Here is a 55,702-nt window from a genome sequence, read left to right as displayed (position 1 = left end):
CCATCGGCGTCAGCTGGTTCCGGCGCAGACTGAAACTCAGAAAGCAGACGAAAACGGTGCTGACGATGTACAGGAGCATTCCGTTCAGCGCGTACCGTTGCCGCCACTCCAGCCGGAATTCCTTTTCCATCAAAACGCCGATTTGTCGCATCATCCTGTGCAGCGGGCCATATACCCTACGATTGGTCGAAAGGAGAACCGGGGTCCGTCCCCGTGGTCCTTTTAACATACAAAATTACAACACAAATGCCAGTTCCGCTTGATCGCCGGGGCAGTTTTTTCGGGGAAAAATCTAAATTCGGCCCGGCTGGGCTCGCGGGAATGGTTTCGTTTTCAATAACTATTTCCGTCGTTTATGGGCCGGGCGGCCGGCGTTCCGAATTTTTTGGCCCTTTGTTTGGAAAAGCGAACCGGCGGGCGTAACATTGTGTTTGTTTGTAATAATTCTAAATAATGGGTGTCCCGTGGCCGGGCAGTTTCGCATGAGTACACGCAGCGTCGCCGATTTAAAGGTGGGAGAAAAAGCCGTGATCAAGTCGTTCAGTGACCAGTGGATGTCCCTGAAACTGCTTGAAATGGGGTGCCTTCCCGGCGCGGAAATCAGCCTTCACTGCAAGGCCCCGCTCGGTGACCCGATCTGCCTGAACGTTTCGGGGTACTGCCTGTCGATGCGGAAGTCGGAAGCATCCACCATTCTGGTCGAGTGACCCCGCGCGGGCATCCCCGTTCCGGAATGCACCTGAATCATTCTGACGCTTTACATCCTTGAAATCTAAACCAGTCATAGCTCTCGTCGGCAACCCGAACTCCGGTAAATCCTCTCTGTTTAACCAGCTTACCGGCCTGCGCCAGAAAGTAGGCAACTTTCCGGGCGTGACGGTCGACAAGAAATCCGGCCTCACCTCCCTGCCTGAGCAGGCCGGCACCGCCGGTCTCGAAGCCGTGGTGGTCGATCTTCCGGGCGTCTACAGCATTTACCCGAAATCCCTCGACGAACAGATCGTCACCGATATTCTGGCGAATCCTGCCCACAGCGATTATCCGGATGTGGCGGTGGTGGTTGTGGATGCCTCCAACCTGAGCCGGAACCTCCTGCTTTTCAGCCAGATCGTCGACCTCGGCGTGCCAGTCGTCCTGGCCCTGAACATGCTCGACGTCGCCCGGCAGCAGCTTCAGGAGGTCAATGCGGTGCGTCTGTCGATGCAACTGGGCGTGCCCGTCGTCAAGATCAATGCCCGGATGGGAGAGGGGCTCGACCTGCTGAAACAGGCGGTCCGGAACCTGCTCGAAACACCGGCTCATGCCGAAAGCCTCTTCTTCGACCCCGCCCGTGAACTGAACGGACTGATTACGGACGTCCGGAACCAGTATCGGCTCGAAAACAACTATGTGGCTCTTCAGTATCTGATTCAGCACGACGGCTTTTCCTTCCTGAACCAGCAGCAGCGGGTCGGGCTGGACGCGCTGATCGAGAAACACCGGTTCAACGAACAGGACTTTCAGGCCCGCGAAACCATCGAACGCTACCGGAGAATCGGGAAGGTGGTGAAGGAAGTCGTTACCGATAAGCGGCCGCTGGGCCAGTCGACCTGGAGCCAGCGGATCGACCGGGTTCTGCTGCATCCCTTCTGGGGCTACGCCCTCTTTGCGACCGTTTTGCTGCTGATCTTCCAGGCCATCTTCGCTTGGGCGCAGCCCTTCATGGATGCCATCGATTCGGGCGTGGCCTGGCTGAACGGAACGCTTCAGGAACGATTGCCGGAAGGGCCGCTGACCAGCCTGCTGACCGACGGAGTGCTGGCCGGCATCGGCGGGGTCATCGTCTTCATTCCGCAGATCGCCTTCCTGTTCATGCTGGTATCGCTGCTGGAGGAATCCGGCTATATGTCGCGGGTGATGGTGCTCATGGACCGCATCATGCGGCAGTTCGGACTGAACGGCCGGAGCGTGGTGCCGCTGATTTCCGGTGTCGCCTGCGCCGTTCCGGCCATCATGGCCACGCGCAGCATCGGTTCCTGGCGGGAGCGGCTCATCACCATCCTGGTCACCCCGCTGATGAGTTGCTCGGCCAGGCTGCCGATTTATACCATTCTGATCGCGCTGGTGGTTCCGGCCCGAACCGTCCTCGGTGTTTTTAACCTCCAGGGGCTGGTGATGATGGGGCTGTACCTGCTGGGGCTGACGGCGGCCCTCGTAGCGGCCTACGTCTTCAAGAAGATTGTCCGGGCGCGCGAACGCAGCGTGTTCGTCATGGAACTGCCGACCTACAAGTGGCCCCGCTGGACCAATGTGGGCCTGACCGTCTGGGACAGCGTCAAATCGTTCGTTCTGGAAGCCGGGCGGGTCATTCTCGCCATTTCCGTCATCCTGTGGGTGCTGGCCTCCTACGGCCCCGGTCAGTCGATGGAGGAGGCCGAAACCCGTATCCGACAGTCGTACCGCGATCTGCCGTCCGATCAGCTGGAAAACCGGGTGGCCGCCGGGCGCCTGGAGGCCTCCTACGCGGGTCGTTTCGGCAAAGTGATCGAGCCGGTGATCAAACCGCTGGGATATGACTGGAAGATCGGTATTGCCCTGATCAGTTCGTTTGCCGCCCGGGAAGTCTTCGTCGGAACGATGGCGACCATCTACAGCATCGGCAGCGCCGACGACGAAAACACCAATACCGTCAAGGAGAAACTGCGCAATGAGGTCAATCCCGAAACGGGCGGGCCGATGTTTACGCCCGCGCTGGCCTTTTCACTCCTGATTTTCTACGTCTTCGCCATGATGTGCATGAGCACCATTGCCATCGTCTACCGGGAAACCAGGGGATGGAAATGGCCCGCCATCCAGCTCGCCTACATGAGCGTGCTGGCCTACGTCTCGGCGTTTCTGGTGTATCAGCTTCTGAAATAAACCGACGGTTCGACAGGCGCTGGGGGAGGGCATGACCGCCATGGAATAAGAAAGGCTCCGCAGAAATTTCTGCGGAGCCTTTCTTATTCAGATTGTTAAGACCGGATCCTTACCAGAGGAGACCTTTGGAAATGATCGGATAAATGAAGTGGAACAGGATATAGACGAAGATCATGACGGTCAGTACCGATAACAGGGAAATCTGGTCGATTTCAAAGCGAAAACGGCGGCCGGGCCGGTTCATCCTCCATTCTTTATGGATAACGTTCTTCATGGTTCCTTTTAGGTTCTGGTGAAAGATATAGCACTGCAAAATTCAGGAATTCAGGTGGTACTGGTAAGCGTAGAAATACGCGGTTTGAAAATTGGGTAATTCCCCGGTTCTCCGGCACGAGTAGATAGGCTTCAGATGATGGATCCGGCAATTTCTGTTCCATACCCTCTCAGGACGATTCCGCCGGGCAGTTTAACCATTGCTAGCTATTCATGTTCAGTGGTTTAAGCAGAAAATAGTTTGTGGCTAATGCGCTATCCTACGGGAAAAAATTTAGTTAATGAAAAGGGATTGGGGATGGAATTCCACACTGCCGGCGAGGTAATTACACAGTGTTGACCCGGAGCGGGCCGGGAGGGTTGGAAGAAGAAGGTGAAAATCCGGAAAATACCCTGAAATCCTTAGTCCCAGCGAAGGGCATCGACCACGTCGGAAGCCGTCAGACCGATTTGTCCGCGCACCTCGGCGGCACGGTCACCGGCTCGTCCGTGTTCGAAAACGCCGAGGACGGCGGCTTCGATGGGGTCATACCCCTGGGCCAGCAGGGCCGTCAGAATACCGGTCAGCACGTCGCCCGTTCCGCCGGTGCTCATGCCCGGATTCCCCGTCGAGTTGAAGTGGGTGGTTCCGTCGGGGGTGGCAATGGCGGTGTGCGCGCCCTTCAGGACGACGATGAACTGATTGCGCTGGGCAAAATCGCGCAGGATCCCCAGTTTGTCGTAATCGCTGGTCCAACGGCGGGTCAGGCGCTCGAACTCCTTGGGGTGGGGAGTCAGGATGCTGTTTTTTGGAATTTTGGCGATCAGTTCCCGGTTGGCGGCCAGCAGGTTGATGGCGTCGGCGTCGATCACCATCGGTTTGGTGGTTTCCGCCAGCACCGTCCGGAGCATGGCCAGGGTTTCGGGGGCGGTGCCGATGCCCGGTCCGATCCCGACGGCCGAATACTCCTTCAGGGGCAGGCCTTCCACTTCGGACTCTCCCGTCAGCATATGCTCGTGACGGTCAGGCCGGCACATGGCTTCCGGAACCGCCGTCTGAACGACCGGATAGCCGCAGCGGGGCGTCTGAACCGTCAGCAGGCCCACGCCGGAACGGAGGCAGGCCCGCGACGCCAGCACCCCGGCGCCGATCTTGCCGTAGCTGCCCACCAGCAGAAGGGCATGACCAAAGGAGCCTTTGTGGGAATAGCGGTCGCGACGGTGCAGCAGGTGCCGCACTTCACTTTCGGCGGTGTAAAAATAGGTGGTCGGCGTGCGTTCGATGAAAGCCCGGCTCAGCCCGATGTCGACAAAATGCCACTCGCCCACGAACCGGCTCAGGGACGGCTGCAGAAATGCCAGCTTCGGCAGCTGAAAAGTGACCGTATAGTCGGGCAGAAGGATGGTGGAATTGGGGCCGTTGGCCGTATCGGCGAACAGGCCGCTGGCGATGTCGACGGCGACGACCGTTGCCGGGCTGTGGTTGATCGCATCGATCACCGATTGAACCAGCCCTTCGGTGGTGCGGGAAAGACCGGAGCCGAGAATCGCGTCGATGACGATCTCCCGGTTCCGGATGACCGGAATGTCCTTTTCGCTTTCTATATAGGTAATGGGCGAAATCAGCTTCAGCCGCCGGTGGTTGTGCATGAAGTCGTCGGATTCGCGGGGAGCGTACCGGACGACGTACGTCTGAACGTTGTACTCGAGCTGGAGCAGGAGCCGGGCGATGGCGAGGCCGTCGCCCCCGTTGTTGCCCAGACCGCAGAACACCCGCACGGGCCGGTCACGGTCGAAGCGGGCCGTATACCAGTCGGTAAACGCCTGCGAGGCCCGTTCCATGAGGTTGATGGGAGCAATCGGCTCGTGTTCGATGGTGTATTGATCGAGGGCGCGGAGTTGTTCGACGTTCAGAATCTTCATTTAGGAGCCTAAATAGCTAAAAACGAACGTATCCTCCAAAAATCGGCCTTTTTGGCAATTTATTTCCGTTCAGGTATTTATAAAACGGGAAATACTACCTATATTTGCGGCTCATTTGGCAATTCATACCCCCCAGAGATATCTACGGTCATGAGCGAATTAATTAAACTGGTCGAATCTGACAATGCAGGTCGCCGGACGAATTTTCCGGACTTCCAGTCAGGCGACACGGTAAACGTACACGTAAAAATCCGCGAAGGAAATAAAGAGCGTATCCAGGTTTTCCAGGGAACGGTCATTCAGCGTCGCAACCCGAACTCGAACGGCGAAACGTTCACGGTTCGTAAAATCTCCAACGGCATCGGTGTCGAGCGTATCTTCCCGATCCTGTCACCGAACGTCGACAAAATCGAATTGGTCCGTCTGGGCAAGGTGCGTCGCGCGCGTCTGTTCTACCTGCGGGGCCGTCAGGGCAAGGCCGCCCGGATCAAGGAGCGGAAACCGAAAGCAGTGCAGGCGTAACGGTTTTACGATTTCATTTTCAGAGGAGCTGTCTGCAAGGGCAGCTTTTTTTGTAGCCCCCTCCGTACCAGACCATGTTTGTCGAATTTTTCAAATACCAGGGGACCGGAAACGACTTCATCCTGATCGACGACCGGAACGAATCCTTCCCCGTATCGCAGGAGCGCATTGCCCGGCTCTGCCACCGCCGGTTCGGCATCGGGGCCGACGGCCTGATTCTGCTCCGCAACCATCCGGAGTACGATTTCCGGATGATCTACTTCAATGCCGACGGCGCCGAAGGCAGCATGTGCGGCAACGGCGGGCGGTGCATCGTGCGGTTTGCCCATGATCTGGGGCTGTTCGAGACGGAAACCCGGTTTCTGGCCGTCGACGGCGAACATGAAGCCAGTGTCGTTCCGGAAGGAATCTCCCTGAAAATGAGTCCTGTCGACGGGATGGAAATCCACCCTGAGTATACGTTCCTGAATACCGGGTCTCCGCACGTGGTCAAACTCAACGAGGAAGTGGAGTCGATGGATGTCGTGGGCGAAGGCCGGCAGATTCGCTATGACGCCCTTTTTGCGCCGGGCGGAACCAACGCCAACTTTATCCGGCCCGTGGACGGGTCGGCGCTGTTTGTCCGGACCTACGAACGGGGCGTCGAGGACGAAACCTATTCCTGCGGGACCGGCGTCACGGCAGCCGCTCTGGTGGCCCACCGCCGGCTGGCGATGGAGAGTCCGGTCGGTATCCGGACGCTGGGCGGCAATCTCAGCGTGCGGTTCACTCCCCGGCCCGACGGCGGTTATTCGGACATTTATCTGATCGGCCCGGCCGAGCGGGTCTATTCCGGAAATCTGGACCTGACTCAGGTGCCTTCCTGATCGTCAATCCTCTACTTCCAGAATACCGCCCCTGAGGTGGTAAATGTGCTTTTCGGCCATGTCGGCATGCCGGCTGAAGTCCTTCGCGGCTACCCGGCTCCTGACCCCGTTCGCACAGATGACGATGATGTTTTCGTACGGTTGAAGGTAATGCCGTTTCTCCCGGATCTCGGCGAGCGGAATGTTGAGCCCGCCGATGTTGAACTCCTCAAATTCCCATTCGTCACGCACGTCGACCACGACGGTTTCCGGGTTCGTGACCAGCGTTTCCATTTCGGCCGTAGTAATGTCCGTATAAGCAGTCGTCGTCATAGGGGTCTTTCGGTTGGTATGGTTGAATTAACCATGCGGCCTGCGGTTTTGTTGGGACTGGTTTCTGCCAAGTTGTCAGTCTGGCCGTTCTGGAACAATGTTTGGTAGGGCAGGGGAGGCATATTCAGTCAATCGTAACCTATTGTTGCTATGAACACGACCGTACCGGAAAAAGGTCAGATTTCGATTCATACGGAAAATATCTTTCCGATCATCAAAAAATTCCTCTACTCGGACCATGAAATCTTCCTGCGGGAACTGGTGTCCAATGCCGTCGATGCGTCGCAGAAGCTGAAAAAGCTGGCCTCCTTCGGTGAGTTCAACGGCGAACTCGGCGAGTTGAAGGTCACCGTGACCCTCGACAAGGAGGCCAAAACCATCACCGTCAGCGACCGGGGCATCGGGATGACGGCCGAAGAGATCAAGAAGTACATCAACCAGATCGCCTTTTCGGGGGCGTCCGAATTTCTGGAGAAATACAAGGATAAAATCGACGAGAAGGGCGCGATCATCGGTCATTTCGGACTGGGCTTCTACTCCGCCTTCATGGTGGCCGAAAAGGTCGAAATCGTTACGAAATCCTTCCGGGAGGGCAGCGAAGCCGCCCGCTGGATCTGTGACGGTTCGACGGAATTCGAAATCACAACGGCCGAACGCGACGAACACGGCACGGACGTTATTTTGCACATTGCGGCCGACTCGGAAGAATTCCTCGACGCCCCGCGGCTTCAGACCATCCTCGAAAAATACGGCCGGTTTCTGCCGGTTTCCGTCGAGTTCGACGGGAAAGTCATCAATAACACGGCGCCGATCTGGACCAAATCCCCTTCCGAATTGAAGGATGAGGATTACCTCAACTTCTACAAGGAACTGTACCCGTTCTCGGAAGACCCGCTCTTCTGGATTCACCTGAACGTCGATTATCCGTTCACGCTGACCGGGGTGCTGTATTTCCCGAAGATCAAAAACGATTTTCAGGTGCGCCGGGAAAAGATCCAGCTCTACAGCCGGCAGGTATTCATTACCGACGAAGTCAGGGACATCGTGCCGGATTTCCTGATGCTGCTGCACGGGGTGATCGACTCGCCGGACATTCCGCTGAACGTCTCGCGCAGCTTCCTCCAGGCCGACAGCAACGTCAAGAAAATTAACGGATACATTACCCGGAAGGTGGCCGACAAGCTGTCCGAAATCTTCCGGAACGACCGCGCCGGCTTCGAGCAGAAGTTCGACGACATCGGTCTGTTTGTCAAATACGGCATCATCAGTGACGAGAAGTTCTACGAGAAGGCGAAGGAGTTCTGTCTGGTGAAGAACATTGCCGAAACGCCGAAGTATTTTACCTTCGAGGAGTTCAGCGAGACTGTGAAGGAGACCCAGACCGACCGGAACGGCACGCTGGTGTGGCTGTATGCCACCGACCCGCAGAAGCAGGACGGCTTTATCGGGTCGGCCCGCCGGCGGGGGTACGAAGTGCTGCTGCTGGACAATGTCATCGACAGCCATTTCATCAATACGCTGGAATATAAACTGGAAAAAACCAGCCTGAAGCGGGTGGACGCCGACACGATCGACAAGCTGATCGACAAGGGGCTGGACAATGAAAGCGTGCTGTCGGAAGAGGACCGGAACCGGCTGAAGGCGCTGTTCGAGGAGGCCCTGAATAACAAGGCCGCGACGGTGTCCGTCGAAGCCATGCCGACCGACGAATTGCCGGTGACGATCACCCTGCCGGAGTTTTTCCGCCGGATGAAGGATATGTCGGCCCTGAGCGGAGAACGCCAGATGTTCGGCGGTATGCCGGACAGCTACAACGTGGCCGTCAATGCCAACCACCCCCTGGCCGACCGCATCCTCAAAACGGCGGACGCCGAGGACCAGAAAACGCTGGTGAAACAGGTACTCGATCTGGCCCGGCTGGCGCAGGGTATGCTGTCGGGGACGGACCTGACCGCCTTTATCCGCCGGACGGCCGAAACCCTGTAAGAATTTCACCTGGTATTGCCCAAATCGAACTCCGGCCTTCTGAGCCGGAGTTCGGTGTTTTTGACCGCCTGCGCATAGTTTAGACCGCTTCTAAATCGCAAACTATTTCCCGTCTGACCGGTTTTTAAAATAGACATTGATCGAATCGAAAACCATTCCATTATTCAGTTATGAAAGCCACCAAGAATCAGGCAAACGGAACATTGGGTGCCACATCCCAGTCGGAAACCGGCAATTACCGGAACCAGCAGGCCGACCAGCGCGTCCCCATCGAAGACCGGGCCCGTGACGCCGTCGCTACCGAACTTCAGGCCACGACCGTGGAACTGCTGGAACTCTTTCATGATACCAAACAGGCCCACTGGAACCTCCGCGGGCCGTTGTATTACCAGTTGCACGAGGCCCTGGACGGCTACGCCGATACCATTCTGGAGTTTACGGATCAGGTTGCCGAGCGTATCCTGCACGCCGGCCGGCCGGTCGACGGCCGGACCGACACGGTCGCCCGGACGGCCGAACTGCCCAAATTCCCCGAAGGCTTCCTCAGCGACCGCCAGGTGCTGGACCTGATGAGCGAACGGATCAACGAGGTCTCCACCCGGCTGACCGACCGCATCGAGCGTCTGGACGAGATTGAAAAAACGTCTTCCAACCTCCTTCAGGAAGTGAAATACGCCCTCGACAAGCAGGTGTGGCAGCTTCGGGTGACTCAGCAGTGAACCGGATTCAGGCCCCGGCCTGGGTCATAAAAAAGCCGGCCGGCAGGTGTCAACACCTGCCGGCCGGCTTTTTTATATGGATTCCTTTCGGATTACCGGTTCATGGAGACCAGGAACTCGTCGTTGTTGCGGGTGCCGCGCAGGCGGTCGAGCAGGAAGTCCATGGTTTCCATGGGGTTCATGTCCGACATGTGCTTGCGCAGAATCCAGACGCGCTGGAGGGTTTCCTTGTCCATCAGCAGGTCTTCGCGACGCGTCCCGGAGGCCAGGACATCCACCGCCGGGAAAACCCGCTTGTTGGCCAGTTTCCGGTCGAGCTGGAGTTCCATATTACCCGTTCCCTTGAATTCCTCGAAGATGACCTCGTCCATTTTGGAGCCGGTGTCGATCAGGGCCGTGGCGATGATCGTCAGCGAGCCGCCGTGTTCGACGTTCCGGGCCGCCCCGAAGAACCGTTTGGGTTTGTGCAGGGCGTTGGCATCCACCCCGCCGGAAAGGATTTTCCCGGAGGACGGCACCACCGTGTTGTAGGCCCGGGCCAGACGCGTGATCGAGTCGAGCAGGATGACGACGTCGTGACCGCATTCCACCATCCGTTTCGCTTTTTCGAGCACCATGGAAGAAACCTTCACGTGGCGTTCGGCCTGTTCGTCGAAGGTGGAGGAAATGACCTCGGCGTTGACGCTGCGGGCCATATCCGTTACTTCTTCCGGACGCTCGTCGATGAGCAGGATGATCAGGTAGATTTCAGGGTGATTTTTCGTGATCGCGTTGGCGATGTCTTTCAGCAGGACGGTTTTACCCGTTTTCGGCTGGGCCACGATCATCCCCCGCTGGCCTTTTCCGATCGGAGCGAACAGGTCCAGAATCCGGGTCGAATACTGGTCGGGCCGGGTGCTGAGGTTGATCTTCTCTTCCGGGAAAAGCGGAGTCAGGTATTCAAACGGAATCCGGTCGCGGATTTCTTCCGTCGTCTTTCCGTTGACCGAGGACACCCGCAGCAGGGCGAAATATTTCTCCCCCTCTTTCGGCGGCCGGATTTGTCCGCGAACGGTGTCGCCGGTTTTGAGCCCGAACAGTTTGATCTGTGACGGTGATACATATATGTCGTCGGGGCTGGCGAGGTAGTTGTAATCCGCCGACCGCAGAAAACCGTAGCCGCCGTCGGACATGATTTCCAGCACGCCTTCGTTTTCGATGATGCCGTCGAACTCCCGGACATGCTGATTGTACTGCCGACGGATGCGGTTCGTGTATTCGTCCTGGCGAACCTGGGCGGGCTGGCGCTGCTCGTTCTGGGAAGCGGGTTGGGCGGCCTGCGTTCCTTCCGGCTGATCGGCCTGAACCGTTTCATCAGGGTTGGCCGGTGCTACGGCCGGCAGGTCGCTGCTTTCCGTTTCGGTTTCGTTCGGAGCGGTATAGAAATCCTCGGTATCGTTCTCGGTCAGGTCAAGGGCCGGATCTTCGATTTCGGCGGGCCGGTTATTCGGGCGATTGCCGCGGCCGCCGGTACTGCGTCCGTTCGGGAATTCGGCCGGGGCCTGTTCCTGTTGTACCTCCGGAGCAGCAAGCTGGTCTTCCGCGCCGTTCTCCTCTTTGCGGATCCGCTGCCGTACCCGGCGCTGGTCGGTATTGGGTTCGGGCCGATCCAGGCGGGCCGGCCGTTCGGCGCGGGGCGCTTCGGGCGCCGCTTCGTTCTGGGGGGCATTCAGACCTTCGGTTTCCACCGGCCGGCTGTTCCGCGGGGTGTTGACCCGGGCCTCGCCGTTGCGCGGGCCGGCCTCGCGGCCGGGACGGCCGGCCGGGCTACGCCGTTCTTCGGTGCGGTCGTTCCGGCGCGGACCCTGATTTTCAGGTTGAATGCGTTCGGGACGCTCCGCCGGGGCGCCTTCGACCGGTGCCTCGGGCCGGGGGCGCCGGCCCCGGCGGGGAGCTTCCACTCCGTTGACGTGATCCGCTTCGGCGGCTACCTCCGTTCCATTGGTTTCACCCGCAGGATCAGGCATAACGGCCTGCTGGTCCAAAATCTTGTAGACCAGTTCTTTCTTGTTAAATTTATTGATGTCGCGAATGCTGAATTGCTCGGCGATCGCTCTCAGTTCTGATAATAACTTCAGATCGAGTTCTTCCTTATTGTACATAAAAAGCCAGAGTAAGCAAAGAAGACTTTACTTCATTATTGTGAGATAATTGTCGGAAATGATCGGCCCGCCTTAGCGATACCGGGGAAGATTGAATCCAAAAGAGGAAAAGTAGTGCTTAAGTTTTAACCATTGAATGCAAGGCAGTTACTCGCTGAATGTGGGTACCTGTAGCAACCGTTTCAGTCTCGGATGTACCGTTGCGGTTTATAAGACAGTTTGTTCAGGTGGATTTGGCTTGCAGCTTCAGATCGCGCTGGTATTACGGCAGACTGTTGGAACGCCGGGCCGGGAACTGTATGACCGCAATGTTAAGATATAAAATTCGCTTTGTCAACAAATAACGTCCTAAAACTGAAAATGTTTTTGCTTTTTATAGAAAAAGAAGCAGGAGGTTATGGCTGTTGTTCGAGCGAATGCTCTGACTGATTCCGGAGATACAGGACCCGCGAAGGAAACGCGAACTGCCCGCTATGGTTATGAACAATGTCAATTAACCGATAGTTCACTTCTTCCTTAATTCGGTTGAATTCACGCCAGTCCGCCGTGGCTACGTAGAACTGAACCAGAATGTCGAGCGAGCTTTCCCCGAAGGCGTCAAACTGGATCAGGGCGGGGTTCTGGCTGGTCTCGGGCCGGCCGTCAAGGAACTGGCGGATGTCGTCGACAATGGCCCGCAGGGTTTCGGTGGGCGTTTCGAGCGAAAGCCGCAGAAAAAACTTGGCCCGGCGCTGACTGCGGTGGGTCAGGTTATCGAGCGACTGGGAAATCATCAGGCGGTTTGGAACGGCGATCAGGCTGCCGTCGTCGGTCCGGAGCCGGGTGCTCCGGAAACCGATCCGTTCGACGGTACCCGTTACCTGGTTGGAGCCGGTGCCGGCCGTGACGGTATCGCCGGTGATGAAAGGCCGGTCGAGCAGGATGGCGAAGGAGGCAAAGAGGTTTTCCAGCGTTTCGCGGGCGGCCAGGGCAATGGCCAGCCCCCCGATGCCGAGGCTGGTGACCAGAGCCACCACGTTGACGTCGAAGACGATGCTCAGGGTGGCGAAAAACGCAAACATGCCCACGCCCAGGATCAGCAGGTCCCGGATGAAAGGAACCAGCTGGTCGTCGAGCTTCGTCTCGGTCTGTTCGGCCCTCTGCTGGAAAATCAGGGCGATGAACTTGACGAACCGGATGGCGATCCAGGTCAGTGACCCCATCAGAACGGTCTGGTAGGTATGCAGGATGAACAGGCGGTAGCCGAATTCGGAGCGGGGCGCCAGGCCCCATTCATCCGGGATGGAAAGGCGGTCGAAGGCAAAATACAGGAAGATGAGCAGAATGAAGAACTCGATCGGTTTCCGCATCAGGCGGATAAAGTCGCTGACCGGGATCGCCCCGGCTTCCTGCTTCACCATCCCGTAAAACAGCCGGCTCAGGCCCATCGACAACACCCGTTTGAGCCAAAGGCCGAAGAGGATAATGCCGGCAAACAGGAGGAGATTGCCCACCGAATTATCGAGCACCCGCTGCTCAAACCAGATCCGTAATTCGCTTAACATGCATTTCAGGCCAATTTTCCGACCAAAATTGAGGAATAAAAGGCGAAACGCAAAGGATCGGAGGATTTCGTAAGGTTCGCACCATTTTCTTGCCGTTCTTTGCAGGCAGTCATCGCCTTTCCTGTACTTAAAAAGAAGTAATGCAAGTCGCCATCGATTGGGGCAACAGTGCCGTCAAGGCCGGTTTTTTTGAAAATGGACGGCTCCTCGAAGCCCATCACCGGCTGACGGTCGAAGCGCTGGAGAGGCTGCTCCGCCGGCAGACGCCCGAAGCCGTCGTCGTTTCCTCCACCAACCGCCCCGCCGACCAGTTACGGAGCCTGCTGAACCTCCCCGCCGATACCTTCTGGCTGAATCTGAACGGGACTACCCCCGTGCCGGTCGAAAAGGACTACGACACCCCGCAAACGCTGGGATCGGACCGGGTGGCGGCCGCCGTGGGAGCCGGGGTGCTGTACCCGAAGGAGACCAGCCTCGTCATCGACCTGGGAACCTGCATTACCTACGACCTGGTGGATGCGGACTCGGTTTTTCACGGCGGAATGATTTCCCCCGGCTTCCGGATGCGGTTTCGGGCCATGCACGAATTCACGGAGCGGCTGCCCCTGGTCGAACCGGGCGAGTCCCGCCCGCCCTTATTGGGAAAGAACACGCGGCAGGCCATGGAGGGCGGAGTCGTCAACGGCCTCATGGCCGAACTGAATGGAATCATCGAGGCCCATCGCCACGAACACCCCGACATCCGGATCCTTCTTTGCGGGGGCGACGCCCCCTTCTTCCAAAGCGGCCTGAAACCGCCTTTCGTCCTGGCCCCGGATGTGGTCCTGCTGGGCCTGAACCGAATTCTGGACTATAACCGATAAGGGGTTCTACCCATCACCTTCTCAGACCGGCCTGTCACTCTATTTTAATGCCTGAATAGGGTGAAACGATGGCCTTTGAAGGGAGATTGCCTCCTCAATCGGCCGGCGGGTCTCCGGAAGCGCCGATGAGACCGGACCCGTCTGGGAAAAGCCGGACCTCGACGAGGTCCGGCTTTTTAATGCCAAAGTTAAAATAGGATATAAAAGGCATTAAACTTCTTTAATAAGTAAAATTCCTTCCGTAAATATCCTTAATTTGTGTACTATTTATTTTATCTGCTTTATTCCACTTGATGAACTACCCCTTTCATATTTACCTGGCGGAAGACGATGAGGACGATGCCTTTCTTTTTCAGAAGGCATTCAGACAAATCGTCTTCAAAAGTCACATTGAAGTTTTCTCCGACGGAAACGAACTGCTGCAAAAAATGGAGGACCCGGAGAACCTTCCCGGTTTTATTTTTCTGGACCTCCGACTGCCGGGCATGGGCGGGATGGAAGCCCTGGGGAAGTTAAAGATCGCGGAGAAATCCAGGCTGATTCCCACGTTTATGTATACTACCTCGGAATGTCCGGAGAATCGAAGGGAAGCCTACCGGTTAGGGGCCAATTCCTATTTTATCAAACCGGTTCTTTTTTCAGGCCTTCTTCAACTGGTGGAAAACTTTACCGCCTTCTGGAAGCTGGCCCAGAGACCGTCCCGACTGAACCGGGCGGATTAAAGCCGGATGCGAAGCCGGTGCCGGCTTTTCACGAATGGGGGATGGCAGGGCGCGGAATTACGCTTCCAGCGATTTTAAAAGGCTGCTTATCCGTTGATGGTAGGCCTGATCCTTCTGGAGTTGGTTCAAATACTGCTGCTTCAGGGACTGATAGGCCTCCCTTTTTTGATCCCGAACGTCGGAAGGCGGCAGGGCGCTGACAAGCTGAAGCCTCCCGTCCAGCTTGACCACCAGGTCGTTCAATTGAGTGATCTGACCCTGATAAAACGCCAGCAACCGGCGCTCAAGGTAAATGAACTCCAGAAGGTGGCGCAATGACGGAGGGATGGGCGTCTGGATCAGGAGCTGATCCCATTGCTGCTGCAAGGTCTGCACATGGTCCTAAAAGGGCCGGCCGTCAAAAAGTTGAGCCGGGAGGGTGGCCCACTGGCCGTCGGCAAAGACCTGTACCTGGGAAAGCTTCAGGCCCATGGCAACATACCGGGAGACGCCATCGAAACCGGCTTCCAGATCGGGCACCGGGAAGGCGAAATGATTCCATTCCACGCCCTGCCACTCTCCATCCAAAAGGAAAATTACTTTTTGCTTGCCCATACGATCCTTTCATTAGCTTTGTCGCCTGTGTGGAAAACGGTTTGCCGTAAAAACTACCGGAAATAATAAGGCAACGGACCTGCCCTGTCCGCTCCTATACGTTCGGCCGAAAACCTTAGCGGCCCGGATCGGGATCGACCCCGGGAAGGCTAGCCGATTGCAGCCAGTAGGCCGCCAGGGTCTGAAAGTGGGGCATCCATTCCAGAGGGTCCAGGGGCTTTACGATATAGGCGTTGGCGCCCAGCGCATACGATTCGGTGATATCTTCCATCCGGTCCGAATGACTCAGCACCAGAATGGGAATCGGTCGGGAGGCAGACCCCTGCCGAATCCGCTGCAGGATGGCCAGGCCGGCTTCGCGGTCCGGCAGGTACAGATCCAGCAGGATGAGGTGAGGAAAGCGGCTGCGGTCGGCACACTCTTCCAGGTACGCTTTGGTGGTCGGCAGGCTGGAGGTCCAGACCGGCTCAATACCGGGCAGATAAGCCGAGATGGTTTTCCGGATCAGCCACCACTGATCGGGGATATCTTCGATCACCAGCATCCGGCAGCCTGTTTGGCCGTTCTTTAGTTCGAATGAAGAAATCATGGGATCAATGGTACAGGCAACAGGGAATGGAAACAGAAGCGACCGTCGGCATATCGGGATGGTTTCGAAAGCCGAAAACAGGAGGTGGCCCGCAGCGATGGAAGTGCATTTTCAAAGAAAACGGAAGTTTAGCGGAATACGGATAATGATCCCGGAAAGTAAGGCAACGGTCCCGGTGCGGCCGGGCCTGACGAAATGATTCTTTCCCCCTCAACGGGCTGGCCCATCGGGCCATTGGCTCATCATTTCTTGACAGTCTGATCGGTTTTCTCAACTTTTGCAGAGCTGCGTATAGGCCTGAAGGGTTATGTCGATACATTCTATCCTAACCGAAGTATGCTGGTGATTGTAAGTGGCTTTTTGAGAGGGGTAGAGTGTCCCTACCTGGTTCTTTGTCCGGAGGATATCGTGGCCGCCTGCGAGTATGTCAATGACCTGGCGGGGTCGGGTTTCTCCCTGACCCGGGTGCAGTTTAAAGACGATGGTTTTTATTTGGACCTGCCTCCGGAAATCTTCGACGGCCAGTCGTTCAGGGAACCCATGACCCAACTGCAAAGCCGCTGGCGGCACCTCATCGAAGCTCCCTGAGCGGCTGAACAGGAACTCATAGAATAACAAAGCTCCTCGGTATCAAGGTAGACGCAACCATTGGCTCGGATTCGGGGCCGTTGGCTTACTTATCTCCGTCGGTCACACCCGACCGCCCGGCGTCGGACTTACATTGTATAAAATCAAAGGTATGGCCTGGATTCTGGTGGCAGATGATCATGAGGATATTTGTACACTGTTGCAGGTGACCTCAAAAATGGTTTTTGGAGAAAGGATTCGGATGGCGATGGTTTTGACGGTCCCCGAATTGTATTTGCGTCTGGCCGAGGATCAGCCCCTTCCTGATCTGCTGCTGCTGGATTACCACCTGATGCTCTTGCCCTGCATTGCCCCCGAGGTGTTGAAGTGGATTTTTCGGCAGGATCATTTATCCGGACTGGCCGTTCAGGTATGGTCTTCGCTGCCCGAGGGGCCGGAGGCCCGGACCTGCCGGCAGTTAGGCGCCCGGAGCTTTACCAGCAAGTTTGAGTTTTTTTCCGAACCCGTGGCCTTTGTCCGGCGGCTGATCCAGGCCACCAGCCCGGAGCCTCACTAATCCCGGTTCGGGAATTACCCCGGCCAGAAATGGAATGGCTAAACTTATTCGATCCGTCCTGGTTATCCCAACGGGGAATTTCCTCCAACGGTCGCCCGCTCCTTCCGGATGGAGGTTTCAAATCCGTCAGATCATGACTTCCGATGTTAACCAGCCCACTTTAGAAGCGCTCGGTATTTTTTTATCTGCCCGCCGGGACGCCCTGCTGAATCACTGGCGCACGGCCTGTGATGCCAATCCGGCCGTGAAGATAACCGCCCTGCTGAGCCGGGAGGAGTTTAACAACAAAACCCCCTATATGCTCAACGTTCTTCAGCAGCGCCTGCGCGGACAACCCCAGGAGGGAGACATTCGTGCCCTGGCCGCCGAACATGGGCTGCACCGCTGGCAAAAGGGGTATGAGCTTCATGCGTTGCTGGAAGAAATGGGCCAGCTGCACTCCCTTTTGCTGGAGGAATTTAACCAGTTCTGGCTTCAGTTTCCCAACCCGCCGGTCCAGACGCTCACCGACAGTTACGGTATCCTGGCCTGGTTGGTGAAGGAAAGCAATGCCGGCAGTGTCGAACAGTACAGTGAGGTATTCCGCCTGTCGGCTCTGAGCCGGTCCCAGAGCCTGGAACTAACGTTAAGCCAGCTCCAGGAACTGCTCCGCCAGCGCGGTACGCTGTTGCGAAGAGCCTCCCACGATCTCCGCAGCAGCTTCGGTATCATTCAGGGCGCCGTCGCCCTGATGGACCAGCCGGCGGAGCCGACCGGGGAGTCGAGCCCGTATATGGAAATGCTCCAGCGGAATCTGACCGGGGTGCGGGAGATGATTACTCAGTTAATGGACCTGTCGCGGCTGGAAGCGGGTCAGGAGACCCCCTCCATCCAGACCTTCGATGCCTCGCATATGCTTCAGGAACTGGTGGCCAATGTCCAGCCGCTGGCCCAGCAGCGGGGCCTGATCCTGCAGGCGGAGGGCCCCGAAGGGCTGGAGGTGGAATGTGACCGGGTGATGGTCCAGCGGATGGTGCAGAACCTGGTGATGAACGCCCTGGAGCATACGCCGGCGGGCTGGATAACGGTCTCCTGGAGTCGGGAGAATGACTTCCGCTGGTATATCAGTGTGCAGGACAGCGGTCCGGGTCTGTCGGCCGGGGCCGCCGGCCAGCTGCAGGAGGTATTAAGTCCCAACCCCGAATCTTCGGCGGGTTTCGGGATGCCTTTGCCGGTGGCCTCGGCCGAGTCCAAGATGGCGGCAGGGGGTGAGCCTTCGGGCCGGTTGAAAGGCGAGGGCATCGGTCTGTCGATTGTCAAGGGGTTATGTGAACTGTTGAGGGGTACGCTGGAAGTGGAGACCCGGCCGGGGGAAGGAACACTGTTCCGCATCCGATTGGGCATCCACTGGCAGGCCTGATCCGGAAAAACAAATCCCGGTCGAATGACCGGGATTGTCCATACCTAATAAGTACAAGCAAAGTCTAAGTCCTGATGAAAGCGGCTTTCGGCCGGAAAAAGAGAAGGTATAGGAAATGGAAAATTCGTCGCGTGCACCCATCACCCTCAAAGGATGGAATATTCTACGGTGGAATAGGTGATCATGACCGTCCGAATGAGGGAATTGTTGCCGGTCACGGAAACCTTCAGGACAATTTCCACCTGGGCGATGTCCTCGCCGTTCTGCCTGAGAAACGTATTGGTCAGATCTTCAGCCGATCTCTCGATGCCATCCGAAAAGATGCGAACCTGTCTCATGAGTATAGAAAGAAAGGAGTCCTCTCGTCCTGAATCGTGGTGGAAGGTAGCCGATTCAGGACCTGCGGGCAAGCATCCGGCAGAAATTTCAAACAATCTTAACATGACCCGCTGAAAGTTTGCCTTTCGGAGGGGTATCGGAAATGGACCGGAACCGGGCCGCTCAGGGCAGGCACCCTTTGAGGCTGGAGAGGTGGGGCGGGTTGCCTTTTCTGCCAGGACGGCCGCTCCGGGGGACGCCGGAGCCTCGGTCGGGCTATTTTACAATTTGTTCATCCGGTAAGATCTCAGGATGACCTACCTTTGTGGTGGCTCGTAAGTCCCCGCCCGCATTGGCTTCTTTCTGCAGAGATCGGACAGAGGGGGCGGGGCACTGCCGCCAATCGCGCTTCGCGTTTAACCATATACATACGAATCCGACAGACCCGGCCCAATAGCCGGGTTTTGTTTTTACACCCGGATTCACTCCCTCCCCGATGACGCCCTGGCGGTGCCCAGGGCCCGCCCCCGCAGGAAGTCGCCGGAAAAAAACCGGGCCTGTCTTAAGGTTTTTTAACTACTTTTGTTCCAATTTTTTCAGGATTGCTGCCGTTCTTTACAAAATAGATCCCACTTCAGATACCCCGGAACGGCCTCCCGGGAGTCCGGCGGGTTGAATCGCTGATTCACTTTCTGATAAACAGGCGGTGGTAAAAATGATTTTATCTTTTATCCATTATAATGTCAACCTTTCGTAACGGTTTCCTTTCCGCATTTCATATCGGTCTTCTCCTGTTTGGATTTTCTTCAATGACGGCCCGGGCGCAGGGTCTGGGCAACTCTCCGTATTCGGCCCTCGGGATCGGTGAGGTATACAGCGGAAACAACATTACCAACCTCGGGATGGGCGGCCTCGGCGTATCGTATGCCAACGGGTTTTTCCTGAACAGCGTCAACCCCGCCCTGCTGGCCCGCAACCGCAATACCATCTTCGAAGTCGGGCTGCTGGGGCAATCAAAAAACATCACCGACACGCGCGGGCAGAGCCAGCGGGATTTCGGCGCCAACCTGAGCTACCTGACGCTCGCTTTTCCGGTAACGAAACGCTGGTCGGCCGGCCTCGGCCTGCGGCCCTACAGTTACGTCGACTACCAGACCACCCAGTACCAGAAGGTGCCCGGAACGATCTATGAAGCGGAATACACCTACCGGGGGAAAGGCGGCCTCAATAAAGCCGTGCTGACCAACGGCTTTCAGATCGGAAAAAATTTCTATGCGGGCGTGGAAGCCGCCTTCGTCTTCGGCAACATCACCAACGACTCCGAATCGCGGCTGCTGATCGGCGGTGACGACATTACCGTACAGCGTTCCAATCTGGCCAGCCACAGCGACGTCATGTGGCGTCTGGGCGCGGCCTGGCGGCCCAAACTCAATAAGGACTGGTTCCTGAACATCGGGGCCACCTTCGATCCGCAGACCCGGATCGGCGGGAAAACGACCGATACCTACCGGCAGATCGACGCCAGCGGCACGCAGGTGTCCAACCCCGACACCGTCAACCGAACCTCCCGTGGCTCGGTGACGCTGCCCTCCCAGTTCCGGGGCGGTATCGTTCTCGAAAAGACGCTCAAATTCGCGGCCGGGGTGGAGGTCACCTACCAGCCCTGGTCGAAGTTCTCCACGCTGACCGGCCAGCCGGGGAATCTCCGCGACAGCTATTCGGTAGCGGCCGGTCTGGAATTCATGCCGAAAGCCACTTCCAGCAAATACCTGGAGCTGATCAACTACCGGGCCGGGATCACCTACGCCCGGCTGCCGTACGCGGTTTCGGCCACCGGCCCGCAACTGAACGATCTGAGCGGAAGCATCGGTTTTTCGCTGCCGGTGGGTCGTTTCGTCAACTCCCTCAACCTGGCCCTGACGGTCGGACAGCGGGGCACCCTGTCGGAAGGGCAGATCCGGGAGCGGTACGTGAAACTCGGCTTCGGGCTCTCGCTCAACGACCGCTGGTTCAATCGATACAAAGTCGACTGACGACCATTCGCTAAAGAGTTGGGCCTCCGGGCCTTCCCGGCCGATTATCTTTGCGAACCAAGCAGGCGCGACCTGTGTTTAACGGACAGACAACAAGCTAAATGAATTCGTCAATGAACCGAAACAGTTTCCTTACGGCATTTCTGATCAGTGCCGGCATTTTTCTCAGCGGATGTAAGGATGAGCCGGCTGCCGTAAAAACCCAGCCCTATTCCGGGCCGCTCGAAGAAATCAATAACGTTCAGGTTCTGTACAGTGAGGCAGGAATGCTGAAGGTAAAGATGAAAACGCCCCTTCAGCTGAAATACCAGTCGAACGACCGGGTGTACCCCAAACAGGTCAATATTGAATTTTACGGGCCGAATCAGGAGTTGGTCACGACGCTGCGGGCGGATTCCGGGCGCTACGTCCAGGCGCAGAACTTTTACCGGGTGATGGGCAATGTGGTGGTCGTCAACAAACAGAAGAACGAAGAACTCCGGACGCCCGAACTGAACTGGAACCCGACGACCCGGAAGGTCTACACCGAAAAGCGGGTGAATATCCTGAGCCGCAATACCGGCGAGCGGCTGGAGGGTGACGGGCTCGACGCCAATCAGGATTTCTCCAATTACTCCATCCGCAAGCCCTCCGGCGTGTTCCGGCTCGACTCCTGAACCGACGACGGGGTCTATTTCCGGCATTTGTCCAGCACTCTGGTGGTGGCCCGGACATCGGTGATGGTTTTTTCATTCCCCCATTTGTTATAAATGAAGGTCGTTATGGCGGCCACGTCAATGTCCGTCAGCTGGTTATTGGCCGGCATCGGGCGGTTAAACCGGCGCCCGTTCACTTCGATGGGGCCGCTCATTCCGTACCGGATCAGGCAGATCACCTTTTCCTTGTTGACGAGGTAGTCCGAACCGTTCAGGGGAGGGTAGAGGGCTTCCAGTCCCTTCCCGTCGGGTTGGTGGCAGTTCGCGCAGTGCTGGGTATACAGCCGCAGGCCCTCCACGAAATACTTCTGCCGTTTAATTTCCTCCTCACTCTGGCAGGAAGCCAGCAAGCCGAGAATCAGCACCAGAAAGCCGCCGGTGAACGCTTTACTCATGGTGGTATTCGGCCAGGAGTTTATCGATGTCGGCCATCAGTTTATCGGCGCCTTCCTCCGTGGTGCCGTCGTACATGCCGCGGACGTGCTTATCCTTATCCACCAGGATGAAATGGCCGCTGTGAATCAGCCCGCCCGGAGCGGCTTTGTCCTCCTGGGCCACCACCATGTAGGATTTACCGGTTTTGAATATCTCCTCCTTCGGCCCGGTCACGAACTGCCACTGCTCCCCGGCCACCCCCAGCCCTTTGGCAAACTCCTTCAGAACCTCCGGCGTATCGTGCTGAGGGTCGATGGTGTGAGAAAGGATTCGCAGGTCCGGGTTGCCCCTGTATTTGTCGTACACCCGCTTCATCTGGGTTTTCATCTTCGGGCAGATGGTGGGGCAGGTCGTAAAGAAAAAATCCGCTATGTAGATTTTTCCGTCGTAATCCCGGTCCGAAACCACCTTGCCGTCCTGATTGGTAAACCGGAAGGGCGGAATGGAGTAATAGGCCGTGTCGGTAACGGTTTTTCCGTCCACGGTTTTCGTGACGGGTTCGCGCTCACCCAGGATGGGCAGTCGGTCGTCTTTCGGTGAACAGGCCGCCAGCAGGGCCGCCAGCGCCGGAACCATGAGAATTCGGGTACGCATACTCAATTCATTTTTGCTGAAGGTACTTTTTGGCCTGGTCGATGCTCGTGTTCATTTTCTCTCTGACCACTGAAATTTTCTCCATCTCATGATCCAGATAAGCCTTCGCCTGCCCGGCGTCCAGCACCTTGAACGTGTCGGATTTATAATGATTCATCCAGGACATCATCAGGCTGTCCGCTTCCTTCAGGGCCAGATTGGCGTCAACGCCGTCCTTTTGGCGGCCTTCAAGGTCGGAGGAGGCCGGTTTCAGTTTGGAAAGGCTATCGATCCGGCTGCTGATCCTGGACCGGAGTTCCATCATTTCCTCCATTCGGGGCATTACTTCATCATGGACGGCCATCACGGAATCGCGCAGGGCATCGACCTCGTTCGTGCCGGCTTTTTCGGCGTTCTGACAACCGGCGGCCAGCAGTCCGGCCAGCAGGGAAAAGGAGAGGAACAGGTTACGGTTTTTCATGATCTTGAAACTATACTTTCTGAGACAGTAGTTCCCGGGCGTTTTTCAGCACGCTCGCCGAAGGGTTATTGCCGCCGATCATCTGGGCGATTTCCTGAACCCGTTCGTTGAAATTGAGCTTCTTGACCCGGCTGACGGTTTTATTTCCGGAATGGTCCTTATAAACAAAGTAATGGGCTTTCCCCTGGGCGGCAATCTGGTGCAGGTGCGTGATGGCGATAATCTGGTGGCTGTGCGCCATATCCCGCATCATATTACCCATCTTGATAGCGATTTCGCCGGAAACCCCGGTGTCGATTTCATCAAAAATAATGGTCGGCAGCGAGCGTTTGCTGGCCAGGATATACTTGATCGCCATCATCAGCCGGGAGAATTCCCCGCCGGAGGCCACATTTTTCAGTTGCTGGAGTTTGACGCCTTTGTTGGCGCTGAACAGGAACGAGATGGTGTCGATGCCGTTGTTGGTCGGCTTGCCGGTTTGCTGCTGAATCTGCATCGATGCATTCGGCATCCCCAGGTCGACCAGCAGGTCGCCCACCTGTTTCTCGATCAGCATCAGCACCTTCCGACGGGAATCCGACAGGACTTCGGCACTGTGGTTCAGCGTCTGCCGGGCTTCTTCGGTTTGCCGGCGGGCTTCGGCGAGTTCTTCATCCAGATTCAGCACCTTCCCGACTTTTTTGGCCAGGTCGGCCTGGATTTCCAGCAGTTCGGCAATCGTTTTGACGCCGTGCTTGGTCTGGAGATTATAAATCAGATTGAGCCGTTCCCGGATGGTTTCGGCCCGGGTGTCGTTCGTCTCTATCAGGTCCTCTTCATTGCTGATCTCCCCGGCAAGGTCCCGGAGTTCGATCAGGGCACTCTGGGCGCGGTCGCGCAGGGGGCTGAACTGGTCGGAAAGCCGGCTGACGTAATTCAGGTTGCTGACCACATTTTTCAGGAATACCACCACCGACTGCTCGGCATTGTCGAGGTAATCGTACGATAACTGGAGCCGTTCCCGGATGTCCTCGGCATTTTCAAGAACGGTCAGTTCCTGTTCCAGCTGCTCCTGCTCGTCGGCTTCCAGCTGCAATTTGCTGAGTTCCTCGAACAGAAAATTATTGTAGTCGAACTCTTTCTTCATGGTCGCTGCCTCGGCCAGAAGCTGGTTCAGGGCATCTTCCCTGCCGCGAAACGCCTGATAGTCGGAGCGGTATTGACGGAGCAGTTCGTCGTTCTGGGCGTAAGTGTCTACGATCTGTAACTGGTATTCGTTCGATCCGAGCAGAATGGAATCATGCTGCGAATGGATGTCCATCAACTGGCTGGTCACCCGCCGGAGGGTTTCCAGATTGACCGGCGTATCGTTGACGAAGGCCCGGGATTTTCCGCTCGGGCTGATTTCCCGCCGAACCACGCAGGTCGAATCATAATCGAGGTCTTCCTCATCGAACAGGTTCTCGATAAAGTAGCCCGACACGCTGAAAGAGCCTTCGATGACGCATTTTTCGTCCGGATTATACAGCACTTTGGTATCCGCCCGGTGGCCCAGCAGAAGACCGATGGCACCCAGCATGATGCTTTTACCGGCACCCGTCTCCCCCGTGATGATGTTCAGGGTGGTATCCGGAGCCATTTCCAATTGTTCGATCAGGGCGTAATTCTTGATTAGTAAATGCGAAAGCATACAGGAAGTCCTCTATTCGAATAACAACGCCGACTGCGTTGGGGTTTCCGCTCCGACCACCCAAACGGTTAGAAAAATTTTTGTGTCAGAAGGATGATTTCTCATCCGTAATCAGTTCATCCACGGCCTCGAACGATACCGTATGACGGTGTCCGATGGAGTCGACCAGATGGAGTTCATCGTCCTGAACGCGGGTCAGGCGGCCGTGAAGTGTTCTTCCGTCGACCAGGACGAGATTTACCTCCGACCCGGTAAAGCCGGCGACCAGTTCCGGAAGCTGGGTAGTCCGGATGCGAATTAAGCGTTTCCCCATGAAATAGCTAAGCAGGGTAAGATGCCCTCAGGAGCGGTGGCCTGCCCCGACCGGCGGCAAATTTACGCACCTTCTCAGGATATTCGGTACGGGGGCACGACATTTCACAATTCGTCGCAAGGAGAGGGAATGCACCAACCCGGTCCTGGCCGGATCGACCTGAATACGCAGGCTTTCCACCGGTATCGGTGTCGGAACGTTCAGGCGGGCGAATCCGACGTTTTCCTCATCCGGTCCCCGTCGATTCGGTTCCTGTTCGATGGAAACCGTCTTTCGGGCTATCGGAGCAATCTGCGATAAAGTTCGGTCTTGGCAGGATCGAGCGCCGACAGGAGGTTGAAGGCTTTCTGGCGTTCATCGCGCGATCCTTCGTTCATGATGTTGAACAATTCCTCTCCCTTGGCGTCGAAAAAGATGTTGATGGCGATGGAGTTGGGACGCTGCTGGCTCACCTGCCGGATGGTCGAAAGAACGTCCAGAACCTGCTGACGGGAGCCGACGGGATTGGTGATGAAGTTATCGAGTGCCTGGCGGTGGTAGACGTACTGGGCTTCGTGATACGGCACGAACTGCTGACTCTGCAGGTTCTCGATCAGCCAGTACCGGTTGCGGAGGTCGCCCTGGGCGCCCCAGCCGCCCCCCTGCACGCTCTGGCTCGCCAGCGTCATGACGTTGTAGGCCCGCTGAAAGAAAAGCTTGCCGCCCTGTTTCCCGAACGAATTATAGTCGGTCCCGAGAATCACCAGTGCGTGAAACGCGAGGAGGGAAGTCAGTTCGCTGCTGTAGGCATTCTCGTTGAAATACATCGGGTCGTTCAGGCGGTAGGAGAAGTTGAAAGACTGATCGATGTACCGGTGCGTCAGGGATTCATAGTTGGTGCCGAACACCGGACGGGTGACGATCACCTGGGCCCGGCCTTCGTAATAGTTCTGGGAGGGCACTTTCAGAATGTCGATGACCAACTTGCAGTTGATCCGTTCCTCCGGGTTGAAGGCGTCGTTCGTCCAGCGCCGGTTATTCATGAAATCGGAAATAAAGCTTTGCAACTGGGGGAATAGCTGCTGGTCCGTGACCTGGGTGGACTGGGCCTGGTTGAAGTTGACCGTCACCTGGCAATTGAGTTCCTGCGCCCGGGCGGTGCCGAGGCACAGGCCCAGCATCAGGGCGACGGCCGTATAAAATGATTGAAATTTCATGCCTGAGAAATCTGTTCTTCCACGAGCTTAAGCAAATCTGCGGCCACTTCGTCTTTCGACTTCAGATCAAATTGATAAATCCGTTCTTCTTTGTCAATAACGGTAATTTTGTTCGTATCGTGTCCGAACCCGGCACCCGGGTCCCGAAGGGAGTTCAGGACGATGAAATCCAGGTTCTTGGCCCGGAGTTTTCCGAGGGCATTGTTCACTTCATCGTTGGTTTCGAGGGCAAACCCGATCATGATCTGTCCCGGCCGTTTCCGACTGCCGAACGTAGCCGCGATGTCGACGGTTTTCGTCATTTCCAGCGAAAATTCGGCTTCTTTTTTCTTGATCTTCTGATCGGCCGGATGGGCCGGCGTGTAGTCCGCCACGGCCGCAGCCAGAATGACGATGTCCGCCCGGCCGAACTCCGGTTCGGCGGCTTCAAACATTTCCCGGGCGGATCGAACGGCAATCCGGCGCACGGTCGGGTCCGGAACCGGAAGCTGCGTCGGTCCGCTGACCAGGGTCACTTCGGCTCCGGCCTGGGCGAATACGTTCGCGATGGCATACCCCATCTTTCCGGTCGAATGATTGCTGACAAACCGCACCGGGTCGATCGGCTCCTGGGTGGGGCCGGCCGTGATCAGCACCCGTTTATGGCGGAAAACTGGCCGGTGCCGGAAGTGGCGTTCCAGTTCGGCCAGGATATGCTCCGGCTCGGCCAGGCGGCCTTCGCCGACCAGCCCGCTCGCCAGTTCGCCGTGTTCGGCCTGAATCAGGTGGTTGCCGAAGGATTGCAGCCGGCGAAGGTTGTCGAGCGTGGCCGGATGGCGATACATGTCGAGATCCATGGCCGGAGCCAGATACACGGGGCAGCGGGCCGATAGATAAACCGCCGACAGGAGGTCGTCGCAGAACCCGTTCGCCAGTTTCGCCAGCGTGTGGGCCGAAACCGGGGCAATCACGATCAGGTCGGCCCAGAGCCCGAGTTCGACATGGTTGTTCCAGCTTCCGGTTTCGTCCTTCACAAATTCGATCAGGACCGGCCGTTTGGACAGGGTAGCCAGCGTCAGGGGCGTAATGAAATCCTGAGCGGCTCTGGTCATCACGACCTGCACCTCCGCACCGGCCCTGACCAGAAGGCGGGTCAGTAAGGCGGCTTTATAGGCGGCAATGCTGCCTGTTACCCCCAGGAGGATTTTTTTTCCGGCCAGAATGGACATACGGTCGACGAAATTCGGTGGAAAGAAAAAACGCAAAGGGAGCTCTGCATTCGGCGCTCCGGCAAAGTTTTAATTTGCGGATTCCTCGCCGGCATAGTGCCCTTTGCGTTAAAAATCGTGTACCTGAAAATTACAGGGAGTTGGTCGAATCTTCGTCGACATACCGCCACTGGAGTTTGCTTTCCAGAAATTCGTCGGTGGCGACGGTGGTCGGCTTCGGCAGCCGCTCGTAGTATTTTGAAATTTCGATCTGTTCGCGGTTTTCGAACACTTCCTCCAGGTTATCGACCGCCGATGCAAACTCAGACAGTTTGTTGCTGAGTTCTTCCTTCATCTTGGTCGAGATCTGGCGAGCCCGCTTCGAGATGACGGAAACCGATTCGTAGAGGTTTCCGGTAGCGGCCGCAATTTTGTCCGTGTCGCGCGTAATTAAAGAAGGATTGTTTGCCATAGTGATTGCTATTTAGGGCCTGAGGTCAACAGCCGGCGGGGTCCGATAGGTTCCCTTCCCGGCCTGACCGGCGGCCTTTTATTGGTTGGAAGCCGTCGCGGTAACTTTGCCCGGCTTCTGCTGTTGTTGCTGGTTCTGTTTTTCCTTTTCCTCGTTCAGGATTCGTTCGAGTTCCTTGCGGCTGTCCTCATACATGCGTTCGGCCCGCTTGGCGTAGGAACTGGTGCCGTACTTGTCGATAAAGGTCTGGTAGTAGTTGACCACCTCCTGATGCCGTTCCTTCAGCTTGTCGGTGAAGCTGTTTTTCGCCAGATTATACTGGGCGTCGACTTTCAAATAGGCCAGTTCCTCGTTGTATTTCGAATCCGGGTACTCGCGCTGGAAGTTGTTGATCGACACCACCGCCGAGCGGTAGTTGGCGATGTTGGCCGCACTGGTCTTGTAATACAGCTTGGCTTTTTCGTAAGCTTTCAGCTCCAGTTTGTCGCGGAGGTCGTTGATGTATTTGGTACATTCCTCCCGGAAGGGGCTTTGCGGATAGGCGTTGATGAAATCCTGCAGGGCGGACATCGCCGTCAGCGTGTTCGACTGGTCGAGGTTATAGATTGGAGAATCCTTATATAACGACAGGGCGTAGAAATACATCGCTTCCTGGGCGAAATCGCTTCGGGCAAACGTCTCGTAAAACTGTTTGAAATGGAAGGCCGAAAGCTGGTAGTTCTGCTGCTGATATTCGCAGTGGGCGCGGTAGAACTGAGCCATTTCCGATTCCGTACTTCCTTTCAGGATCGGAATCAGCTCCTCGAACAGAATACCGGCCTTATAAAATTCGCCCTTCTTGAAATAGCTTACGGCAGCCTGGTATTTCTCCTCATCCGTGCCCTTTTTCTGTAATTTCTGAAAAGGGCTGCACGACGCCAACAAAACCAGCAGTGCAACCGCAAACGTTCCTGCTTTCCAACGATGCTGCATAAGAATGCAAAATTAATAAAAATCTGTATATGAGTAACGAAAGCCGGTTTTAAATAGTGCCTCCCCGCTCTGCCGGGAAAGGTTTCCGGGAGGAAAGGACATAAAAAAAGCAGCAAACGAAAACGGTCTGCTGCCTGTTCGAAGCGGTGTCTGCTTACTGATGGCTGACCATCAGTTTTTTGGTGGCTACCTTTTTACCGTCCAGCGACAGTTGGTAGAGATACATTCCGGAGTTCATTTCGCGGGTGGCAATCCGGATTTTCCGTTCGTTTTTATCGAGGCCGTATTCGGCTACCGGCGCGCCCAGCACGTTGTAGAAGGTCAGTTTGGCGTCCTTGACACTGCCGGCGATCTGATAATCGATTTCGGCGAAGTCGTTGGCCGGATTGGGGTAAATATTCGAAACGGTGATGCGTTCGTTGGCAAACATCCGGTCGTCGGCTTTCATGCGGGCGGCATCTTCGGCCGACTGCTGGCGGGCCTCGACGGCTACCGGCGCACCGGTCTCGACGGAGTTGGAACGGACTGCCGGTTTGGATGCCGTGCCGTTCAGCATCTGGTTCCGGTAATATTGGTTGATGGCGTCGTTTTTCTGGACGGAAACCGGCCGGTCGATTCCGGAGACGGTCGGGTGTTTCAGGAACGGGAAGTTCCGGGAGTGGATGACCCGCCCCGTGGTGGCCGAGGGCTTCTGGCCCAGTTCAAGCCGGCTTTTGGTCTTTCCGCTGTCGCTTTGCGCCAGAATATTCTGGGAAAGCAGGAGCGCAAGGCCGGTGAACCAAAAATATAGACGTACAGATTGTTTCATATGAATTCATCCAGATTCAGGGTGGATACAGTACCCCATCACAAACCTATTTAAAAAAACGAGAAAGTCAACGACCGCTTCCTCAAAAAATTGCTATTACTTCTGTTTTTTATCGATTAGAACTTCTTTCACTCCCAAAGGTTTAGCCGAAGCATTGATTTTTATTGAATTACCGGACGCGGCCGTCGGTTTTTCAGGAGCCTTCATCTCCGGCTGTCCGAGAACCCGTGCCTTTGTCGGACGTTCGGCCTGCCGCCAGTTGAACCCCTCGAGCTGTTTGTCGCTTCCCTTCAGCTCCTGAGGGGGGATCAGTTTCGAGTCCGGCTGGCCGTAAAAACTGATCTTCTTCACCTTGCGGTCGGCAAACCGGATCGTCATTTTACTGCACAGAACCCGGTTCATCCCGACCAGTTTGTTTTTATCGTCGACCGCGAAATAAATGCTCTCGCCGTTGCCCTCCACCACCACATGGTCGATGTCGGAGCGATCCTGTTTTTTGTCGTACGCGAAATAGGCCGTCAGAACCCTTCCTTTCACCTGGTTATAATTCTGGACCGTATCCTGCGAAATGACGAACGACCGGCTTCGGAGGAACATCGTATGGATCCGGTTGTTCTTCATTTTCGCCGTCATCGAGTCCGCTTCCATCTGGTAATTGGTACTCCAGACCACCGGATCCTTGAAAAAGAATATCGTCGAATCAGCGGTTTCGTACACGATGGAATCACACTTACTCTGCAAATCGTTTTTATAAACCAGGACGTTTTTCTGCCCGATCAGCCGGCGCTGCAATTCCCCTTTCGGTTTATTCGAATTCTGAAATTCGAACGACCAGAGGGTGTCCGCCCGCATGAACAGCGTGTCGTTGCTGACCAGACTTTTCACCACCGCATGGCCGGTCATCCGGGCCACGCCCGCCTTCCGGTTGTATCTTCCAAAATCGCCGAGCAAAGTAGTCCGGTCTTTTTTGGCGAACAGAACCACGTTGCCCCGGGCCGTATAAAAATCACTCGCATTATTGCCCAGCAGCGTATCGCCGGTGAGCGTGTAACTTTCCGTTTCGATGGTCGCGCGCCGGTTGAAATTCGACAGGCGGCTGACCGTGTTGTATTCCCCTTCCCGGGCGATCAGGGTGCCGTCCTTACTGACGATTCTGGTCGGTCCCTGGAAGGTGGCGATCTTGCTGAACGAGTTGTACAGCAGCGAATCGGCCGTCATCGTGTATTTCGGATTTACCAGCCGGACGTTTTCCCGGAAGGTAAACAGTTTGGTTCGCGTATCGTAATATCCCTCCCGGCTGGTCAGAATGTTTTCCCGGTCGACGATGCGGCCCCGGTCGGGGTAATGGGCAATGCCGGACGCCAGGTCGTAATCGAGCCGCCGGGTGGTCAGGGTCATTTTCCGGTCTTTCAGCACCACCGAACGGCCCCGGACGTTGGCCTGCCGGGTAGCCCCGTAATAAAACATCGTATCGCCCTTCACACTAAGCGTATCGCCCTGCACGATCCTGACGTTGCCGTACGCTTCGATGACGTTCGTCGTCAGGTTCTGGATCGCCAGGTTGCAGTACATCAGAACCCCTTTCTGCTGCAGCAGCACGTTGCCGGTCAGCTTTCGGACCTCCTCCGCCCCGGACTGCATCCCTTCGAGTTTGTCGGCCCGTTTCAGCAACACGATTTCACCCGGCCCGCCGGTCTGCGGCTGCCCGACCTGGGCCGATACATACCCGGCCGGAATCATCGCCAGCAGAAACACCAGCCTGTGAATCATTCTGTTGATAAAGACGCTCAAAGTATTCAAAGGGTTGCGATGCATAGGAAAAAAATATGAACTCCGCTTTCGGCCGCAAACGACGGACATTGATTTATTTGCAGCGGTTCCCGGCCCCGCCTGGTTCCGCCGGTCCAGTTCCAAACCACAAAAGTAAGGCTTCGGCCTGTTTCCCCCCGATGCGGCAGTCGTTTTTAGCATTTATTAACAGTGAACAACTTTTTTCGCAAACTGATTGCATTCTGTTGGCGGTCAGCGGGGGAGTTGATTCCGTGGTCATGGCCGACCTGTTCCGGGCCGCCGGATTCCGGTATGGAATTGCCCACGTGAACTTCCGGCTTCGGGGAGAAGAGTCCGATGAAGACGAGCTGTTCGTCAGGGAGTTGGCCGGCCGGCACGGGGTCCCGTTCCATTCCGTCCGGTTTGAAACCCGGTTCTTCGCGGAGCAGAACGGCCTGTCCGTCCAGATGGCGGCCCGCCGGCTTCGCTACGACTGGTTTGAGCAAACGGCACAGGAACACGGCTATGACCGGATTGCGACGGCTCACCACCAGGATGACGTGCTGGAAACCATTTTGCTGAATCTGGTACGCGGCACGGGGCTGGCCGGTCTGCGCGGAATCCCGGTCCGGCAGGGACGCATCATCCGGCCGCTCTGGTTTGCGAGCCGGTCTGACATCGAGAGCTATGTTCGCCGGCAGGAGCTTGCCTGGCGGGAAGACCGTTCCAACCAGACGGACGACTACGCCCGAAACCGCCTTCGGCACCAGGTTTTGCCCCGTCTGCACGAAATGAACCCGAACCTCAGGGAGACCCTGGCGGCTACGCTGGCCAGGCTTCGGTCGGCGGAAGCGCTGGTGAACTTGGAAATCCAGCGGTCGTGGGAGGAATGCCGGGAGGAGAGGGCGGAGAGCATCTATCTTTCCATCGACCGGCTCCGGGCCCAACCCGAATGGGCTTTCAGGCTTTCGGAGTGGCTGCGTCCGTTCGGGTTTCAGTACGTCCAGTCCGGTCCCATCCGGGATGCAGTCATGGGAGCGTCGTTCGGCCAGCGGTTTTTTTCGGACACCCATGAAGTGCTTCGCGATCGTATCCATCTGGTTATCAGTCCACTCAAAGCCGCCGAATCTTTTCAGATTCCCCTCTCCACGCTGCCTTCCGATCCGGTCCCGTTGCCCAATGGCCTGATTCTGAGGTTCCGGATTTTCGAAAAACCCGCGGATTTCCTGATTCCGGCCGACCCCCGCATCGCCTGCCTGGATGCCGACCGGATCCGCTGGCCGCTGGTCGTTCGGCCCTGGCAGGCCGGTGATCGTTTCCGGCCGCTGGGCCTTTCGGGAAGCCAGCAGGTCGGCGATTTTTTTACAAACCGGAAAATTCCTCTGAGCGAACGCCGAAGGGCCGTCGTCCTGCTGTCGGGGGAGGACATTGCCTGGCTTGTCGGGTACCGGCCGGCCCATCCCTTCCGGCTGACGGCCCAGACCCGTAGCGTTCTACGGATAGAGGCAACGGACCCTCCTTCCGGCCTATGATCCGATTCGCCGGAACCGGCCACAAACAGGGCAACGCATCATTCAACCATTCAAACACCCATCATTCAAAAATTTAATCCCGTGTACAAGCAAATTTGGCATCCGCTTTGTTTCTTTGCGGCTATGGATTCCCGATTCTATCATGAAAGCGATACCGTTGTTACTCATTTTCTTCCTGGTTTTTTGTCTTCATCCGGCCGTTCAGGCCCAGAGTCAGCGGCTGAAGGCGGCCCACAGGCTGTTCGACCAGCTTAGCTACCTGAATGCCGCCCGTTCGTATGAAGCATTTCTGAACGAAGAAAAGCACCGTGATACCGTGGGCGTTCAGGAAGCGATGGCCCGCCTTGGATATTGCTACCGGGCGATGCAGGATACCCGGAATGCCGAGCGGGTTTTCGAAGAACTGGTCCGGAATTACCCCGAAACCGACGCCCGGAACTATCTGTATTATGCGCAGGCCCTGGCCGCCAACGGCAAATACCGCGAATCGCAGAAGATGTACGCCCGCTACGGAGAAAAGCAGAAGGAAGACCTCCGGGGCCGCCGGTTCACGGTTTCCTACATGGACATGAACCAGTTTTTTCAGGATTCGTCCTCCTACCGGGTCGAGTACCTGCCCATCAACTCCCGACAGGCTGATTTCAGTCCCATGTATTTTAAAAACGGTCTGGTTTTCGTTTCCGCCCGGGACGAAACCGGGGTGGTCAAACGGGTTTTTAACTGGAACCAGACCCCGTTCCTGGACCTGTACGTCCATCCCGATACGGCCGAACTGCGGAAAATACCGGCGGCCGCCGATCGACCGGCCTCACTGGGTGGAGGTAATGCCGTGACGGAAACCGCCGGCAACGAACCGGCCGGGGAACTAAAACTGTCGAAAACCGAAGTGTTCAGCCGGACGCTCAACACCAAATACCACGAGGGGCCGATGACGTTTTTCCGGGACCAGACCCGGATGATCTTCACCCGGAATAACTCCGGCCGGGGGAAAGACGGGAAAGGGGACGACGGGGTCCGGCGGCTCAAACTCTACCTCGCCGAAACGAGCGGCAACGGCTGGAAAACGGTCGGGGAACTGCCGTTCTGCAGCAATGACTATTCGGTCGGGCATCCGGCTCTGTCTCCCGACAACACCCGGCTTTACTTCGTGTCCGACATGCCGGGCGGCTTCGGCGGGACCGATGTCTACGTCGTCGAATACCGCGACGGGACCTGGTCGACACCTGTTAACATGGGTCGGGACATCAATACGGAAGGCAACGAAATGTTTCCTTTCGCCGATGAAAAAGGCAACCTCTACTTCGCTTCCGACGGGCATGAAGGGCTGGGCGGGCTGGACCTGTTCTACGCCGAGCTGAGGGAAGGAGTGGCTTTTCAGCCGGTCCGGAATCTGGGGTATCCGATCAATTCCGAAAAAGATGATTTCGGGCTGATTACCGACGGAACCCGGTCGACCGGGTTTTTCAGCAGTAACCGAAAACGGGGCCTGAACGACGACAATCTGTACGGCTTCCGGCGGACCTGTAAGCAGCTCAATCTCTATGTCTTCGATGCCAAAACGAGCCGGCCGGTTCCCCTGGCCGATGTCCGCGTGGTCAAGGCCGGCGTCAATCAGGATCTCCGCCTAACCGACCCCGACGGCAAAACCGGCTTCTGCATCGATGCCAGCGTCGACTATGAATTTCGGGCGATCAAGGAAGGCTATGCGGCCAACAGTGTCCGGTTTTCGACGCTCACCCAATCCGAAAAGCCGGTCCTGACCGTCTCCATTTATCTGGAAAAAAGTGACAATACCCTGGTCCGGGGCACCGTCAATACTGAGGTCAATCAGCGGCCGGCGGACGGGGTGACCGTAACCCTGCGGAATGAGAAGGACCAGTCGGAGCAGAAGGTGGTCACGGGGCCGGACGGCCGCTACGAATTTGAGATGAAACCCGGTTCGCCCTACACGCTGACGACTCAGAAAAACCGGTACACTTCCAGCCGTGAGCGGATTCCAAAAATGAAATCAGGTAAAAAGCCGGCGGTGATCGAAAGTCGGCAGGGAATTTACGGGGAGGGCGACGTCTTCGAACTGAAAAGTATTTATTACGACTTCGACAAGTTCTTCATCCGCCCGGATGCCGCCGGTGAACTCGACCGCGTGGCCGACCTGATGAGAAAGAATCCGGGCATGAAGATCGAACTGCGCTCCCATACCGACAGCCGGGCCAGTGATACCTACAACCTGCGCCTGTCGGCCAACCGGGCCCGGGCCGCCGTCGATTACCTGATCTCCAAAGGAATCGAACCCGCCCGGCTTTCCGCCCGCGGTTTCGGGGAAGATGAAATCGTAAACGGCTGTACCGACGGCGTCGAATGTCCGGAGGAAATGCACCAGAAAAACCGGCGGACGGAGTTTAAGATTCTGGCTGTCCGTTGAGCCGGGGGCCGGTTAGATGTTGGTTCCGCCGTCGGCATAAAAGAAGCTGCCGGTGCAATAAGAGGAGGCTTCCGAGGCCAGAAACAGCGCCAGCGGGCTAATTTCCTCCACGCTCCCCATGCGCGGTATCGGAAGGTGGTTGACGAACCGGCCCAGAATGGCTTCGTCGTCCCAGAGGGCCTGGCTGAACTTTGTTTTGATCAGGCCGGGGCAGATGGCGTTGACCCGGATGCCGTCGGGGCCCCACTCCCGGGCCAGAACTTTGGTCAGCATGTTCAGGGCGGCCTTGCTGACGCTGTAGATGCCCAGGCCGGGGTCCGGCGTCTGGCCGGCGATGCTGCTCATCATGATGATGCTGCCGCGTCCCTGTTTTTTCATCACCGGGAACACCATTTTCGCCAGTTCGAAAGCCGCCTTGACATTGACCTGCATGATCTTGTCGAAAGCCACGCTGCTGCAGTCGACCGCCGGACCGAAAACCGGGTTGGTGGCCGCGTTGTTGACCAGAATATCGATTCCGCCGTAGAGGGCCACGGTCCGGTCGACGAGGTGGCGGAGCTGGTCCGAGTCGCCGATGTGGGCGGCAATTCCGGTGGCTTCCCCACCTGCTTTCCGGATGCCGGCCGCCACCAGTTCGACACTGCTCTGCCGGCGGCTGCTGACGACGACGCGGGCCCCGAACCGGGCGTACAGCCGGGCAATTTCTTCCCCGATGCCTTTGCTGGCGCCGGTGACCAGGGCCACTTTTCCATCCAGTCCGAACAATTGCCTTTCCGAAATCGGTACTGACGGTTCTTCCATCGTAATTCCTCGGCTATTGAATTTTTGTTTTATGAGAGCGCTGAAAACTAGGGTTATTGTTGAATAATTCAAAAAAAAGATGGGATAATTTTTATAAGATGATGGGCGGTTTGTATACCTGAGTTTTATCTATTTTCGTTGCCGGATTATAAGCCGGCCGAATCTCATCCCAACCCGCTGAACCCTGATGTCTAAACGTGACCCTGAGTTGCCTCCTTTTGCCCGGTCCTGGGGCATGCTGTATGCTTTGGTGATCGGCAGCCTGCTCCTGGAAATCATTTTGTTTTACTGGTTTATGAATTACTTTTCATGAGTACTCTGGATTGGCTGGTTCTGGTCGGCACGGTGGCCCTGATTACGATTTATGGGGTCGTGCGGAGCCGGGGCAACCGAAGTATGGACGACTACCTGCTGGCGGACCAGTCGCTGCCCTGGTACCACGTCTGCCTGTCGGTGATGGCCACGCAGGCCAGCGCCATTACTTTCCTGTCGGCTCCCGGTCAGGCGTTTACGGACGGCATGCGGTTCGTGCAGTTTTACTTCGGCCTGCCGCTGGCGATGGTCGTGCTGGCGATTACGTTCGTTCCCATCTTCCATAAATTGAGGGTCTTTACGGCCTACGAATACCTCGAATCCCGCTTCGACGCCCGGGTCCGGGTCTTTACCGCCCTGCTGTTTCTGATCCAGCGGGGCCTGTCGACGGGGCTTTCCATCTATGCCCCGGCCATCATTCTGTCGACCATTCTGGGCTGGAATATCTATTACACCAATATCGTCATGGGCGGTATCGTGCTGATTTACACCGTCACGGGCGGCACCAGGGCGATTTCCTATACGCACCTCCAGCAGATGCTCATCGTTACGCTCGCAATGTTCCTGGCCGGCTGGATGACGGTTCATCTCCTGCCGGAGGATGTGGGCTTTGCCGGGGCTCTGCAGGTGGCCGGAAAAGCCGGGCGGCTGAATACCATCGATTTACACTTCGACCCCGACAGCCGGTATAACCTTTGGTCCGGCCTGATCGGCGGTTTTTTCCTTCAGCTTTCCTATTTCGGAACCGACCAGTCGCAGGTGGGGCGGTATCTGACCGGGAACTCGGTGGGGCAGAGCCGGATCGGATTGCTGGCCAACGGTATGCTGAAAGTGCCGATGCAGTTTCTGATTCTGCTCGTCGGGGCGCTGGTATTTGTTTTTTACCAGTTCAATCCGGCCCCCGTCTTTTTCAATAAAGTAGAAACGGACCAACTGCTGAAAAGCCAGTATGCCGGCCAGTACCGGCAACTGGAGCAGGAACATACCCGCGTGGCCGCGGACCGGCGTCAGTCGGTTCTGACGCTCGAAAAAGCCCTGAGTGAAAACAACGAAGGGGTGGTCGAGCAATCCCGTTCGGCCATTCGGCAGGCTGATGAGAAAGCAAAGGAAATTAAGGGGCAGGTCGTCGATCTGATCAAAAAGAACAACCCGGCGGGGGATACCAGCGACGTCAACTATGTGTTCCTGCGCTTCGTGCTCGATTATTTGCCCCACGGACTGATCGGCCTTCTGATCGCGGTGATCTTCAGTGCTTCGATGGGGTCGATCGCTTCCGCCTATAACTCACTGGCTTCCACGTCGGTGGTGGATATTTACAAACGGCTTTACCGGAAGGACCGCTCCGACGGACATTATTTGAAAGCGTCGCGGGTCATGACCGTCCTCTGGGGCGTCTTCTGCATTTTTGTGGCCCAGTTCGCCAACCGGCTCGGCAGCATGATCGAAGCCGTCAACATTCTCGGTTCGTTATTTTACGGCGTGATTCTGGGTATTTTTCTGGTGGCTTTTTACCTGCGGTCCATCGGCGGCCGGGCCACCTTCTGGGCCGCCATCGTTTCCGAAGGGCTGGTGGTCTGGTGCTGGTTGGCCGAACTGACGGCCTTCCTGTGGCTGAACGTGATCGGCTGTGTACTGGTCATCGGTATTGCCTGGCTGCTGGAGCGCTTCTTCGTCAGGACCCGGAAGCAGGAAGCTCCGGTTTCTGAATAATCTACGGATTGAACCGTTTGAAAAACTCGGCCTCATAGCTCGACCCGATGGGAATTTCCTCCCCGGCCAGAGTGATGATCCGGTTCCGGACGTTCTCGATCCGGCGAAACGAAACGATGAAGGACCGGTGAACCCGGATAAAATCCGCCGGGGGCAGCTTCTGGAGCAGCGCCTTCATCGTCATGCGAGCTACGACCGGCCGGCCTTCGCGAAGGTGAATCCGCAGATAATCGTCCAGCCCTTCGATGAACAGAATGTCGTCGAGCGCAATCTGATGCAGGCTGTAATCCGCCCGGATGTACAAGAAAGCCGGTTTTTCGGGTTGGGGCTGGTTCAGCACCCGCTGGAAATTCAGCACTTTTTCCACAGCCTGCTGAAACCGCTCGAAGGTGAACGGCTTGAGCAGATAATCCACCGCATTGAGCGTAAAACCTTCCACGGCAAATTCGGCATGGGCCGTCGTAAAGATCACCATCGACGGCTGCGGCACGGCCTGGTAGAAATCGATCCCGGACATGGCCGGCATATTGATGTCCAGGAACAGTAAATCCGTCGGGAAATTCCGGAGGTAGTCCAGGGCCTCGTCGGTTCGTGAAAAGGTCTTTTGAAGGTCGATGAAATCCACCCGGCTGCAAAAGTGGGTCAGGACCCGGAGGGCGGGCGGTTCGTCGTCGACGGCAATGGCTCGGATCATGCGAGAGTCAGCTCGAGTTCAACTGAAAAATCGTCCGGCCCCTCGGAGAGACTCAGCCGGTGGCGGTCGGGATAAAGAAGCTGAAGCCGGGAGCGGGTATTTTCAATTCCGATCCCGCCCGCATCCGTATTCCCCGGGTTCCGCACCTTTTTATTGTAAACCAGCAGCCGGAGGGCCACGTCATCACAGGAAACTGCGATCCGGATCATCGATTTTTCCTCCGGATTGACGCCGAATTTAAAGGCGTTTTCGATGAAGGAAATCAGGATCAGGGGAGCAATCCGTTTTCCGTTGGGCCGACATTCCGTTTGCAGATCGACCAGAACGGTATCGTCGAGCCGCAATTTCTGGAGGTCGATATAGTTTTGAATATATTCCAGTTCCTTGCCCAGCGGCACCTGCTCCTGGTCCGCATCCCGAATTACGTACCGCATCAGGGACGACAGCTTGACGATGGCATCGGGCGCCCGGTCCGACTTGTCGAGCGCCAGCGAATAAATGCTGTTCAGGGAGTTGAAGAGGAAATGCGGGTTGATCTGGGCCTTCAGGTAGGAGAGTTCCGTGTTCAGCCGGGATCGCTCGGTTTCCTTCAGGCGGTTGCTGATCTGGAGAGACAGAGACACGAAAATGCCGACCAGAAACAGGAACAGGGCATGGCTGAGTTCAAAGCCGAAGGGCGGTTTTCCGGCCCGGGCACGGGGCGGTAGACCCGGTATCCGGCCCGGTGAAAGCAAATCCTGCCGGTCGAGAACCACCACCATACCCATGATGATCAGAAAGCAGAGGACGGTGACGCTTACGAATGCGACGTATCGTTTCCGGAAATAAAGCTTCGGAATCAGCACGTAGTAGTTGAGGTAAAAGAAGCCGATCATCATCAGGTAGGAGAGAAGATTGGTTCTTTCGTGCGGATTGCGGGTGAGCCCGGCCAGCCCCGGAAAGCCGGCCGGCGCGAAGATGTAGGGCAGGGCCAGAAAAGCGAGGCAAAATCCCAGGTGAACGGCAATGACGGTAATCCGGCTTCTCATGAATCGGGTATTTCCTGCGAAAGCTACAAAACCCCGTGTCCCGATGAAAAGGAATGCGGTAAAAAGCCGGAATGTGGCGGTGTACAAAAAAGAACCCCGCTTCGGCGGGGTTCTTTTTATTCGTTACCGGCTATTTCAGGCCTTTTTCTTTTTGCCTTTCTGGTTCTGCGGAACGGCCGGGATGGCGGCCTGGAAGTCGGTCACGCCCTTTTGAATCGCATCCTTGAAAAATCCGAAGATCGGGTCTTTCGAGCTTTCTCCGAGGGCCAGGGCCTTCTGCGCCAGGGGAAGGGCCTCGGCGGCTTTCCCCATTTTCGACAGAATCTGCGCCTTGATCCAGACGTTGTAGAAACCCTCCTTCAGCCCGATCGACTTATCGATCCAGGCCAGCGCCTGATTCAGGTTGCGGCCTTTGGAAAGATTCCAGTTGGCAGCGGCCTGAAGGATGCCGGGGTCTTCGGGTTTCTCGGCGACGGCTTTCTCGATGCTGGCCTGTGCATTGGCGGTCACGTTCACCATCAGATCGGCGCTGACCTTCACGTCGGCCCAGGCCAGATTCAGCCGGCCGGTACTGTCGGTCAGGTCGCTGAAGCTGACCTCAAACGATTCGGCGGGCGGGGAGATCCGTTCCGGTTTCAGCTGAACACGCAGCGCATCCTCCTCTTTTTTATAACCGTTCGGAGCGCCTTCCTCCGCCGTAGCCGTCAGGTTTTTATTGAAAATGAGTGTCCATTCCTCCTGGTTCGGGATGGTGAAAACCGAGTAGGAGCCGGCCGGAAGCCGCTGGCCTTTCACCATCAGATCGGTGGTGGTGGTCAGGTTGGTGGCGGCATTGGCGCCGGTTCTCCACACCTTGCCGTAAGGAACCAGCTGACCGAAGATCGGGCGGCCTTTCACGCTGGGACGGGAATATTTCACCGTAATATCCGTCGTGCCGATGGTTTGGGTCACCGTTGCGCCGGGACTGGGCTGCGGGAGCCGGAGCTGGGCGGAGGCCGTCGATGCGGTCAGACACAGAACGACCCCGTACCGAAAAAACTGCTTCATGATTGTATGGGACGAGGATGATTTAAAATACCGGACGAAATTGCAGTATTTTGCCGGAAAAAGAAAACCCGATCGGGTAATACGGTTATTCCTTCTTAGCGAATCCCATGCACCGCCAGCCTCTGTTGACCCTGCTTTCCACCTACCGGTCCGTCGATCCGCATGAGGAGAAAATGCGGCAGGAAATCATTGCATTTGTCCGGCAGTACCCCGATTGCTTCGAGCGCAGCCTGAAGGTGGGTCACATTACCGGTTCGGCCTGGATCGTCAATCCGGAGCGGGATGCGGTCGTGCTGATTCATCATCGGAAGCTGGACCGCTGGCTGCAGCCGGGCGGCCACGCCGACGGCAATCCGGATGTTCTTCAGGTCGCCCGGCGGGAGGCCGGGGAAGAAACCGGCCTGAACCACCTTCGGACCATGGGCCCAGGTATTTTCGATGTGGATATTCACCCGATCCCGGCCCGCGGTGACGAACCGGAACACCTGCATTATGACATCCGTTTCTGCCTGGAAGCCGACCCCGTCGAGCCGTTCCGGCCAACGGCCGAAACCAAAGGGATTCGCTGGGTTCATTTTGATGAAATAACCGATTTTACGGAGGAAGAATCGGTCCTTCGCATGGTTCGCAAGAAAAAAACATAAAAACTAAGAACATAGTAGGGGAATTTTAGGTTATATTAGAGCCGAGTGCAACAAAACCACATTCCCTGTTATGAAAAAGTTCGCGATAACCTGTGCGGTTTTGCTGGCGATAGCTTTGACTACGCCGGTGAATGCGCAGGATAAACTGAAAAACGATCCGACGTATTCGACGTCGAACTATAAACATCCGAACAAAGCCGCCGAAGCCGCCAGGTGGGAGCCCGAAGCCAGCATTGAGTTTCGCCCCCGTAAACGCCGGCCGGCCATGAACATCGCCAGCTACCGGGAGCAGCAGCGCCTGGGCGGTATGCGCGAGTCGGCCATCGCGGTCCCGGCCGGCCCTTCGGTCGCCAATCGGAATTACAAACAGCAGAACCGACTGGTCAGCCCGGCTCCGGCGAAAGCCGAAGTGGCTACCAAGATCCAGCCGGAAGAATCTACCGGAGGCAATTGATCCTCCGCCTTTTCTGCAAAAAACCACTTCCTGATCGGAGTGGTTTTTTGTTTTAAAACCAGACGGATGAACAGTCCGTTAAGGCTGGGTTCACAAACGCTGATATGAAGACCCGGTCCAAAGAACCTTTCTGGCTGTTGAAAAACGGCCTGATCCAGACGTATCCCTCCCTCCACCAATCCCTGACTTGCGACGTTCTGATCGTCGGGGGCGGCATTACCGGCGCCCTGATGGCCTGGTCGCTGATCGGCGCCGGTTTCGATGTCGTGCTGATCGACAGGCGCGACGTCGCTACCGGCAGCACCGCAGCCAGCACGGCCATGCTCCAGTACGAGATCGATACCGCCCTGCATCAACTGATTCCAATGATCGGGGAGGAGAATGCGGTACAGGCCTACCAATCCTGCCGGAAAGCCATCCGAACCATCGAACAACTTGTGGAAGGGCTGAAAAGCCGGTCCGGCTTCGTCCGCAAAAACAGCCTGTATATGGCCGCCGTCCAGGCCGACGAGGAGTTTCTTCGTCAGGAATTCGAAACCCGGCGGAACCATGGTTTTCCCGTAGAATGGCTCGACCGGAAGGCGCTGCGGAACCGTTTCGGGCTGGCGGCCGTGGGAGCCATCTGTTCGTCGGATGCCGCCGAAATCGATGCCTACCGGTTTGCCCATGACCTGCACCGGGCCTCGGTCCGCAAAGGCCTCCGGATCTTCGATCATGTTGAGATCGTTTCCCTTGATTACACCAACCGGGGTGCCCGGGTCATCACCGGGAGCCAGGTCATGATCGATACACGGAAGATCGTTTACTGCACCGGCTATGAGTCTCAGGAGATGCTCCCTGAAAAGGTGGTGGACCTGAAAAGTACCTTCGCCATTGCCAGCGAGCCGTTTTCGAACCTGCCGGCCGAACTGCGTTCCATTCTGCTCTGGGACACGCAACGGCCTTATCTCTACCTCCGAACAACCGACGACAACCGGGTGCTGGTGGGAGGGGGAGACATTCCCTTCAACAATGCCGCCATTCGCGACGAACTGATCGAATCCAAACAGGAAATGCTTACCGACCAGGTCCGGCAGCTATTCCCGGACCTTCCGTTCATTCCCGATCAGGCCTGGGCCGGGACGTTCGGGGAGACGAAAGACGGCCTGCCCTACATCGGAGAACACCCGGCGTTCCCGAACAGCTATTTTGCGCTTGGCTTCGGCGGCAATGGAATTACGTTCAGCGTGACGGCCGCCGAACTGATCCGGGACCGGTTACTGGGAAAACCGGCGGAAGAATTAAGACTGTACCGATTCGGGCGGTAAGGGGGCCAGCAGGGTTTGATAGAGCCGGAAGTTTTCGGCGTCGAAGCAGACAAAATACACTTCCTGAACCGAAGTCTCCCGCGCCAGCGCCTGCCGAACGGCGGTGACGGCAATCCGGGCCGCCCGGTCTTTCGGAAAGCCGTACACGCCGGTGCTGATGTTGGGAAAGGCCATGGAAGTTAGGCCATGTTCGGCGGCTATTTCGAGAGAGCGACGGTAACAGCTTTCCAGTAGTTCGGATTCGCCCGAATGCCCACCCCGCCAGATCGGCCCCACCGTATGAATGACGAACCGGGCGGACAACCGGTAGCCTTTGGTGATTTTGGCTTCTCCGGTCGGGCAGCCGTTCAGGGTGCGGCACTCGGCGAGCAGTTCCGGCCCGGCCGCGCGATGGATGGCCCCGTCCACACCACCTCCGCCCAGCAGGCTCGTATTGGCGGCATTGACGATGGCGTCCACCGAAAGCCGGGTGATGTCTTCCTGAATGACTTTAATCATAAGTCGTTTGGATCAGTATTTCATCAGTTTGACCGTTCGTCTGGCCTTTTCGGAGGAAAGAGTCAGAAAATACAGGCCGGGGGACAAAGCAAGCGACTGGAACGATAAAGCCGCCAGACGGTCGGAGGTGTATTTCTGACGCCATACCACCTGCCCGGCCGAATTGGTCAGGACGGCGTCAATATCCTGATGAAGCGGAATTTCGTTCCACTGGACGGTGATCCGGTCGGCGCTGGTGAACGGGTTGGGATAGATCAGCAGGGAGTAAGACTCTTCGGCAATGGCGGAGGCCCGCTCGAAATTCGGAATACCGTAACCCAGTTCGTTGTCCGGCTTCGCGAACTGACTGCCCGACCGGCGCAGGCACTCGATGACCTGCTGGGCCGTCAGTCGGGGGTTGGCCTGCCAGAAACCGGTCGCCAGGGCCGCCACCAGCGGGGCGGAATAAGAGGTTCCGTTGCCGGTGGAAATGCTGCCTCCGGCTACTCCGAGCGTCGTTCCCAGCCCCATCGCCACCAGGTCCGGTTTGACGCGCCCGTCGGCCGAGGGACCGAGGGAACTGAAGGGCGCCCGGAAGCCCTGGTTGTCGACGGCGCCGATAGACAGAATCGGGGAGGCATCCGCCGGGGCACCGATGTATTGCCACGCGTCGTTGCCTTCGTTCCCGGCCGAAACCACGACCAGAATCCCGGCTTCGGCTGCCCAGCGGGCGGCTCTCGTGATCAGGGTTCTGTTTCCGTTGAGGTCCTGATAGGTATGGTTCTGGCTCGGGTCGTCGAAGGTGGTGTAACCCAGCGAGGAGTTGATGACGTCGGCGCCGGTGCTGTCGGCAAATTCGGCCCCGAAAAGCCAGTTGGCTTCCTCGACGGGCGTTTCCGAGAAGGCATCCTCGGTCCGGAGCAGGAGGTAGGAGGCTTTATAGGCCGGTCCGATCAGCTGATTGGCCTGGTAGCCCGCCATGATGGAAAGTACATTCAGGCCGTGGGCGTCGTCTTCATAAACGGCGGTTTCCTTCCTCACGAAATCGTAGGTGCCGACGACCCGGTTTTCGGTAAAAAGCGGTCGCAGATAAGGAACCTGATTCGCATTCCGGAACCCGGCGTCGAGGATCGCGACCAGCATCCCTTCGCCACGAAAGCCCAGCGTGTGCATTTTATCGACGCCGATCTGAAGGTTCTGGTCGCGCGAGGTGCCGTAAAGGCCGGGCTCGTCGGCCGTTTCCAGTTTGCCGTCGGTCCGGTTGCCGGTGAAGCTCACGTAGCCGACCCGGGCATTGCCGATGGAGCGGTTGCCTTCGATACCGGCGACAAAAGGCAGGCTGCGGAGGGTGCTCAGGTTGGCTTCGGTCGTTTCGACCAGCACCGCATTGGCCCAGCGGGAGGTAAACCAGATTCTGGCCCCGGTTTGCCGGAGGGCCGATACGTAGGCCGGATTGACCGGCAAGTCCCTTTCCAGAATCGGAATGCCCTGACGCCGGCGCCGTTCGACGGCACGCTGGGACAGAAACTGTTCGGGCCGACCGATGGCGTAGGGGGTGTTGGCTTTATCTTTCAGCAGCACCAGGTATTTGCGGTTCTGGGCCTGCCCGGTAAAAACCAGACCCAGCGTCAGTGAAAGAAGGAGTAGAAGTTTGGAAGCCATGGTCGGTTGCCTGTATTTACTGTATGCCGTATTCCCTGATCCGGACCCACTGCCGGATGCCGTAATCGATCTGCCCTTTTCCGATACAGGAGGGCTGCGAGGTGCAGAACTGTAATCGAATGATTTCCTGATAGATCAACCCCACATTTCGGGCATAAACCTGAAGCCGTCTATCCTGAGAAACCCGTGTTGAATCATTTTGTTGGATAACCGTTACGGTTTCCGGAAAGCTCTGATTGGTAACGCTGAAGGTCCGGCCTAAATTGCGAACCTCATAGTCGTCGGAATCAAGGAAATTGTATGCATTTCCGTTCCATCGAATCCCTTCCGTAGCATACAATACGAGCATAAGGTACGAAACGTTGCGTTCCGTCCGAAGAATGAGGTGTTCCTGGCGGGTGAGGATGAAGGCGGAGTCGGGCTGCCAGGGCTGCCCTTCGAGGGAACGGCGATAACGCAGGACCCGGAAGTTCTTCTGCCCCGAAGGCCCGTCGGGTAAGGCTTCCAGCCGTTCCCGGAACTGATACGTCCTCCGGAGCGGCCCGGCACCCAGCGGGAATTCCTGTTCCGTCACCTCGTAGACCCAGTACCGCCCGGTTTCCATCGGCAAATACGCGGGGTCGATACCGGCCGGCCGGTTCGGTTCAGGGCGGCAGGAACTGAATAAAAGTGCTGGTACAAGCAAATTAAAGAAAGATTGAAAAAGCTGCTTCATTGGAACCAGATTCCCGACCGTCGGCTCCGACAAACCGGAGCCGACGGTCGGGAATTGTTTAAAGTGATTGATTTACAGGGTGATGTCTGCCGTGGCGGACACGGGGTTATCGGCGTCCTGCCGAAAGCTTTTCATGATCCAGCCCCCGCCGATCACATCGTCGCCCTCGTAGAAAACGGCCGCCTGTCCGGGCGCGATGGCCGAAACGCCCTGCTCGAACAGAACCCGGATTTGTTCGCCTTCCTGCGAAATGGTGGCCGGGGTGCCGGGGTCTTTGTAGCGGACTTTCGTCACCGTTTGGAGGGGCTCCCGGATGGTTTCGTATTTCTGAAGGTTCAGCCGGCTGACGATCATGCCGTCCCGGAAAAGATCCTTATCGACGCCCAGCACCACCTCGTTGGTGTCCTTCCGGATGTCGGTGACGAAAATGGGATACCCGAGCGCAATGCCCAGGCCTTTCCGCTGGCCGATGGTATAGAACGGATAGCCCTGATGCTTGCCGACGACCGTCCCGTTTTCCAGCACGAAATTGCCGCCGGCCACCTCCTGTTCCAGACCGGGCACCCGGCGTTTCAGGAAGCCCCGATAGTCGTTGTCGGGCACGAAGCAGATTTCGTAGGATTCCGATTTGGTCACCAGTTCGATGAAACCGCGTTCTTTCGCCATTTCGCGGATTTCGGTTTTCCGCAGGTGGCCGAGCGGCAGTTTGGTCCGGCTGAGGCTTTCCTGCGAAACGCCCCAGAGGACGTAGGATTGGTCTTTCAGGGAATCCACCCCTTTGGAAATCACAAACCGGCCGGCCTCCTGCCGGATGTTGGCGTAATGGCCGGTGGCGATGTGTTCACAGCCGAGACGGTCGGCCCGGCGCAGGAGGGCGTCCCACTTGATATGGGTATTGCAGAGCACGCACGGGTTCGGGGTGCGTCCGGCCAGGTATTCGTCCGTAAAATGGTCGATGACCGAGTCTCCGAACTCGGAGCGGATGTCCAGGATATAATGCGGGAAACCGAGGCTGACGGCGATGTTGCGGGCGTCGTTGATGGAGTCGAGGCTGCAGCAGCCGGTTTCTTTTTTGCTTCCTCCGGAGGAAGCATAGTCCCAGGTTTTCATGGTCATACCGATGACCTCGTAGCCTTCCTCGTGCAGCATGACGGCCGCCAGCGAGGAATCGATGCCGCCACTCATGGCGACCAGAATTCGTCCGTGTTTACTCATGGTATCTGCCAGGGTTCAAAGCCCTGCGACGGTTAGAATGAATCAAAAAAGGTTTCAGAGGATACTCCCTCCGAAACCTCCGTAAAGATACATCATAACAGTGGTTTGGGAAAATCAATTCCTCTCCCGCGAAGCCAGACCGGATTTAAGCCGGTCGTCGGCTATTTTCCGATCAATCGGTGAATGTTGTCCCGGACGTCATTGTAGTTGGCGGAGAAGAAGTTGTGCTGATCCTCCCGCTCAAACGAAGGACGGATGACTTCAAAGCCTAACTGCCGGATAAACCTTTCCCCGGCTCCCGTAGCCGCCATCGCGTAAAATCTCCGGATAGATTTGGGTTCCGCAATTTTAAACAGCATGGAATCCAGCAGCTTGAACATATAGAAAATAATTCGGGTCCGCACCTCCACATCCTCTTCGTTGATAAGGATGCTCTCTACATAGAGGTCTTTAATTTCGGGCCTCTCCTCCGGGGAAAAAATGGCCGTTGGTTTCAGGTCTTTCTCCACTGTTCGGCCCTCCATCAAATCCTGGAACGAGGACCGGCCTTCCAACCGGACCGGCAGAAAATTCACATGGCCGACCCGCTTGTTCTGTTTATCCTTGATGGTAAAAAAGCCGGTATTGTTTACGTCATACCACTCTTTCAGGGTGTCATAGGGAATGGCGTCTTCCCCATAGGCCGATTTTTCAATCTGTGCCGTCCAGATCAGATCATCGATCGAGGAGTTTACCACCGAATAGCCGAAGGTACCGCCCGCGTTTACCTCATTGATTTCTTCGAGCGATGGGAATTCCTGCTTGATCCGGTGGTCCCAAAGGGTATCCAGGTTATACTTCCAAAGTTCTTTCGGGTCGTCGAAGTCGTGGAATTTATGCGTTACCTTGATGAATTTCTGTTCGGTTTCCTTTCGCCCCAGGTAAGCCTGGATTCCCTCTTTCGCAGAGTTGCTTAACCCAATGCCTTCCTCCTGATGCCATTTCGTCACCCGGCTGGCATAGTTTACCATGCCTCCATAAATGTCATTTCCGATAATCCGGGCTTCTCCGACATGAATTCCCACCCGGATTTTGATCTGTTCGTCACCGGTATCCCGGATGAAATCCAGCGCGAATTTTAAAGCTTCCAGGGTGTTGTTAAATACCACCATGAAAGAATCTCCAATAATTTTTACCTCAAAACAGTCGTATTTTTTCAGCAGGGTTCTGGCTTTCTTGAAGTGCTTGAACAGGAGGTCCATCCACCGGATATCCCCCATTTCACTACACAGCCTCGTCGAACCGATGATATCGGTAAACAGGAGAGCAAACAGTTGTTTTCCTCCAACCCATTCTTCAAGGGTTTTTGCTTTAGGCAGGCTTTTTTTGGTTTTCATCAATGATTTTGAAATAGGTAGGCAGAGGGTGATTGATTGGTAGATGGGGCAATCGGAAGCGGTTCAAATCCTTTAAATTTATAGATGGTCAATCCATATTTCCAAACCGGAATCAGATTTTCATATTTCCCTTCAGGGCTTCTATAAAAAATGTCAATTCGCCAAATACTTCCGATATTTGCCGGCAACCTTTATCGAAAAGAATGCCCCTCCGAACAACCGTCAAGATCAGCAACGTCACCAACCTCAGCGATGCCCGGTACTGCGCCGGCATGGGCGTCGACCTGCTCGGCTTTTCCATGGACGCCGGCACCGAGCAGTATGTCGCCCCTGAAAAATTCAACGAAATCCGGTCGTGGGTGGCCGGGGTTCATATCGTCGGCGAGACGACCTCGACCGACCCGCTGGAGATCGAGCGGTTGCTGGGCGTCTATCAGCCGGATGTCGTGCAGGTCGAGGAATCGGCCCTGGTGCCTTATCTCAAATCCTTCGACCGGCCGGTCATCCTGAAAGCCGACCTCGGGCAGCTGACGCTGGACCAGCTGGACGCCCTGTTTGCCGCCGGGGATCGGAACGACCCGCCCGCACCGGCCGATTATTTTCTGCTGGAAAGCAAAGGAGCTATCCGGCTGGACGACGAGCTGAAAGCCGCCCTGCAGCGGCTGGCGGCCCGGTATCCCGTCCTGCTCGGAACGGGCGTGAGCGCCGGGAACGTCCACGAACTGCTTTCGGAACTGCCCATTCAGGGCATCGCCCTGACCGGCGGAGACGAAGAAAGCCCCGGAAACAAAGAGTTCGGGGAGATGATGGATATTCTGGAAGCCCTCGAAACGGAGGAGTAGGAGAGGGTTGCTTGGTTTTACACAGTAGTAGGTATTACCAACTATGGATCGAAATACCGGGTTCATCCGTTCCGGCGTCCATTCTTAAAACACCCATTGTGAAACCGTGGGTGTTGGGCTACGTTTACATCGTCAAACAACCGCAAAACGATGAACAGACGATTGGAACGAATCCGCGATGAGGCCATGCTGGGTGGGGTAGCCGCCGGTCTGGCTTCCTATTTCAATATCGACAGAACCCTTGTCCGGTTTCTGTTCGTTTTTGGTTTCTTTGTGCCGCACGTGCCCTCCCTGATTATTTACGCGATCCTCTGGGTCGTACTGCCGGAGCGGGTCGCAGGCTTCATTCCCGTGTATCAATCACAACCCTCAACTAATTATTTCACGACCATGAATTCAAACGAACGTAACGGCAACGTCGTCGGCGGGGCCATCCTGGTAGGCATCGGTTTTCTCTTTCTGCTCGACCGCTGGCTCGACATCAGCTTCGGCGACCTCTGGCCGCTCATCCTGATTGGATTGGGTATCTGGCTGATCGTCAAGGACCGCAACCGCCACGACGGACCGGATCATAAAGACCCTTACCATACGGATACCAACACCGGGACGACGTACAACTCCGGCCCGACCGACCCGTACTCGCCCGGCACTCCGAATAACCCCGGCAACCCCAATCAACCCCTCTGATCTGCCATGAATCGAAACGGATTATTCTGGGGGATCGCCCTCATCACGCTCGGGGTGGTTTTTCTGGGCCAGAATTACGGCTGGTTCTACATCGACTGGGAATTCTTCTCCAGATTCTGGCCTGTCCTGATTATCCTGGCCGGCCTCAACCTCATCTTCTCCCGCCGGAACTCCGGAGCCGCCGTGGTGACCACCATTCTGCTGGCGGTATCCGTGCCGCTGGCCGTCGTGGCGGCCTTCGGCCGGAACAACTGGGACGGCGACCGCTGGGAATACCGGCATGACAACGACGACTCCGACCACGAAGAGCATTTTCACGACGACGGGGATAATGGGGATCATGATGACGACCACGACCCGGACGCCGAATCCGACGAGCCGAACGTTACGGTCCGCACCAACCATATCGCCGAACCGATGGATGCCGGGGTGCAGCAGGCGGTTCTGAAGTTTGAAAGCGGGGCCGGGCGGTTCGTGATCGGAGCCCCCTCCGACAGCCTCATCGAAGCGGATACCCGCATGAGCGTCAGCAACTACAGCATGTCCGTGAGCCGGAATCCGGAAAACCGGACGGCCGATATCGAACTGAAGCTGGAGGACGAGGAAATCAAACTTAAATCCGGGGAACTGGTCAACCGGGTGGATCTCCGGCTCAATTCCGCTCCAAGCTGGTCGTTCAACTTCGGCATCGGAGCCGGACAGGCCGAATTCGACCTCAGTCCGTATACGGTCAGTTCGGTCCGGCTGGAAGCCGGGGCCGCCGACGTGGACCTGAAACTGGGCGACCGGGCGCCGACCTCGGAGGTCCGGATCGAGTCGGGGGTGGCGTCGGTGACGCTGAAAATCCCGAAAACCGTGGGCTGTCAGATTGAAACCGAAGGCGCCCTGAACGTCAAGAGGCTGGACGGTTTCGACGAAATCGGGGGCGGGGTTCACCAGACGCCGGGCTACGGCGCCAGTCCGAAGAAAATCAACATTCACTACCAGGGCGGGGTGTCCCGGCTGCGGGTGGAGCGGTACTGAGCAGGATCAATACCGGTATAGCCGGATTGGAAACGGGTCGGGAGAGCCGTTTCCAATCCGGCTTATTTTTTGAATACCAGAGCCTTGACCGGCTCGATGCGGGTGATGATGAGCGTGGAGAGCCACAGGACCAGTCCGATCATGGCGATGGTGGCCACGTTCACCAGCACGATCACCGGAATATCCCAGGCGATGGGAACGGTGTTCATGTAATAATTCCGGGGGTCGAGCGGAATGACCCTGAAGTAGTATTGGAGGGCGCAAAGGCCGATGCCGATCAGGTTGCCGAGGGGCAGGCCCCGGACGACGATGTTGAGGCCCACGTGCCAGAAAACCCGCCGGATGAGGTTGTCGGTGCTGCCGAAAGCCTTGAAAAGCCCGATCATGGGCGTCCGTTCCATCATCAGCACCAGCAGGATGGCCACCATGTTGAACCCGGCCACAAACAGAATCAGGGCCATGAAAATGGCGGTATTCTGGTCCAGCAGGAGCATCCAGTCGAACAGGGGCCGGTAGGTGTCCGTCACCCGAACCGGCCGCATATCCGCCGAAGCCATCTTCCGGACGCCCCCGTACGTATCGTTCAGTTTATCGAAGTCGTTCACGAAGATCTCGTAGCTGCCCACCGAATCCGGCCCCCAGTTGTTGATGCGCTGGATGAGCCGCAGGTCGCCGATCACCATGACGTTGTCGACTTCCTCCAGGCCGGTTTCGTAGATCCCCACCACGTTCAGCCTGCGCGGCCGCAGGGTGTTCCCGATAAAATACATGACCACGTCCTGCCCGACGCCCAGCTGCATCCGGTCCGATATGCGTTTGCTGATCAGGACCCGGCAGGAGTAGTCGGGACTGCAATCCGAGGTGTCTCGGTCGAAACGGGGGATGGACCCGGCTACCAGAGCGCTCCGGAACAGGTCCCAGTCATAATCCCGGCCGACGCCCTTCAGCACCGCGCCGGAAAGTTCGTCGGGGGTTTTCAGCATGCCGGCCTTGGTGGCGACGGCCTGAATGTGCCGAAGGCCCCCGATCGACCGGGCCTGTCCATACAGCGGGGTCCGAAGGGGGAGGGGCGGCTCCTCGTACGAATTGTTGAGAGAGAATTTCGAAACCGTAATGTGGGCGCCGAATACGAAGATTTTCTGCTGAATGGCCTGCTTGAACCCGAAAAGAACCGCAAACGCGATCAGAATCACCGCCAGCCCAATGGCAATGCTCGCGATGCCGACCCGGGTAACGGTGGACGAAAAACTGGACGTCGGCGTATGGCGAATGCGCCGGGCAATGAAATATGGGACGTTCAAGGGGCGGTGTGCGCGTTTAAACTTCGGAAATTGTTCGTTAGCCGGACGAATCGGCGCCGGTCGGAATACCATTGGTAAAACGGCTTTCCGCGCAAAACTATGGACGGATGCCGTAAAAAAACAAGGCCCGGCTCAATCGGCCGGGTTGTTCTTTTTTTCTCTGTCCTTTTTTTGTAAGAAGGCAAGCTATAAAGAATCCGCAAGAAGCCAAAGCCGCCGGATAGGTCCGGTCGGGGCGGCTTCAACGGAATATCAGGGATCAATGTAGCCGACGGGCAATTATCGGAACCAGGGGGAGAGGCCGTTTCCGGTGATTGAAGCGGTTCCATAGGGGATTCCCGGTTCAGAAGGGTGGAAGCAGGACAGATACGTCCATACCCAGGCAGACGGTTGACTCCGATTAACGGACATAATTGATTAACTGTAGGTAAGTCAATAGATTACGTTAAATAAATTCGATCTGATTTCTTTATCGTATCAATCGGGTAAATTTAAAATATCCAAAAAAATATTACCTTCGTGATATAAGCTGCCTGACCACCCTGTTCCGGCCCAACCCGCCGGGATTCATTTGACACGGTTTTATCTTTTAGAAAGAACTTTCCCTGCCGGATCGGTGGAGGGGTAGTTCATGCGGTTTGAAAACAGAACTTACCCATCATTCTTTTTCTGTCTTAAAAATGATAGACCTGCCATGAAAAATTTTATTGTTTATTGCTTCCGGAAAGAGTACAAACTGCTTCCATGCCCTTCCATTCAGGAAGGGCTCGACCGCCTTACGGATTTAAGCGAGGTGCATGAAATCGAGCCGATCGGGGTCTACATTCATGAATACCACGACATTATCTGGCATACCTCCTATCTGGTTCAATTGAAAACCATGAAGGGCCGGCAATTGCATTACGCGCACCTGCTGCCGCTGTTTACGCATCTGTGACCGGATCATTCCGGACGGCCTATATAGGGGATCGTTCAAAAAACTTTCAGTAAATACTGCGTTGTTACCGGCTGGATGGGATTTGGTTTTTACTTCCCTTTTCCGGTCGGCGGGTCCTTTCTTGTCTCATTTCGGTTACCTTTGCGGTAGACCGTCCTGACGGTACCATCAACCGAATCTGACAGAAACGATCTCGCTACCATGACCTCCAACGGGAAACTCCTCCTTGTCCTCACCTTTGTCGCCACCCTTCTCCTTTCCGTCGGCTGCCAGGCCCAGAACGGCCGGTCTTCCGCAAAATCCGGAGATCGGGCAACGGCCGATTCCCGCTCCGGCGGCATCGTGCTAGGGGCCGAACAGATGGACCTTTTTCTGCCGGCGCTTCAGGGCAAACGTGTCGGGCTGATCGTCAATCATACCTCGGTCGTCGGCCGGAACCACCTCGTCGATAGCCTGATTGCCCGGGGGGTGACCGTAAAAGCCATCCTCGCCCCGGAACACGGCTTCCGGGGGCAGGCTACCGACGGAGAAACCATCGCCGACGGGCGCGACATCCGGACCGGGGTGCCGATCGTCTCCCTCTACGGAGCCAACCGCAAACCCTCCAAAGCCATGCTCGACACGCTGGATGTGCTCCTCTTCGACATTCAGGACGTCGGAACGCGGTTCTACACCTACATCAGCACCATGCATTATGCCATGGAGGCCTGCGCCGAAAACAACAAGCCGCTGATCGTCCTCGACCGCCCGAATCCCAACGGCCGCTACGTCGACGGGCCGATCCTGGACCCGAAATACCGGTCGTTTGTCGGCATGCATCCCATTCCGATCCTGCACGGTCTGACGGTAGGTGAACTGGCCCGGATGATCAACGGGGAGCGCTGGCTTCAGGGGGCCGACACCAACCCGAAGCTGCTCTGCCCGCTGACGGTAGTCCCGATGAAATTCTATAATCACCAGATGGATTACACGCTGCCCGTGGCTCCCTCGCCCAACCTGCCCAACCAGCAGGCCATCCGGCTTTATCCGACGCTCTGTCTGTTCGAGGGGACGATCGTGAGTGTGGGGCGCGGAACCGACAAGCAGTTTCAGGTGATCGGGGGGCCGGGCAACCCGAGGTTCGGGCCGTACCAGTTCACCCCGGCCGATAAACCGGGGGCCGTCAATCCGCCCCAGGAAGGCAAACTCTGCTACGGACTCGACCTGTCGGGCACGGACGCCACCCGGCTGGGGCTTTCGCTGAAATACCTCCTCGACTTTTATAACAAGGCCGCCGACAAGGACAAGTTTTTCCTGCCGACCAACTACATCGACAGGCTGTACGGCAGCGACCAGCTCAGGCTTCAGCTCCGGGCCGGACTCGACGAAGCCGCCATTCGGAAAACCTGGGAGCCGGGATTAGGGCAGTACAAGGAAATGCGGAAGAAGTATCTGATTTATCCGTAAAACCACCCCCAACCCGAAGCGTCGGCCCGGCCCTCCTTTGTAAGGGAGAGGGGCTTTGCCCTGTTCAACATCCTTCAAAGCCTGGACCTCCTTAGTAAGCAGGGGGAGTGCTCCGCCCTTTTTGTCATCCCGGGGAACGAGGGATCTGGTGCCTGAGAACTCCAGTTTGTCATTGAGCCACAGGGTCCTTCCTGCGTCGGGATGACAAACCGCTTCGGGAGGAAAAACCACGTCGAGGGATAGCCCCAGCCCCTTAACAGGAGCGCGCTGCGCATTTGAAACTCTGCGAAGCCACCCCTCCTTAACCAGGAGGAGGCCGGGGGGTGGTCGCTCCTGGCCCCAACCAGCAACAACTTACTTTGACGCCTTCCCGCCCCCACAACCCATCCAACACCACTCCCGGCGAGGTAAAGGACTTCCGGAAATCAATGTCCGAAAATTAAGGCCGAAAATAACCAAAAAATAAAAACTGGCGTCGCTCAGGCCCGGATGGTACTTTATTTGCGGCAACTGGAGATGTCTGAAAACCTTGTTTTTCAGCCGGTTCTCAAATCAATTTCCGGCACTTATGCGTAAAACGTTTCCTTTTATTATCTCGCTCTTTTCCCTGCTTTTCCCGCTTACGGCGGAGGCCCAGGTGAAGGTGAAATGGCAGCAGTGGCCGGCCCCGCTGC

Annotated in this window: 55 protein-coding genes (1 of these 55 cut by a window edge); 24 read left to right on the top strand and 31 right to left on the bottom strand. The window is 56.7% G+C overall.

The window, feature by feature from the left end; translation table 11 throughout:
- Positions 1-130, bottom strand: the 5' portion of a protein-coding gene (locus DX909_RS09835) for a heme exporter protein CcmB (protein ID WP_164851243.1). Its footprint begins 512 nt before the window's first position; the window shows 130 of its 642 coding nt (coding positions 1-130); its start codon is at positions 128-130; its stop codon lies off the left edge, out of view.
- A 352-nt stretch (positions 131-482) separates the two neighbouring features.
- On the opposite strand from DX909_RS09835, the gene DX909_RS09830 reads away from it, so the two are divergent.
- Both DX909_RS09830 and feoB read left to right on the top strand, forming a co-directional pair.
- Positions 483-707 (top strand): FeoA family protein, encoded by a 225-nt coding sequence (locus DX909_RS09830; RefSeq protein WP_128545001.1) that lies wholly within the window; start codon positions 483-485, stop codon positions 705-707.
- A 58-nt stretch (positions 708-765) separates the two neighbouring features.
- A complete protein-coding gene (feoB, locus tag DX909_RS09825; protein WP_128545000.1) occupies positions 766-2,898 on the top strand; it encodes a ferrous iron transport protein B in 2,133 nt (710 codons plus the stop codon).
- A 109-nt stretch (positions 2,899-3,007) separates the two neighbouring features.
- On the opposite strand, the gene DX909_RS29495 is transcribed toward feoB, so the two are convergent.
- Together DX909_RS29495 and DX909_RS09820 are read right to left on the bottom strand one after the other, a co-directional pair.
- The gene (locus DX909_RS29495; protein WP_164851242.1) at positions 3,008-3,172 is read right to left on the bottom strand and encodes a hypothetical protein; all 165 of its coding nucleotides are present in this window, start codon (positions 3,170-3,172) and stop codon (positions 3,008-3,010) included.
- 401 nt (positions 3,173-3,573) lie between these two features.
- Positions 3,574-5,073 (bottom strand): NAD(P)H-hydrate dehydratase, encoded by a 1,500-nt coding sequence (locus DX909_RS09820; protein ID WP_128544999.1) that lies wholly within the window; start codon positions 5,071-5,073, stop codon positions 3,574-3,576.
- Positions 5,074-5,223: 150 nt separating this feature from the next.
- On the opposite strand from DX909_RS09820, the gene rplS reads away from it, so the two are divergent.
- Positions 5,224-5,595, top strand: coding sequence for a 50S ribosomal protein L19 (gene rplS / locus DX909_RS09815; RefSeq protein WP_128544998.1), 372 nt, complete (start codon positions 5,224-5,226; stop codon positions 5,593-5,595).
- A gap of 74 nt (positions 5,596-5,669) precedes the next feature.
- Positions 5,670-6,461 carry a diaminopimelate epimerase gene (dapF, locus tag DX909_RS09810; RefSeq protein WP_128544997.1) on the top strand — a complete coding sequence of 264 codons (792 nt, stop codon included), beginning with the start codon at positions 5,670-5,672 and terminating at the stop codon, positions 6,459-6,461.
- A 3-nt stretch (positions 6,462-6,464) separates the two neighbouring features.
- Here dapF and DX909_RS09805 read toward each other — a convergent pair whose 3' ends face one another.
- Complete coding sequence (locus DX909_RS09805; protein ID WP_128544996.1) at positions 6,465-6,773, bottom strand: rhodanese-like domain-containing protein; 309 nt, start codon at positions 6,771-6,773, stop codon at positions 6,465-6,467.
- A 150-nt stretch (positions 6,774-6,923) separates the two neighbouring features.
- Between DX909_RS09805 and htpG the strand changes: the two genes are divergently transcribed.
- Positions 6,924-8,759, top strand: coding sequence for a molecular chaperone HtpG (gene htpG / locus DX909_RS09800; protein WP_128544995.1), 1,836 nt, complete (start codon positions 6,924-6,926; stop codon positions 8,757-8,759).
- A gap of 170 nt (positions 8,760-8,929) precedes the next feature.
- Positions 8,930-9,478 (top strand): Dps family protein, encoded by a 549-nt coding sequence (locus tag DX909_RS09795; RefSeq protein ID WP_128544994.1) that lies wholly within the window; start codon positions 8,930-8,932, stop codon positions 9,476-9,478.
- A 92-nt stretch (positions 9,479-9,570) separates the two neighbouring features.
- Here the strand turns inward: DX909_RS09795 and rho are convergent, their stop codons facing one another.
- The gene (gene rho, locus DX909_RS09790; protein WP_128544993.1) at positions 9,571-11,619 is read right to left on the bottom strand and encodes a transcription termination factor Rho; all 2,049 of its coding nucleotides are present in this window, start codon (positions 11,617-11,619) and stop codon (positions 9,571-9,573) included.
- Between the two features lie 395 nt (positions 11,620-12,014).
- On the bottom strand, positions 12,015-13,163 hold the full coding sequence (locus tag DX909_RS09785) for a mechanosensitive ion channel family protein (RefSeq protein WP_128544992.1): 1,149 nt from the start codon (positions 13,161-13,163) through the stop codon (positions 12,015-12,017).
- Positions 13,164-13,303: 140 nt separating this feature from the next.
- On the opposite strand from DX909_RS09785, the gene DX909_RS09780 reads away from it, so the two are divergent.
- Both DX909_RS09780 and DX909_RS09775 read left to right on the top strand, forming a co-directional pair.
- Positions 13,304-14,026: a type III pantothenate kinase gene (locus tag DX909_RS09780; RefSeq protein WP_128544991.1), complete on the top strand. Its 723-nt coding sequence runs from the start codon at positions 13,304-13,306 to the stop codon at positions 14,024-14,026.
- A gap of 293 nt (positions 14,027-14,319) precedes the next feature.
- Positions 14,320-14,748, top strand: a complete 429-nt coding sequence (locus DX909_RS09775; RefSeq protein WP_128544990.1) for a response regulator — start codon at positions 14,320-14,322, stop codon at positions 14,746-14,748.
- 57 nt (positions 14,749-14,805) lie between these two features.
- Here the strand turns inward: DX909_RS09775 and DX909_RS09770 are convergent, their stop codons facing one another.
- The 3 genes from DX909_RS09770 to DX909_RS09760 form a co-directional block, all read right to left on the bottom strand.
- Positions 14,806-15,123, bottom strand: a complete 318-nt coding sequence (locus tag DX909_RS09770; protein ID WP_128544989.1) for a hypothetical protein — start codon at positions 15,121-15,123, stop codon at positions 14,806-14,808.
- Between the two features lie 6 nt (positions 15,124-15,129).
- Positions 15,130-15,342, bottom strand: a complete 213-nt coding sequence (locus tag DX909_RS09765; RefSeq protein WP_128544988.1) for a hypothetical protein — start codon at positions 15,340-15,342, stop codon at positions 15,130-15,132.
- 115 nt (positions 15,343-15,457) lie between these two features.
- Positions 15,458-15,931: a response regulator gene (locus DX909_RS09760; RefSeq protein WP_128544987.1), complete on the bottom strand. Its 474-nt coding sequence runs from the start codon at positions 15,929-15,931 to the stop codon at positions 15,458-15,460.
- A gap of 336 nt (positions 15,932-16,267) precedes the next feature.
- Between DX909_RS09760 and DX909_RS09755 the strand changes: the two genes are divergently transcribed.
- From DX909_RS09755 to DX909_RS09745, 3 genes are all read left to right on the top strand, one after another.
- Entirely contained in the window at positions 16,268-16,519 is a 252-nt protein-coding gene (locus DX909_RS09755; RefSeq protein ID WP_128544986.1) for a hypothetical protein, read from the top strand.
- A 247-nt stretch (positions 16,520-16,766) separates the two neighbouring features.
- Positions 16,767-17,075 carry a hypothetical protein gene (locus DX909_RS09750; protein ID WP_128544985.1) on the top strand — a complete coding sequence of 103 codons (309 nt, stop codon included), beginning with the start codon at positions 16,767-16,769 and terminating at the stop codon, positions 17,073-17,075.
- A gap of 133 nt (positions 17,076-17,208) precedes the next feature.
- Positions 17,209-18,474 (top strand): sensor histidine kinase, encoded by a 1,266-nt coding sequence (locus DX909_RS09745; protein ID WP_164851241.1) that lies wholly within the window; start codon positions 17,209-17,211, stop codon positions 18,472-18,474.
- A 146-nt stretch (positions 18,475-18,620) separates the two neighbouring features.
- On the opposite strand, the gene DX909_RS09740 is transcribed toward DX909_RS09745, so the two are convergent.
- The gene (locus DX909_RS09740; RefSeq protein WP_128544983.1) at positions 18,621-18,812 is read right to left on the bottom strand and encodes a hypothetical protein; all 192 of its coding nucleotides are present in this window, start codon (positions 18,810-18,812) and stop codon (positions 18,621-18,623) included.
- Positions 18,813-19,532: 720 nt separating this feature from the next.
- Here DX909_RS09740 and bamG point away from each other — a divergent pair.
- Entirely contained in the window at positions 19,533-20,825 is a 1,293-nt protein-coding gene (bamG, locus tag DX909_RS09735) for a BamG family beta-barrel-assembly machinery protein (protein ID WP_229311009.1), read from the top strand.
- 113 nt (positions 20,826-20,938) lie between these two features.
- Complete coding sequence (gene lptC, locus DX909_RS09730) at positions 20,939-21,481, top strand: LPS export ABC transporter periplasmic protein LptC (protein WP_229311008.1); 543 nt, start codon at positions 20,939-20,941, stop codon at positions 21,479-21,481.
- A 14-nt stretch (positions 21,482-21,495) separates the two neighbouring features.
- On the opposite strand, the gene DX909_RS09725 is transcribed toward lptC, so the two are convergent.
- The 11 genes from DX909_RS09725 to DX909_RS09675 form a co-directional block, all read right to left on the bottom strand.
- On the bottom strand, positions 21,496-21,915 hold the full coding sequence (locus DX909_RS09725; protein WP_128544981.1) for a c-type cytochrome: 420 nt from the start codon (positions 21,913-21,915) through the stop codon (positions 21,496-21,498).
- Positions 21,908-22,549, bottom strand: coding sequence for an SCO family protein (locus DX909_RS09720; RefSeq protein ID WP_128544980.1), 642 nt, complete (start codon positions 22,547-22,549; stop codon positions 21,908-21,910). The genes DX909_RS09725 and DX909_RS09720 overlap by 8 nt, the downstream gene beginning before the upstream one ends.
- Positions 22,550-22,556: 7 nt before the next feature.
- Positions 22,557-23,009, bottom strand: a complete 453-nt coding sequence (locus tag DX909_RS09715; RefSeq protein ID WP_128544979.1) for a hypothetical protein — start codon at positions 23,007-23,009, stop codon at positions 22,557-22,559.
- 10 nt (positions 23,010-23,019) lie between these two features.
- Entirely contained in the window at positions 23,020-24,678 is a 1,659-nt protein-coding gene (gene recN / locus DX909_RS09710) for a DNA repair protein RecN (protein WP_128544978.1), read from the bottom strand.
- A gap of 85 nt (positions 24,679-24,763) precedes the next feature.
- A complete protein-coding gene (locus tag DX909_RS09705; RefSeq protein WP_128544977.1) occupies positions 24,764-24,991 on the bottom strand; it encodes an LSm family protein in 228 nt (75 codons plus the stop codon).
- Positions 24,992-25,269: 278 nt separating this feature from the next.
- Entirely contained in the window at positions 25,270-26,187 is a 918-nt protein-coding gene (porD, locus tag DX909_RS09700; RefSeq protein ID WP_128544976.1) for a type IX secretion system protein PorD, read from the bottom strand.
- The gene (gene coaBC, locus DX909_RS09695) at positions 26,184-27,395 is read right to left on the bottom strand and encodes a bifunctional phosphopantothenoylcysteine decarboxylase/phosphopantothenate--cysteine ligase CoaBC (protein WP_128544975.1); all 1,212 of its coding nucleotides are present in this window, start codon (positions 27,393-27,395) and stop codon (positions 26,184-26,186) included. Before coaBC ends, porD begins: the two co-directional genes overlap by 4 nt.
- A gap of 130 nt (positions 27,396-27,525) precedes the next feature.
- Positions 27,526-27,846, bottom strand: a complete 321-nt coding sequence (locus DX909_RS09690; protein ID WP_128544974.1) for a DNA-directed RNA polymerase subunit omega — start codon at positions 27,844-27,846, stop codon at positions 27,526-27,528.
- Between the two features lie 78 nt (positions 27,847-27,924).
- Positions 27,925-28,818: an outer membrane protein assembly factor BamD gene (locus tag DX909_RS09685; protein WP_128544973.1), complete on the bottom strand. Its 894-nt coding sequence runs from the start codon at positions 28,816-28,818 to the stop codon at positions 27,925-27,927.
- Between the two features lie 154 nt (positions 28,819-28,972).
- Complete coding sequence (locus tag DX909_RS09680) at positions 28,973-29,626, bottom strand: T9SS type A sorting domain-containing protein (RefSeq protein ID WP_128544972.1); 654 nt, start codon at positions 29,624-29,626, stop codon at positions 28,973-28,975.
- Positions 29,627-29,722: 96 nt separating this feature from the next.
- The gene (locus DX909_RS09675) at positions 29,723-31,396 is read right to left on the bottom strand and encodes an OstA-like protein (protein WP_128544971.1); all 1,674 of its coding nucleotides are present in this window, start codon (positions 31,394-31,396) and stop codon (positions 29,723-29,725) included.
- Between the two features lie 56 nt (positions 31,397-31,452).
- Here DX909_RS09675 and tilS point away from each other — a divergent pair, with 56 nt between their 5' ends.
- Positions 31,453-32,928 (top strand): tRNA lysidine(34) synthetase TilS, encoded by a 1,476-nt coding sequence (gene tilS, locus DX909_RS09670; RefSeq protein WP_128544970.1) that lies wholly within the window; start codon positions 31,453-31,455, stop codon positions 32,926-32,928.
- A gap of 142 nt (positions 32,929-33,070) precedes the next feature.
- Positions 33,071-35,350: an OmpA family protein gene (locus DX909_RS09665; RefSeq protein WP_128544969.1), complete on the top strand. Its 2,280-nt coding sequence runs from the start codon at positions 33,071-33,073 to the stop codon at positions 35,348-35,350.
- Between the two features lie 12 nt (positions 35,351-35,362).
- On the opposite strand, the gene DX909_RS09660 is transcribed toward DX909_RS09665, so the two are convergent.
- Entirely contained in the window at positions 35,363-36,151 is a 789-nt protein-coding gene (locus DX909_RS09660) for an SDR family NAD(P)-dependent oxidoreductase (protein ID WP_128544968.1), read from the bottom strand.
- Positions 36,152-36,460: 309 nt separating this feature from the next.
- On the opposite strand from DX909_RS09660, the gene DX909_RS09655 reads away from it, so the two are divergent.
- Entirely contained in the window at positions 36,461-38,173 is a 1,713-nt protein-coding gene (locus DX909_RS09655; RefSeq protein ID WP_128544967.1) for a sodium:solute symporter family protein, read from the top strand.
- Position 38,174: 1 nt separating this feature from the next.
- On the opposite strand, the gene DX909_RS09650 is transcribed toward DX909_RS09655, so the two are convergent.
- The 3 genes from DX909_RS09650 to DX909_RS09640 form a co-directional block, all read right to left on the bottom strand.
- Positions 38,175-38,867 carry a LytR/AlgR family response regulator transcription factor gene (locus tag DX909_RS09650; protein WP_128544966.1) on the bottom strand — a complete coding sequence of 231 codons (693 nt, stop codon included), beginning with the start codon at positions 38,865-38,867 and terminating at the stop codon, positions 38,175-38,177.
- Positions 38,864-39,895 carry a sensor histidine kinase gene (locus DX909_RS09645; protein WP_128544965.1) on the bottom strand — a complete coding sequence of 344 codons (1,032 nt, stop codon included), beginning with the start codon at positions 39,893-39,895 and terminating at the stop codon, positions 38,864-38,866. The genes DX909_RS09650 and DX909_RS09645 overlap by 4 nt, the downstream gene beginning before the upstream one ends.
- Before the next feature lie 135 nt (positions 39,896-40,030).
- Entirely contained in the window at positions 40,031-40,942 is a 912-nt protein-coding gene (locus DX909_RS09640; RefSeq protein ID WP_128544964.1) for a DUF2911 domain-containing protein, read from the bottom strand.
- 107 nt (positions 40,943-41,049) lie between these two features.
- Between DX909_RS09640 and DX909_RS09635 the strand changes: the two genes are divergently transcribed.
- From DX909_RS09635 to DX909_RS09625, 3 genes are all read left to right on the top strand, one after another.
- Complete coding sequence (locus DX909_RS09635; protein WP_128544963.1) at positions 41,050-41,586, top strand: NUDIX hydrolase; 537 nt, start codon at positions 41,050-41,052, stop codon at positions 41,584-41,586.
- Positions 41,587-41,656: 70 nt separating this feature from the next.
- Complete coding sequence (locus DX909_RS09630) at positions 41,657-42,040, top strand: hypothetical protein (RefSeq protein WP_128544962.1); 384 nt, start codon at positions 41,657-41,659, stop codon at positions 42,038-42,040.
- Positions 42,041-42,144: 104 nt separating this feature from the next.
- The gene (locus DX909_RS09625) at positions 42,145-43,347 is read left to right on the top strand and encodes an NAD(P)/FAD-dependent oxidoreductase (RefSeq protein ID WP_128544961.1); all 1,203 of its coding nucleotides are present in this window, start codon (positions 42,145-42,147) and stop codon (positions 43,345-43,347) included.
- On the opposite strand, the gene DX909_RS09620 is transcribed toward DX909_RS09625, so the two are convergent.
- The 5 genes from DX909_RS09620 to DX909_RS09600 all read right to left on the bottom strand — a co-directional run bounded on the left by DX909_RS09620 (position 43,321) and on the right by DX909_RS09600 (position 48,792).
- Positions 43,321-43,845 (bottom strand): O-acetyl-ADP-ribose deacetylase, encoded by a 525-nt coding sequence (locus DX909_RS09620; RefSeq protein ID WP_128544960.1) that lies wholly within the window; start codon positions 43,843-43,845, stop codon positions 43,321-43,323. The genes DX909_RS09625 and DX909_RS09620 overlap by 27 nt on opposite strands.
- A 12-nt stretch (positions 43,846-43,857) precedes the next feature.
- On the bottom strand, positions 43,858-45,486 hold the full coding sequence (locus DX909_RS09615) for a S8 family serine peptidase (protein WP_128544959.1): 1,629 nt from the start codon (positions 45,484-45,486) through the stop codon (positions 43,858-43,860).
- A 16-nt stretch (positions 45,487-45,502) separates the two neighbouring features.
- Positions 45,503-46,090 (bottom strand): hypothetical protein, encoded by a 588-nt coding sequence (locus DX909_RS09610; protein WP_128544958.1) that lies wholly within the window; start codon positions 46,088-46,090, stop codon positions 45,503-45,505.
- Between the two features lie 183 nt (positions 46,091-46,273).
- Positions 46,274-47,416 carry a tRNA 2-thiouridine(34) synthase MnmA gene (mnmA, locus tag DX909_RS09605; protein WP_128544957.1) on the bottom strand — a complete coding sequence of 381 codons (1,143 nt, stop codon included), beginning with the start codon at positions 47,414-47,416 and terminating at the stop codon, positions 46,274-46,276.
- A gap of 161 nt (positions 47,417-47,577) precedes the next feature.
- Positions 47,578-48,792 (bottom strand): adenylate/guanylate cyclase domain-containing protein, encoded by a 1,215-nt coding sequence (locus DX909_RS09600; protein WP_128544956.1) that lies wholly within the window; start codon positions 48,790-48,792, stop codon positions 47,578-47,580.
- A gap of 203 nt (positions 48,793-48,995) precedes the next feature.
- Between DX909_RS09600 and trpF the strand changes: the two genes are divergently transcribed.
- From trpF to DX909_RS09585, 3 genes are all read left to right on the top strand, one after another.
- Entirely contained in the window at positions 48,996-49,634 is a 639-nt protein-coding gene (gene trpF, locus DX909_RS09595; protein WP_128544955.1) for a phosphoribosylanthranilate isomerase, read from the top strand.
- A 150-nt stretch (positions 49,635-49,784) separates the two neighbouring features.
- Positions 49,785-50,321, top strand: a complete 537-nt coding sequence (locus tag DX909_RS09590) for a PspC domain-containing protein (RefSeq protein ID WP_128544954.1) — start codon at positions 49,785-49,787, stop codon at positions 50,319-50,321.
- Between the two features lie 6 nt (positions 50,322-50,327).
- Positions 50,328-51,344: a toast rack family protein gene (locus tag DX909_RS09585; RefSeq protein WP_128544953.1), complete on the top strand. Its 1,017-nt coding sequence runs from the start codon at positions 50,328-50,330 to the stop codon at positions 51,342-51,344.
- A 62-nt stretch (positions 51,345-51,406) separates the two neighbouring features.
- Here the strand turns inward: DX909_RS09585 and DX909_RS09580 are convergent, their stop codons facing one another.
- Positions 51,407-52,645 carry an ABC transporter permease gene (locus tag DX909_RS09580; protein WP_128544952.1) on the bottom strand — a complete coding sequence of 413 codons (1,239 nt, stop codon included), beginning with the start codon at positions 52,643-52,645 and terminating at the stop codon, positions 51,407-51,409.
- A gap of 694 nt (positions 52,646-53,339) precedes the next feature.
- On the opposite strand from DX909_RS09580, the gene DX909_RS09575 reads away from it, so the two are divergent.
- Together DX909_RS09575 and DX909_RS09570 are read left to right on the top strand one after the other, a co-directional pair.
- Positions 53,340-53,582, top strand: coding sequence for a hypothetical protein (locus tag DX909_RS09575; RefSeq protein WP_128544951.1), 243 nt, complete (start codon positions 53,340-53,342; stop codon positions 53,580-53,582).
- Between the two features lie 201 nt (positions 53,583-53,783).
- The gene (locus tag DX909_RS09570; RefSeq protein WP_128544950.1) at positions 53,784-55,028 is read left to right on the top strand and encodes an exo-beta-N-acetylmuramidase NamZ family protein; all 1,245 of its coding nucleotides are present in this window, start codon (positions 53,784-53,786) and stop codon (positions 55,026-55,028) included.
- The last annotated feature ends 674 nt before the right edge of the window (positions 55,029-55,702 follow it).

The organism is Larkinella soli (assembly GCF_003703975.1).
Taxonomy (GTDB): domain Bacteria; phylum Bacteroidota; class Bacteroidia; order Cytophagales; family Spirosomataceae; genus Larkinella; species Larkinella soli.
The sequence above is the reverse complement of the archived record's forward strand: the minus strand, read 5'-3'. Positions and strand labels throughout refer to the sequence as shown.

What these genes read in the sequence shown, in the direction of transcription:
- DX909_RS09765 (WP_128544988.1), bottom strand. Translation starts at nt 15,342, where the DNA reads ATGGGCAAGCAAAAAGTAATTTTCCTTTTGGATGGAGAGTGGCAGGGC.
- DX909_RS09690 (WP_128544974.1), bottom strand. Translation starts at nt 27,846, where the DNA reads ATGGCAAACAATCCTTCTTTAATTACGCGCGACACGGACAAAATTGCG.
- DX909_RS09625 (WP_128544961.1), top strand. Translation starts at nt 42,145, where the DNA reads ATGAAGACCCGGTCCAAAGAACCTTTCTGGCTGTTGAAAAACGGCCTG.
- rho (WP_128544993.1), bottom strand. Translation starts at nt 11,619, where the DNA reads ATGTACAATAAGGAAGAACTCGATCTGAAGTTATTATCAGAACTGAGA.
- dapF (WP_128544997.1), top strand. Translation starts at nt 5,670, where the DNA reads ATGTTTGTCGAATTTTTCAAATACCAGGGGACCGGAAACGACTTCATC.
- DX909_RS09660 (WP_128544968.1), bottom strand. Translation starts at nt 36,151, where the DNA reads ATGGAAGAACCGTCAGTACCGATTTCGGAAAGGCAATTGTTCGGACTG.
- DX909_RS09750 (WP_128544985.1), top strand. Translation starts at nt 16,767, where the DNA reads ATGGTTTTGACGGTCCCCGAATTGTATTTGCGTCTGGCCGAGGATCAG.
- DX909_RS09645 (WP_128544965.1), bottom strand. Translation starts at nt 39,895, where the DNA reads ATGAGAAGCCGGATTACCGTCATTGCCGTTCACCTGGGATTTTGCCTC.
- recN (WP_128544978.1), bottom strand. Translation starts at nt 24,678, where the DNA reads ATGCTTTCGCATTTACTAATCAAGAATTACGCCCTGATCGAACAATTG.
- DX909_RS09775 (WP_128544990.1), top strand. Translation starts at nt 14,320, where the DNA reads ATGAACTACCCCTTTCATATTTACCTGGCGGAAGACGATGAGGACGAT.
- DX909_RS09620 (WP_128544960.1), bottom strand. Translation starts at nt 43,845, where the DNA reads ATGATTAAAGTCATTCAGGAAGACATCACCCGGCTTTCGGTGGACGCC.
- DX909_RS09640 (WP_128544964.1), bottom strand. Translation starts at nt 40,942, where the DNA reads ATGAAGCAGTTTTTTCGGTACGGGGTCGTTCTGTGTCTGACCGCATCG.
- rplS (WP_128544998.1), top strand. Translation starts at nt 5,224, where the DNA reads ATGAGCGAATTAATTAAACTGGTCGAATCTGACAATGCAGGTCGCCGG.
- DX909_RS09685 (WP_128544973.1), bottom strand. Translation starts at nt 28,818, where the DNA reads ATGCAGCATCGTTGGAAAGCAGGAACGTTTGCGGTTGCACTGCTGGTT.
- DX909_RS09600 (WP_128544956.1), bottom strand. Translation starts at nt 48,792, where the DNA reads ATGAAAACCAAAAAAAGCCTGCCTAAAGCAAAAACCCTTGAAGAATGG.
- DX909_RS09780 (WP_128544991.1), top strand. Translation starts at nt 13,304, where the DNA reads ATGCAAGTCGCCATCGATTGGGGCAACAGTGCCGTCAAGGCCGGTTTT.
- coaBC (WP_128544975.1), bottom strand. Translation starts at nt 27,395, where the DNA reads ATGTCCATTCTGGCCGGAAAAAAAATCCTCCTGGGGGTAACAGGCAGC.
- DX909_RS09785 (WP_128544992.1), bottom strand. Translation starts at nt 13,163, where the DNA reads ATGTTAAGCGAATTACGGATCTGGTTTGAGCAGCGGGTGCTCGATAAT.
- trpF (WP_128544955.1), top strand. Translation starts at nt 48,996, where the DNA reads ATGCCCCTCCGAACAACCGTCAAGATCAGCAACGTCACCAACCTCAGC.
- DX909_RS09745 (WP_164851241.1), top strand. Translation starts at nt 17,209, where the DNA reads ATGACTTCCGATGTTAACCAGCCCACTTTAGAAGCGCTCGGTATTTTT.
- DX909_RS09740 (WP_128544983.1), bottom strand. Translation starts at nt 18,812, where the DNA reads ATGAGACAGGTTCGCATCTTTTCGGATGGCATCGAGAGATCGGCTGAA.
- lptC (WP_229311008.1), top strand. Translation starts at nt 20,939, where the DNA reads ATGAACCGAAACAGTTTCCTTACGGCATTTCTGATCAGTGCCGGCATT.
- tilS (WP_128544970.1), top strand. Translation starts at nt 31,453, where the DNA reads ATGAACTCCGCTTTCGGCCGCAAACGACGGACATTGATTTATTTGCAG.
- DX909_RS09570 (WP_128544950.1), top strand. Translation starts at nt 53,784, where the DNA reads ATGACCTCCAACGGGAAACTCCTCCTTGTCCTCACCTTTGTCGCCACC.
- DX909_RS09830 (WP_128545001.1), top strand. Translation starts at nt 483, where the DNA reads ATGAGTACACGCAGCGTCGCCGATTTAAAGGTGGGAGAAAAAGCCGTG.
- DX909_RS09755 (WP_128544986.1), top strand. Translation starts at nt 16,268, where the DNA reads ATGCTGGTGATTGTAAGTGGCTTTTTGAGAGGGGTAGAGTGTCCCTAC.
- DX909_RS09575 (WP_128544951.1), top strand. Translation starts at nt 53,340, where the DNA reads ATGAAAAATTTTATTGTTTATTGCTTCCGGAAAGAGTACAAACTGCTT.
- DX909_RS09675 (WP_128544971.1), bottom strand. Translation starts at nt 31,396, where the DNA reads ATGATTCACAGGCTGGTGTTTCTGCTGGCGATGATTCCGGCCGGGTAT.
- DX909_RS09715 (WP_128544979.1), bottom strand. Translation starts at nt 23,009, where the DNA reads ATGAAAAACCGTAACCTGTTCCTCTCCTTTTCCCTGCTGGCCGGACTG.
- DX909_RS09630 (WP_128544962.1), top strand. Translation starts at nt 41,657, where the DNA reads ATGAAAAAGTTCGCGATAACCTGTGCGGTTTTGCTGGCGATAGCTTTG.
- DX909_RS09795 (WP_128544994.1), top strand. Translation starts at nt 8,930, where the DNA reads ATGAAAGCCACCAAGAATCAGGCAAACGGAACATTGGGTGCCACATCC.
- DX909_RS09705 (WP_128544977.1), bottom strand. Translation starts at nt 24,991, where the DNA reads ATGGGGAAACGCTTAATTCGCATCCGGACTACCCAGCTTCCGGAACTG.
- DX909_RS09610 (WP_128544958.1), bottom strand. Translation starts at nt 46,090, where the DNA reads ATGGAAACCGGGCGGTACTGGGTCTACGAGGTGACGGAACAGGAATTC.
- DX909_RS09635 (WP_128544963.1), top strand. Translation starts at nt 41,050, where the DNA reads ATGCACCGCCAGCCTCTGTTGACCCTGCTTTCCACCTACCGGTCCGTC.
- DX909_RS09650 (WP_128544966.1), bottom strand. Translation starts at nt 38,867, where the DNA reads ATGATCCGAGCCATTGCCGTCGACGACGAACCGCCCGCCCTCCGGGTC.
- DX909_RS09760 (WP_128544987.1), bottom strand. Translation starts at nt 15,931, where the DNA reads ATGATTTCTTCATTCGAACTAAAGAACGGCCAAACAGGCTGCCGGATG.
- DX909_RS09725 (WP_128544981.1), bottom strand. Translation starts at nt 21,915, where the DNA reads ATGAGTAAAGCGTTCACCGGCGGCTTTCTGGTGCTGATTCTCGGCTTG.
- DX909_RS09665 (WP_128544969.1), top strand. Translation starts at nt 33,071, where the DNA reads ATGAAAGCGATACCGTTGTTACTCATTTTCTTCCTGGTTTTTTGTCTT.
- porD (WP_128544976.1), bottom strand. Translation starts at nt 26,187, where the DNA reads ATGAAATTTCAATCATTTTATACGGCCGTCGCCCTGATGCTGGGCCTG.
- htpG (WP_128544995.1), top strand. Translation starts at nt 6,924, where the DNA reads ATGAACACGACCGTACCGGAAAAAGGTCAGATTTCGATTCATACGGAA.
- mnmA (WP_128544957.1), bottom strand. Translation starts at nt 47,416, where the DNA reads ATGAGTAAACACGGACGAATTCTGGTCGCCATGAGTGGCGGCATCGAT.
- DX909_RS09655 (WP_128544967.1), top strand. Translation starts at nt 36,461, where the DNA reads ATGAGTACTCTGGATTGGCTGGTTCTGGTCGGCACGGTGGCCCTGATT.
- DX909_RS09590 (WP_128544954.1), top strand. Translation starts at nt 49,785, where the DNA reads ATGAACAGACGATTGGAACGAATCCGCGATGAGGCCATGCTGGGTGGG.
- bamG (WP_229311009.1), top strand. Translation starts at nt 19,533, where the DNA reads ATGTCAACCTTTCGTAACGGTTTCCTTTCCGCATTTCATATCGGTCTT.
- DX909_RS09820 (WP_128544999.1), bottom strand. Translation starts at nt 5,073, where the DNA reads ATGAAGATTCTGAACGTCGAACAACTCCGCGCCCTCGATCAATACACC.
- DX909_RS09680 (WP_128544972.1), bottom strand. Translation starts at nt 29,626, where the DNA reads ATGAAACAATCTGTACGTCTATATTTTTGGTTCACCGGCCTTGCGCTC.
- DX909_RS09585 (WP_128544953.1), top strand. Translation starts at nt 50,328, where the DNA reads ATGAATCGAAACGGATTATTCTGGGGGATCGCCCTCATCACGCTCGGG.
- DX909_RS09615 (WP_128544959.1), bottom strand. Translation starts at nt 45,486, where the DNA reads ATGGCTTCCAAACTTCTACTCCTTCTTTCACTGACGCTGGGTCTGGTT.
- DX909_RS09720 (WP_128544980.1), bottom strand. Translation starts at nt 22,549, where the DNA reads ATGCGTACCCGAATTCTCATGGTTCCGGCGCTGGCGGCCCTGCTGGCG.
- DX909_RS09805 (WP_128544996.1), bottom strand. Translation starts at nt 6,773, where the DNA reads ATGACGACGACTGCTTATACGGACATTACTACGGCCGAAATGGAAACG.
- DX909_RS29495 (WP_164851242.1), bottom strand. Translation starts at nt 3,172, where the DNA reads ATGAAGAACGTTATCCATAAAGAATGGAGGATGAACCGGCCCGGCCGC.